This window comes from Streptomyces sp. NPDC002754 (assembly GCF_053592315.1).
The window spans coordinates 1-55,356 of the sequence record NZ_JBSFVM010000017.1; the positions used below are offsets into that span (position 1 = coordinate 1).

Annotated in this window: 53 protein-coding genes and 2 pseudogenes (2 of these 55 cut by a window edge); 32 read left to right on the forward strand and 23 right to left on the reverse strand. The window is 70.6% G+C overall.

Going from position 1 to position 55,356, the window contains the following annotated elements:
• The coding region (locus ACWD2L_RS27375) for an acyl-CoA dehydrogenase family protein (RefSeq protein WP_451192035.1) at positions 1-641 on the reverse strand (641 nt) is incomplete at its 3' end.
• 46 nt (positions 642-687) lie between these two features.
• On the opposite strand from ACWD2L_RS27375, the gene ACWD2L_RS27380 reads away from it, so the two are divergent.
• On the forward strand, positions 688-1,779 hold the full coding sequence (locus ACWD2L_RS27380; protein ID WP_351333191.1) for an acyl-CoA dehydrogenase family protein: 1,092 nt from the start codon (positions 688-690) through the stop codon (positions 1,777-1,779).
• 18 nt (positions 1,780-1,797) lie between these two features.
• Here the strand turns inward: ACWD2L_RS27380 and ACWD2L_RS27385 are convergent, their stop codons facing one another.
• Both ACWD2L_RS27385 and ACWD2L_RS27390 read right to left on the reverse strand, forming a co-directional pair.
• Positions 1,798-2,604 carry an SDR family oxidoreductase gene (locus ACWD2L_RS27385; RefSeq protein WP_351333188.1) on the reverse strand — a complete coding sequence of 269 codons (807 nt, stop codon included), beginning with the start codon at positions 2,602-2,604 and terminating at the stop codon, positions 1,798-1,800.
• A 64-nt stretch (positions 2,605-2,668) separates the two neighbouring features.
• Positions 2,669-3,424, reverse strand: a complete 756-nt coding sequence (locus ACWD2L_RS27390) for an SDR family NAD(P)-dependent oxidoreductase (RefSeq protein ID WP_351333186.1) — start codon at positions 3,422-3,424, stop codon at positions 2,669-2,671.
• 115 nt (positions 3,425-3,539) lie between these two features.
• Here ACWD2L_RS27390 and ACWD2L_RS27395 point away from each other — a divergent pair, with 115 nt between their 5' ends.
• Positions 3,540-4,025: a MarR family winged helix-turn-helix transcriptional regulator gene (locus ACWD2L_RS27395; RefSeq protein WP_351333183.1), complete on the forward strand. Its 486-nt coding sequence runs from the start codon at positions 3,540-3,542 to the stop codon at positions 4,023-4,025.
• A 5-nt stretch (positions 4,026-4,030) separates the two neighbouring features.
• Here ACWD2L_RS27395 and ACWD2L_RS27400 read toward each other — a convergent pair whose 3' ends face one another.
• The gene (locus ACWD2L_RS27400) at positions 4,031-4,717 is read right to left on the reverse strand and encodes an IclR family transcriptional regulator (protein ID WP_351333180.1); all 687 of its coding nucleotides are present in this window, start codon (positions 4,715-4,717) and stop codon (positions 4,031-4,033) included.
• A gap of 137 nt (positions 4,718-4,854) precedes the next feature.
• On the opposite strand from ACWD2L_RS27400, the gene ACWD2L_RS27405 reads away from it, so the two are divergent.
• From ACWD2L_RS27405 to ACWD2L_RS27435, 7 genes are all read left to right on the forward strand, one after another.
• Positions 4,855-5,619, forward strand: a complete 765-nt coding sequence (locus ACWD2L_RS27405) for an IclR family transcriptional regulator (RefSeq protein ID WP_351333178.1) — start codon at positions 4,855-4,857, stop codon at positions 5,617-5,619.
• Positions 5,620-5,715: 96 nt separating this feature from the next.
• Entirely contained in the window at positions 5,716-6,540 is an 825-nt protein-coding gene (locus tag ACWD2L_RS27410) for a 2-keto-4-pentenoate hydratase (RefSeq protein ID WP_351333175.1), read from the forward strand.
• Positions 6,537-7,484, forward strand: a complete 948-nt coding sequence (locus ACWD2L_RS27415) for an acetaldehyde dehydrogenase (acetylating) (protein WP_351333173.1) — start codon at positions 6,537-6,539, stop codon at positions 7,482-7,484. Before ACWD2L_RS27410 ends, ACWD2L_RS27415 begins: the two co-directional genes overlap by 4 nt.
• A complete protein-coding gene (dmpG, locus tag ACWD2L_RS27420) occupies positions 7,481-8,494 on the forward strand; it encodes a 4-hydroxy-2-oxovalerate aldolase (RefSeq protein WP_351333171.1) in 1,014 nt (337 codons plus the stop codon). The genes ACWD2L_RS27415 and dmpG overlap by 4 nt, the downstream gene beginning before the upstream one ends.
• A 174-nt stretch (positions 8,495-8,668) precedes the next feature.
• A complete protein-coding gene (locus tag ACWD2L_RS27425; RefSeq protein ID WP_351333169.1) occupies positions 8,669-9,559 on the forward strand; it encodes an alpha/beta fold hydrolase in 891 nt (296 codons plus the stop codon).
• Between the two features lie 19 nt (positions 9,560-9,578).
• Positions 9,579-11,312 (forward strand): bifunctional 3-(3-hydroxy-phenyl)propionate/3-hydroxycinnamic acid hydroxylase MhpA, encoded by a 1,734-nt coding sequence (mhpA, locus tag ACWD2L_RS27430; protein ID WP_351333168.1) that lies wholly within the window; start codon positions 9,579-9,581, stop codon positions 11,310-11,312.
• Positions 11,309-12,253: a 3-carboxyethylcatechol 2,3-dioxygenase gene (locus ACWD2L_RS27435; protein ID WP_351333165.1), complete on the forward strand. Its 945-nt coding sequence runs from the start codon at positions 11,309-11,311 to the stop codon at positions 12,251-12,253. The genes mhpA and ACWD2L_RS27435 overlap by 4 nt, the downstream gene beginning before the upstream one ends.
• 4 nt (positions 12,254-12,257) lie before the next feature.
• On the opposite strand, the gene ACWD2L_RS27440 is transcribed toward ACWD2L_RS27435, so the two are convergent.
• Positions 12,258-13,124: an IclR family transcriptional regulator gene (locus ACWD2L_RS27440; protein WP_351333162.1), complete on the reverse strand. Its 867-nt coding sequence runs from the start codon at positions 13,122-13,124 to the stop codon at positions 12,258-12,260.
• 145 nt (positions 13,125-13,269) lie between these two features.
• Between ACWD2L_RS27440 and ACWD2L_RS27445 the strand changes: the two genes are divergently transcribed.
• Positions 13,270-13,866 (forward strand): nuclear transport factor 2 family protein, encoded by a 597-nt coding sequence (locus ACWD2L_RS27445; protein ID WP_351333159.1) that lies wholly within the window; start codon positions 13,270-13,272, stop codon positions 13,864-13,866.
• 7 nt (positions 13,867-13,873) lie between these two features.
• Here the strand turns inward: ACWD2L_RS27445 and ACWD2L_RS27450 are convergent, their stop codons facing one another.
• Positions 13,874-15,124, reverse strand: a complete 1,251-nt coding sequence (locus ACWD2L_RS27450; RefSeq protein WP_351333156.1) for an amidase — start codon at positions 15,122-15,124, stop codon at positions 13,874-13,876.
• Complete coding sequence (locus ACWD2L_RS27455) at positions 15,121-15,453, reverse strand: hypothetical protein (RefSeq protein WP_351333153.1); 333 nt, start codon at positions 15,451-15,453, stop codon at positions 15,121-15,123. Before ACWD2L_RS27455 ends, ACWD2L_RS27450 begins: the two co-directional genes overlap by 4 nt.
• 182 nt (positions 15,454-15,635) lie before the next feature.
• Between ACWD2L_RS27455 and ACWD2L_RS27460 the strand changes: the two genes are divergently transcribed.
• The 6 genes from ACWD2L_RS27460 to ACWD2L_RS27485 all read left to right on the forward strand — a co-directional run bounded on the left by ACWD2L_RS27460 (position 15,636) and on the right by ACWD2L_RS27485 (position 22,275).
• Positions 15,636-16,841, forward strand: a complete 1,206-nt coding sequence (locus ACWD2L_RS27460) for an acyl-CoA dehydrogenase family protein (protein ID WP_351333150.1) — start codon at positions 15,636-15,638, stop codon at positions 16,839-16,841.
• On the forward strand, positions 16,838-18,136 hold the full coding sequence (locus tag ACWD2L_RS27465) for an aromatic ring-hydroxylating oxygenase subunit alpha (RefSeq protein ID WP_351333147.1): 1,299 nt from the start codon (positions 16,838-16,840) through the stop codon (positions 18,134-18,136). Before ACWD2L_RS27460 ends, ACWD2L_RS27465 begins: the two co-directional genes overlap by 4 nt.
• Positions 18,129-18,653, forward strand: coding sequence for an aromatic-ring-hydroxylating dioxygenase subunit beta (locus tag ACWD2L_RS27470; RefSeq protein ID WP_351333145.1), 525 nt, complete (start codon positions 18,129-18,131; stop codon positions 18,651-18,653). The genes ACWD2L_RS27465 and ACWD2L_RS27470 overlap by 8 nt, the downstream gene beginning before the upstream one ends.
• Entirely contained in the window at positions 18,650-19,603 is a 954-nt protein-coding gene (locus ACWD2L_RS27475; RefSeq protein WP_351333143.1) for a PDR/VanB family oxidoreductase, read from the forward strand. Before ACWD2L_RS27470 ends, ACWD2L_RS27475 begins: the two co-directional genes overlap by 4 nt.
• 76 nt (positions 19,604-19,679) lie before the next feature.
• Positions 19,680-20,915, forward strand: coding sequence for a flavin reductase family protein (locus ACWD2L_RS27480; protein WP_351333141.1), 1,236 nt, complete (start codon positions 19,680-19,682; stop codon positions 20,913-20,915).
• 19 nt (positions 20,916-20,934) lie between these two features.
• On the forward strand, positions 20,935-22,275 hold the full coding sequence (locus tag ACWD2L_RS27485; RefSeq protein ID WP_351333138.1) for an MFS transporter: 1,341 nt from the start codon (positions 20,935-20,937) through the stop codon (positions 22,273-22,275).
• Positions 22,276-22,289: 14 nt separating this feature from the next.
• On the opposite strand, the gene ACWD2L_RS27490 is transcribed toward ACWD2L_RS27485, so the two are convergent.
• From ACWD2L_RS27490 to ACWD2L_RS27505, 4 genes are all read right to left on the reverse strand, one after another.
• On the reverse strand, positions 22,290-22,934 hold the full coding sequence (locus ACWD2L_RS27490; RefSeq protein WP_351333136.1) for a response regulator transcription factor: 645 nt from the start codon (positions 22,932-22,934) through the stop codon (positions 22,290-22,292).
• Between the two features lie 4 nt (positions 22,935-22,938).
• Positions 22,939-24,324 carry a sensor histidine kinase gene (locus tag ACWD2L_RS27495; protein WP_351333133.1) on the reverse strand — a complete coding sequence of 462 codons (1,386 nt, stop codon included), beginning with the start codon at positions 24,322-24,324 and terminating at the stop codon, positions 22,939-22,941.
• A gap of 70 nt (positions 24,325-24,394) precedes the next feature.
• Positions 24,395-25,642, reverse strand: coding sequence for a Clp protease N-terminal domain-containing protein (locus ACWD2L_RS27500; protein WP_351333130.1), 1,248 nt, complete (start codon positions 25,640-25,642; stop codon positions 24,395-24,397).
• Positions 25,643-25,806: 164 nt separating this feature from the next.
• Positions 25,807-26,742: an NmrA/HSCARG family protein gene (locus tag ACWD2L_RS27505; protein WP_351333127.1), complete on the reverse strand. Its 936-nt coding sequence runs from the start codon at positions 26,740-26,742 to the stop codon at positions 25,807-25,809.
• A 143-nt stretch (positions 26,743-26,885) separates the two neighbouring features.
• Between ACWD2L_RS27505 and ACWD2L_RS27510 the strand changes: the two genes are divergently transcribed.
• The gene (locus ACWD2L_RS27510; RefSeq protein WP_451192051.1) at positions 26,886-27,524 is read left to right on the forward strand and encodes a TetR/AcrR family transcriptional regulator; all 639 of its coding nucleotides are present in this window, start codon (positions 26,886-26,888) and stop codon (positions 27,522-27,524) included.
• Here ACWD2L_RS27510 and ACWD2L_RS27515 read toward each other — a convergent pair.
• A complete protein-coding gene (locus ACWD2L_RS27515) occupies positions 27,466-27,918 on the reverse strand; it encodes a GbsR/MarR family transcriptional regulator (RefSeq protein WP_351333122.1) in 453 nt (150 codons plus the stop codon). The genes ACWD2L_RS27510 and ACWD2L_RS27515 overlap by 59 nt on opposite strands.
• Positions 27,919-28,070: 152 nt before the next feature.
• On the opposite strand from ACWD2L_RS27515, the gene ACWD2L_RS27520 reads away from it, so the two are divergent.
• On the forward strand, positions 28,071-29,636 hold the full coding sequence (locus tag ACWD2L_RS27520; protein ID WP_351333120.1) for a GMC family oxidoreductase: 1,566 nt from the start codon (positions 28,071-28,073) through the stop codon (positions 29,634-29,636).
• Positions 29,637-29,712: 76 nt separating this feature from the next.
• The gene (locus ACWD2L_RS27525) at positions 29,713-31,161 is read left to right on the forward strand and encodes an aldehyde dehydrogenase family protein (protein WP_351333117.1); all 1,449 of its coding nucleotides are present in this window, start codon (positions 29,713-29,715) and stop codon (positions 31,159-31,161) included.
• A gap of 22 nt (positions 31,162-31,183) precedes the next feature.
• Here the strand turns inward: ACWD2L_RS27525 and ACWD2L_RS27530 are convergent, their stop codons facing one another.
• From ACWD2L_RS27530 to ACWD2L_RS27545, 4 genes are all read right to left on the reverse strand, one after another.
• Positions 31,184-32,581 (reverse strand): GH1 family beta-glucosidase, encoded by a 1,398-nt coding sequence (locus tag ACWD2L_RS27530; protein WP_351333115.1) that lies wholly within the window; start codon positions 32,579-32,581, stop codon positions 31,184-31,186.
• A gap of 75 nt (positions 32,582-32,656) precedes the next feature.
• Positions 32,657-33,577, reverse strand: a complete 921-nt coding sequence (locus tag ACWD2L_RS27535) for a carbohydrate ABC transporter permease (protein ID WP_351333113.1) — start codon at positions 33,575-33,577, stop codon at positions 32,657-32,659.
• Between the two features lie 15 nt (positions 33,578-33,592).
• A complete protein-coding gene (locus ACWD2L_RS27540) occupies positions 33,593-34,540 on the reverse strand; it encodes a carbohydrate ABC transporter permease (protein WP_351333110.1) in 948 nt (315 codons plus the stop codon).
• A 131-nt stretch (positions 34,541-34,671) separates the two neighbouring features.
• The gene (locus ACWD2L_RS27545; RefSeq protein ID WP_351334884.1) at positions 34,672-35,982 is read right to left on the reverse strand and encodes an extracellular solute-binding protein; all 1,311 of its coding nucleotides are present in this window, start codon (positions 35,980-35,982) and stop codon (positions 34,672-34,674) included.
• 683 nt (positions 35,983-36,665) lie between these two features.
• Here ACWD2L_RS27545 and ACWD2L_RS27550 point away from each other — a divergent pair.
• Positions 36,666-37,682: a LacI family DNA-binding transcriptional regulator gene (locus tag ACWD2L_RS27550; RefSeq protein WP_351335079.1), complete on the forward strand. Its 1,017-nt coding sequence runs from the start codon at positions 36,666-36,668 to the stop codon at positions 37,680-37,682.
• A gap of 68 nt (positions 37,683-37,750) precedes the next feature.
• On the opposite strand, the gene ACWD2L_RS27555 is transcribed toward ACWD2L_RS27550, so the two are convergent.
• Complete coding sequence (locus ACWD2L_RS27555; RefSeq protein WP_351334886.1) at positions 37,751-38,170, reverse strand: arsenate reductase ArsC; 420 nt, start codon at positions 38,168-38,170, stop codon at positions 37,751-37,753.
• 127 nt (positions 38,171-38,297) lie between these two features.
• Here ACWD2L_RS27555 and ACWD2L_RS27560 point away from each other — a divergent pair, with 127 nt between their 5' ends.
• Together ACWD2L_RS27560 and arsB are read left to right on the forward strand one after the other, a co-directional pair.
• On the forward strand, positions 38,298-38,609 hold the full coding sequence (locus tag ACWD2L_RS27560; protein WP_351334889.1) for an ArsR/SmtB family transcription factor: 312 nt from the start codon (positions 38,298-38,300) through the stop codon (positions 38,607-38,609).
• Positions 38,609-39,715 (forward strand): ACR3 family arsenite efflux transporter, encoded by a 1,107-nt coding sequence (gene arsB / locus ACWD2L_RS27565; protein ID WP_351334890.1) that lies wholly within the window; start codon positions 38,609-38,611, stop codon positions 39,713-39,715. Before ACWD2L_RS27560 ends, arsB begins: the two co-directional genes overlap by 1 nt.
• A 24-nt stretch (positions 39,716-39,739) precedes the next feature.
• Here the strand turns inward: arsB and ACWD2L_RS27570 are convergent, their stop codons facing one another.
• Entirely contained in the window at positions 39,740-40,111 is a 372-nt protein-coding gene (locus ACWD2L_RS27570) for an ArsR/SmtB family transcription factor (protein WP_351334891.1), read from the reverse strand.
• A gap of 143 nt (positions 40,112-40,254) precedes the next feature.
• On the opposite strand from ACWD2L_RS27570, the gene ACWD2L_RS27575 reads away from it, so the two are divergent.
• Together ACWD2L_RS27575 and ACWD2L_RS27580 are read left to right on the forward strand one after the other, a co-directional pair.
• Positions 40,255-41,610, forward strand: coding sequence for an NAD(P)-binding domain-containing protein (locus tag ACWD2L_RS27575; RefSeq protein WP_351334892.1), 1,356 nt, complete (start codon positions 40,255-40,257; stop codon positions 41,608-41,610).
• A gap of 53 nt (positions 41,611-41,663) precedes the next feature.
• Positions 41,664-42,029 (forward strand): annotated as a pseudogene (locus tag ACWD2L_RS27580) (ArsI/CadI family heavy metal resistance metalloenzyme); the annotation flags it as partial.
• Here ACWD2L_RS27580 and ACWD2L_RS27585 read toward each other — a convergent pair.
• The gene (locus ACWD2L_RS27585; protein WP_351334894.1) at positions 42,016-42,951 is read right to left on the reverse strand and encodes a LysR family transcriptional regulator; all 936 of its coding nucleotides are present in this window, start codon (positions 42,949-42,951) and stop codon (positions 42,016-42,018) included. The pseudogene ACWD2L_RS27580 and the gene ACWD2L_RS27585 overlap by 14 nt on opposite strands.
• 140 nt (positions 42,952-43,091) lie before the next feature.
• On the opposite strand from ACWD2L_RS27585, the gene ACWD2L_RS27590 reads away from it, so the two are divergent.
• From ACWD2L_RS27590 to ACWD2L_RS27620, 7 genes are all read left to right on the forward strand, one after another.
• On the forward strand, positions 43,092-44,096 hold the full coding sequence (locus ACWD2L_RS27590; RefSeq protein WP_351334897.1) for a fumarylacetoacetate hydrolase family protein: 1,005 nt from the start codon (positions 43,092-43,094) through the stop codon (positions 44,094-44,096).
• 17 nt (positions 44,097-44,113) lie between these two features.
• Complete coding sequence (locus ACWD2L_RS27595; RefSeq protein WP_351335082.1) at positions 44,114-45,076, forward strand: cyclase family protein; 963 nt, start codon at positions 44,114-44,116, stop codon at positions 45,074-45,076.
• An 80-nt stretch (positions 45,077-45,156) separates the two neighbouring features.
• Positions 45,157-46,293: an FAD-dependent oxidoreductase gene (locus ACWD2L_RS27600; protein WP_351334899.1), complete on the forward strand. Its 1,137-nt coding sequence runs from the start codon at positions 45,157-45,159 to the stop codon at positions 46,291-46,293.
• Positions 46,290-47,291 carry an amidohydrolase family protein gene (locus tag ACWD2L_RS27605; RefSeq protein WP_351334902.1) on the forward strand — a complete coding sequence of 334 codons (1,002 nt, stop codon included), beginning with the start codon at positions 46,290-46,292 and terminating at the stop codon, positions 47,289-47,291. The genes ACWD2L_RS27600 and ACWD2L_RS27605 overlap by 4 nt, the downstream gene beginning before the upstream one ends.
• 6 nt (positions 47,292-47,297) lie before the next feature.
• Positions 47,298-48,236 carry a VOC family protein gene (locus ACWD2L_RS27610; protein ID WP_351334905.1) on the forward strand — a complete coding sequence of 313 codons (939 nt, stop codon included), beginning with the start codon at positions 47,298-47,300 and terminating at the stop codon, positions 48,234-48,236.
• Positions 48,237-48,279: 43 nt separating this feature from the next.
• On the forward strand, positions 48,280-49,251 hold the full coding sequence (locus tag ACWD2L_RS27615; protein ID WP_351334908.1) for a fumarylacetoacetate hydrolase family protein: 972 nt from the start codon (positions 48,280-48,282) through the stop codon (positions 49,249-49,251).
• Positions 49,248-50,054 carry an SDR family NAD(P)-dependent oxidoreductase gene (locus ACWD2L_RS27620; protein ID WP_351334911.1) on the forward strand — a complete coding sequence of 269 codons (807 nt, stop codon included), beginning with the start codon at positions 49,248-49,250 and terminating at the stop codon, positions 50,052-50,054. Before ACWD2L_RS27615 ends, ACWD2L_RS27620 begins: the two co-directional genes overlap by 4 nt.
• Here the strand turns inward: ACWD2L_RS27620 and ACWD2L_RS27625 are convergent.
• The 3 genes from ACWD2L_RS27625 to ACWD2L_RS27635 all read right to left on the reverse strand — a co-directional run bounded on the left by ACWD2L_RS27625 (position 49,998) and on the right by ACWD2L_RS27635 (position 53,795).
• Positions 49,998-51,644, reverse strand: a complete 1,647-nt coding sequence (locus ACWD2L_RS27625) for a family 20 glycosylhydrolase (RefSeq protein ID WP_351334914.1) — start codon at positions 51,642-51,644, stop codon at positions 49,998-50,000. The two genes, ACWD2L_RS27620 and ACWD2L_RS27625, sit on opposite strands and share 57 nt — an antisense overlap.
• 99 nt (positions 51,645-51,743) lie before the next feature.
• Positions 51,744-52,217 carry a MarR family winged helix-turn-helix transcriptional regulator gene (locus tag ACWD2L_RS27630; RefSeq protein WP_351334916.1) on the reverse strand — a complete coding sequence of 158 codons (474 nt, stop codon included), beginning with the start codon at positions 52,215-52,217 and terminating at the stop codon, positions 51,744-51,746.
• Positions 52,218-52,274: 57 nt separating this feature from the next.
• Positions 52,275-53,795, reverse strand: a complete 1,521-nt coding sequence (locus ACWD2L_RS27635) for an MFS transporter (protein WP_351334919.1) — start codon at positions 53,793-53,795, stop codon at positions 52,275-52,277.
• Positions 53,796-53,858: 63 nt separating this feature from the next.
• On the opposite strand from ACWD2L_RS27635, the gene ACWD2L_RS27640 reads away from it, so the two are divergent.
• A protein-coding gene (locus ACWD2L_RS27640; protein ID WP_451192065.1) for a LysR family transcriptional regulator crosses the window boundary here: on the forward strand, positions 53,859-55,356 show its 5' portion. The gene runs 8 nt beyond the window's last position; only the first 1,498 of its 1,506 coding nucleotides appear in the window; it begins with the start codon at positions 53,859-53,861; its stop codon lies beyond the right edge, outside the window.
• Positions 55,293-55,356: pseudogene (locus ACWD2L_RS27645) on the reverse strand (TetR/AcrR family transcriptional regulator) (its annotated part continues 86 nt past the right edge of the window); the annotation flags it as partial. The gene ACWD2L_RS27640 and the pseudogene ACWD2L_RS27645 overlap by 72 nt on opposite strands.

Consider the following 55,356-nt stretch of genomic DNA (forward strand, 5'->3'; position numbering starts at 1 on the left):
ACCTCGTTGAACTCGCTGGTTCCCGTCAGCTGCGTGATGGGCCGGATGTCCACCCCCGGCTGGTCGAGCGGGACCAGCAGGTAGGACAGCCCCTGGTGGCGTACGGATCCGGGGTCGGTGCGGGCGACCACGAAACACCAGTCGGACTCGTGGGCGAGCGAGGTCCAGATCTTCTGTCCGGTCACCGTCCACATCTCACCGTCACAGTCGGCCCTGGTGCGCACATTGGCCAGGTCCGATCCGGCGTCCGGCTCGCTGTAGCCCTGGCACCACAGTTCCTCGGCCGCCACGATCGGCGGCAGGAATCGCGCGCGCTGTTCCGGTGTCCCGAACGCGATGAGGGTCGGTCCGAGGAGCTGCTCGCCGATGTGGTTGGCCCGGGCCGGGGCGTCCGCGAGGGCGTACTCCTCGTGGAAGGCGACCTGCTGTTCGAGGGTGGCGCCGCGGCCTCCGTACTCCACCGGCCAGCCCACGCAGGCCCATCCGGCGGCTGCCATATGGCGCTCCCACGCGAGCCGTTCGGCCAGCACCTCGTGCTCGCGGCCGGGTCCGCCGCGGCCACGCAGCGCGGCGAACTCACCGGTGAGGTTGGCCCGCAGCCAGCTGCGAACCTCGGCACGGAACTCCTCGACGCTGGTCATGGACGTACGCTAACCTACCAAACACTTGTTAGGGAAGGAGGGTCGGATGTCCGTCGGCCAGAGCTTGAGGCTGTCGCGTGAGCACGAGGAACTGCGTTCCGCCGTCCGGTCACTGCTCGGTCGGCACGAGGGCGCGGACGCCTGGCAGCCACTGACCGAGCAGATCGGCGTCGCGGCTCTCGCCATACCGGAGAAGTACGCGGGGGCCGGGTGCGGGGCGGTCGAAACGCACGTGGTGATGGAGGAGTTGGGGCGGGTACTGAGCCCCGTTCCCCTTCTGGGCTCGGCCGTACTCGCCGCGCAGGCCGTCCTGGCCACCGGTGACGACGACACCTGCGCGCGACTGCTGCCCGGCATCGCCGACGGCGGCACCGTCCCGGCCCTGGCCTGGGCGGAGGACAGCTCGTGGGATCCGGCGGCGATCGACTCCAGGGCCGAGCGTGACACCGGCGGGACCTGGCGGCTGCACGGCGTCAAACAGCATGTGCTCGGCGGCGCCGAAGCCGATGTGCTGCTCGTGACCGCCCGCACCGACTGCGGCATCTCGCTCTTCGAGGTGGCCCCGCGGCAGCCGGGCGCACAGGTCGAGGCCCGCGCGACCATGGACCAGACCCGCCCGCTCGCGAGGTGGCGGTTCGAAGGGGCCGAGGGCCGGCTCGTCGGTACGGACGGCGCTGCGGCCGGGGCGCTGGAGCGCGCCCTGGACCTCGCCTGCGCGGCCCTGGCGGCCGAGCAGGTCGGGGCCGCCGAGAGGTGCCTGGAGCTGACGGTCGCGTACGCCATGGAGCGCGTCCAGTTCGGCCGGGCCATCGGCTCCTTCCAGGCCGTCAAGCACCGGCTGGCGGATGCCTACGTACTGGTGGAGTCGGCGCGGTCCGCGGCCCTGGGCGCCGCGTTCGCGGCGGCGGAGTCGCCGGACTTCAGCAGGTACGTGTCGGTGGCCAAGTCCGCGTGCTCGGAGGCCTTCTCGGCGGTGGCGGGCGAGATGATCCAGCTGCACGGCGGCATCGGCATCACCTGGGAACACGACGCGCACCGCTACTTCAAGCGGGCGCACGGATCCTCCCAGCTCTTCGGGACACCGGCCCGGCACCGCAGGCGACTCACCGACGGCCTGAACCTGCTCGCCGAGCGGTAGCCGGATCCGGAGAAGGGCTCAGCCCTCCGGGGTCCACACCTTCGGCCAGTCCAGACCGCGCAGGTGGGCGTCGAGGCCGCCGTCGCAGTACATCAACGTACCGACGCAGTAACCGGACTTGGCGGACAGCAGGAAGAGCACCAGCTCCGCGACGTCCTCCGGGCTGCCCGCCCGCCCCGCGGGGATGGACTTCAGGAACGCCTCGATACCCGCCGCGATCCGCGGGTCCTTGCGACCGGCCTGGGTCATCGGGGTGTCGATGAATCCCGGCGCGATGGCGTTGAGGCGGATGCCGTCCGCGATGTAGTCGGCGGCGCGGGTCCGCGTGTACTGGGCGATCGCGGCCTTGGTGGCCGGGTAGGTGAGCACGCCACCCTCGTCACCCAGGGAGTCGGCGAGGGTGCGCGCCGCCTCCTCATCGCCCGCGAGGCATGCCGCGGCGAGCCGCGGGTTCCAACCGGGCTGTGTGGTCGTGGAGTTGGAGGAGGCTAGGACGACGGAGGACTCCCCCGCGGCGGCGAGGGCCGGGCGCAGCTCCTCCAACAGGCCGATGGCGCCGTAGTAGTTGACGGAGACCAGCAGGCTCGCCGGCCGGTTCGCGCCGCCGGAGATTCCGGCGAACGGCACGAAGCCGTCGAGGCGCCCGTCGGCGAGCCTGGTCACCTCGGCCGCCGCGGCGCGTCGCCCCTCCGCGGTGCCGAGGTCGGCCTCCACGTCGGTGCCGCGCAGGTCGACGCCGATGACACGGTGCCCCTGTTCGGTGAGCCGGGCGGCGATGGAGGCACCCATACCGGATGCGGCTCCGGTGACAGCGATGGTTCCCATGTCGGTCTCCTCATGGTGGTTCAGTACGTACGTGTTTTTTTGGGGGCGGACGCCGGTAAGGGCCTCAGCGGAGCTTCACGGCGCCGCCGTCGGCCATCACGGTCTGCCCGGTCATGTACTGCGCGTCGTCGCCGGCGAGGAAGGCGACGATGGGTGCGACATCGCGGTCCGGGTCGCCGAACCGGCCGAGCGGCACGGAGGCGGCGGACTGGGCGTACTGCTCGGGGCGGGCCTCGGCCCAGGCGGCAACGCCGGCGGTCAGAGCCATCGGACAGACCACATTGACCCGGATGTTGAACGGCGCCCACTCGTTGGCGGCCACCCGGCTCAGGCCGCGGATCGCTTCCTTGGCCGCCGCGTAGGAGGCCTGGTTGGGCTGGCCGTTCAGGCCCGCGCCGGAACCGAAGTTGATGACACTCGCGTTGCCGGTCTTCTTGAGCTCCGGCAGAGCGGCGAGCATGAAGTTGCGGGTCGCGTACAGACCGGTACCCATCGCGAGGTCCCAGTCGTCGTCCGTCTGCTCCTCGAGCGGCTTCTGCCGAGAGACGCTCGCGTTGTTCACCAGCACCTCCAGGGAGCCGAAGCGGTCCACCGCGGTGGCCACGGCGGTGTCGGCGACCGTGCGGTCACTGACGTCGCCCCGCAGGAAGACCACGGCGTCACCCAGTTCCGCGGCGATCGCCTCCCCCGCCTCCTCTTGCAGGTCGACGACGACCACGCGGGCACCGCGTTCGACGAACAGCCTGGTGATGGCGCCGCCGATACCGGACGCTCCGCCGGTGACGACGGCCGTCTTGCCTTGCAGGGTGGGGAAGCTCATGACGACATGCCTTTCTTCGTATGCACGCTATGATGTGCATGTTACATACACACTAACGCGCACCCCCCGTCCGCCTCTTGCGGCCGGAGACCGCGACGAAAGGAACACGGCACTCATGACCGAGCCGAGCGAGCAGGAACGTCGCCTGGGAGATCTGGAGCGGGAGCTGACCCTGCTGTCCCGGCACTTCATCGCGGCACGCGGCCCGCGCATCGGCCAGAGTCTCGATCGCTCGGCCTACGTGCTGCTGACCCGCCTGGAAACGGGCGAGCCGCTCACGCTCAAGGAACTGGCGCACACGTTCCAGGCCGACGTGTCCACCATCAACCGGCAGGTCGCCGCCATGCTCAAACAGGGTCTTGTCGAGCGGATCGACGCCGCGGCCAAGGGCGGCGCACGCACCTTCCGCCCCACCCCGCTGGGTCTGGAGCGGCTGGACGCGGACCGTGCCATCAGCCGGGCGGGGGCCGCCCGGCTGATCGAGGCGGCCGGCTGGAGCAGCGAACGCACTCAGCAATTCCTGGCGCTGATGGTCGAGTTCAACCACGGCATCGAGCAGCTGGAGGGCCTCGCGTGGGACCGGTCGACCCCCGGTCGCTAGTCGGCTCAGCCGAGCGCCGAGATCTCCTCCGCGACCGCGCGCATCGTGGCGACGGACCCGGCGGCCACGTCCTGCCGTGACGTGATCAGGTTGACGCACATGTGCAGCGCCGCGTCCGCCAGGTACAGGGGCACGGCGACGCCGTACGCGCCGGGTTCGATCTGCCCGAAGGTCTGCGCGTACCCCTGGTCGCGGGCCTGCGTGACCTCGGGCGACTCGGCCCGTGCGGACAGCCGCAGCGCGGCCAGGGCCAGGCCCGCGGCGCCGACCCCGACGGGGTGCCGGCTGCCCACCCGGTAGCTGAGGTGGTAGTCCACCGACAGCGGCTCGACCACCGCGACGGCGACCGCCTCGTCGCCCTCCGCCGCGATCAGCGCGACCGTGGCACCGAGTTCGTCGGCCGTGCGGCGCAGCACCGGCAGCGCGGCCTCGCGGACGCCCGCCGCGTATCCGCGCGCCAGCGTGACCGTGCCGGACCCGGCCCGGTAGCGGCCGTCGGAGGCCCGTACGACGAGGTGGTGCTCGGCGAGTGTGACCAGGGTCCGGTACGCGATGGTGCGGTGGACGCCGAGGCGCTCGGCGACGTCCTGCACGGCGAGCCCTTGCGGCTGGCCTGCGACCAGTTCGAGGGCGAGCAGTCCACGCGAGAGTGTCTGGGACCCGACGGCCTTGCCCGCCTGCTTGTCGCTCATCGGATCAGTCTACGTGCGCGGTGGTGACACACCGTCACTGCGGTACGGGCGGACGGCCCGGTATCCGTGCACACCGTCCCGTAAAGTCGAGACACCTCGAGACACCTCGACGCACCGACGGCCCGGAAGGAAACGCCTTGAGCGACGACGCGCCCAGCGGTGTCCTGGCCAAGGCCCTCACCGTGCTCCAGGCCTTCACCGTCGAGGACACCACCCTCGGGTTCGCCGAGCTGCAACGGCGTACCGACTTCGCCAAGAGCACGCTGCACCGGGTCCTCGGCGATCTCGTGGCGGCCCGGCTCCTGGACCGCGTCCAGGGGCGCTACCGGCTGTCCGGGCTCGTCTTCGAGCTGGGGATGCGCGCGTCGGTCGAGCGCGGACTGCTCGAAGTGGCCACGCCGTTCCTCGAGGACCTGTACGTACGCACCCATGAACTCGTCCATCTGGGCACGCGCGAGGGCACGGAGGTCGTCTACGTCGCCAAGATGGGCGGGCACCAGCAGGCCGACTCGCCGTCCCGGCTGGGTGGGCGGATGCCGCTGCACGCCACGGCGATCGGGAAGGTGCTGCTGGCCCACTCGCCGCCCGAGGTGCGCGAGGCCACGCTGCGCGGGCCGCTGGAGCGCAAGGCGCCCCGGACCATCACCAACCTCGACGTACTGGCACGGCAGCTGTCCGACGTCGTCACGAAGGGTGTCGCCTTCGAGTACGAGGAGTCGGCGGTCGGCATCGTGTGTGTCGCGGCGGGCATCTTCGGACCGGCGGACGAGATCGTGGCGGCGGTGAGTGTGACGGGTCCGGTGCACCGTTTCCAGCCCGCCCGGCACGCGAACAGCGTGCGCGCGGCCGCGGCGGGCATCTCGGCGATGCTCGGCCGCCGCGCTGAGCTGCGCAGGCGTTGATCCCAGGCACTGGCCCAGGTACTGATTCGCAGGCGAGTTCCGTGAGGCGGAACTCCGTGCTGGGCCCAGGGCGGCTCCTTTCGCCAAGCTGAGGGCATGAACGAGATTCCCCCCGGCAACGATGCCGTCGCACAGGCGGCGCGGCGGCTGCTGCGCGCCGCCGCCGACCACGTGCCCTGCCCCCCGGTGCGCGACCTGATCGGCAGCGACGACGTGAAGGCGGCGTACGCCGTCCAGGCGCTGCTCACCGCGGACCGTCTCGAAGCGGGCGGCCGCGTCACCGGCCGCAAGATCGGCCTCACGTCGCCCGCCGTGCAGCGGCAACTGGGCGTGGACCAGCCGGACTTCGGGGTGCTGTTCGCCGACATGAGCGTCGAGGACGGCGGCTCGGTGCCGGTCAGCGACCTGCTCCAGCCCAAGGTCGAGGCGGAGATCGCGTTCGTCCTGGGCGCGGATCTCGCCGAAGGCCCCCTGGACGACGCGCAGATCCGGGCCGCCGTGGCGCACGCCGTGCCCGCGCTGGAGATCGTGGACAGCCGGATCGCCGGCTGGGACATCACCTTCGGTGACACCGTCGCCGACAACGGTTCCTCCGCGCTCTACGTCCTCGGCGCCGCGGCCGAGCCGCTCGCCGAGTTCGAGCCGGTCGAGGCCACCATGACGCTGAAGCGGCACGGCGAGGCCGTCTCCAGCGGCGACGGCGCGGCCTGCCTCGGCGACCCGCTCACCGCGCTTGCCTGGCTCGCCCGGACCGCGCGCGACGTCGGCGACCCGCTGCGCGCCGGCCAGGTCGTGCTGTCCGGGGCGCTCGGCCCGATGGTGCCCGCCGCGGCTGGCGACGTGTTCACCGCCGACATCGGCGGACTCGGCTCCGTCTCCGTCCGCTTCCACGCCTCCAGCCATGAAGGAGCCTCCGCATGAAGACCAAGGTCGCCGTCATCGGCTCGGGCAATATCGGCACCGACCTGATGATCAAGGTGCTCCGCCTCTCGGACACCCTCGAAATGGGCGCGATGGTCGGCATCGACCCCACCTCCGACGGACTCGCCCGCGCCAAGCGGCTCGGCGTTCCCGTCACCGCCGAGGGCGTCCAGGGCCTGATCGCGATGGACGGCTTCGAGGACATCCGGATCGTCTTCGACGCCACGTCCGCGAAGGCGCACATCGCCAACGCGGCGGCGCTCGCCCCGTACGGCAAGCAGCTCGTCGACCTGACGCCCGCCGCGATCGGCCCGATGGTGATCCCGGCGGTCAACCTCGAGGCCCATGTCGCCGCGGAGAACGTCAACATGGTGACGTGCGGCGGCCAGGCCACCATCCCGATCGTCGCGGCGGTGTCCTCGGTGGCTCCGGTCCCGTACGCGGAGATCGTCGCCTCGATCGCGTCGAAGAGCGCAGGGCCCGGCACCCGCGCGAACATCGACGAGTTCACGGAGACGACCAGTCACGCCATCGAGACGGTCGGCGGCGCGGCGCGCGGCAAGGCCGTCATCGTCCTGAACCCGGCGGAGCCGCCGCTGATCATGCGGGACACCGTGCTCGCGCTGGTGAACGCGCCCGACGAGGCCGCGCACGACGCCATCCGCGCGGCCATCGCCAAGCGCGTCGACGAGGTGTCGGCGTATGTGCCGGGCTACCGCCTCAAGCAGCAGGTGCAGATTACGCCGGTCCCCGCCGACCAGCCGGTGCACACGCTCACCACGGCCCCGGTCACCCATCAGGTGTCCGTCTTCCTCGAGGTCGAGGGGGCCGCACACTACCTTCCGGCGTACGCCGGGAACCTCGACATCATGACCAGCGCGGCCCTGCGGATGGCCGAGGCCATGGCCGCGCGCGCAGACGAACTCCAGGGAGCCGACGCATGAGTGACACCAAGCTGTTCATCCAGGACGTCACTCTGCGCGACGGCATGCACGCCATCCGGCACCGCATCGAGCCGGAGCAGGTCGGGAAGATCGTGGCCGCCCTCGACGCGGCCGGCGTCGACGGCATTGAGGTGTCCCACGGCGACGGCCTCGCCGGCGGCTCCCTCAACTACGGCCCCGGCAGCCACACCGACTGGGAGTGGATCGAGACGGCGGCGGCACACATCAAGAACGCCCGCCTGACCACTCTTCTCCTCCCCGGCATCGGCACCATCGAGGAGCTGAAGCAGGCGTACGCGCTCGGGGTGCGCTCCGTGCGCGTCGCCACGCACTGTACCGAGGCCGATGTCTCGGCCCAACACATCGCCACGGCGCGGGAGTTGGGCATGGATGTCTCCGGCTTCCTGATGATGAGTCACATGGCGGATGCGAAGACGCTCGCCCAGCAGGCCAAGCTCATGGAGTCCTACGGCGCCCACTGCGTCTACGTCACCGACTCCGGCGGCCGCCTGATGATGGACGGCGTCCGCGAGCGGATGCGCGCCTACCGCGACGTGCTCGACCCGGCCACCGAGCTCGGCATCCACGCCCACGAGAACCTCTCGCTCGCCGTCGCCAACTCCATGGTCGCGGTGGAGGAGGGCGTGAACCGCGTGGACGCCTCCCTCGCGGGCCAGGGCGCGGGCGCCGGCAACTGCCCGATCGAACCCTTCGTCGCGGTCGCCGACCTCAACGGCTGGGAGCACGGCTGCGACCTGTTCGCCCTTCAGGACGCGGCCGAGGACCTGGTGCGCCCGCTGCAGGACCGCCCCGTGCGCGTGGACCGCGAGACCCTCACCCTCGGCTACGCCGGGGTCTACGGCTCCTTCCTGCGTCACGCGGAGGCGGCGGCCGAGCGCTACGGCATCGACGTGCGCACGATCCTCGTCGAGGTCGGCAAGCGGGGCCTGGTCGGCGGCCAAGAGGACATGATCGTCGACGTGGCGCTCGGGCTCGCACAGGCCAGCTGACACCACGCACACCGCAGGGCCGGGAGGGCAGTGCCTCCCGGCCCCGTTCGGCATGTCCGCACGGCCGCCACGTGCCTGCCGCGCACCACGGGACGACCTGCCTGGGAACCCTTGACATTCCTTCCGGGCAGGCGTTCCATCGCTCTCGCTGGTGTGTAAATAACGATCGCCAGCGTGCACATACAGAACGAGGAGTCGGGTCACATGTCCCTCACCAAGGAAGCCGCAGCACACGACATCGCCCTCCCGTCGGGCCTGCGCATGCGCTACTACGAGGCCGGGCAGGCCGGCGCCGCGCCGGTCGTGCTGCTGCACGGGTCCGGCCCCGGCGCGACGGGATGGTCGAACTTCTCGGGCAACATCGACGAGATCGCCGCCGCCGGGTTCCATGTCATCGCCCCCGACATGCCGGGCTGGGGCGACTCCGACGCCCAGGCGACCAAGGACATGGACCACGACGCGACCCTCGTGGAGTTCCTCGACGCGCTGGGCCTCACGAAGGCCGCGCTCGTCGGCAACTCGATGGGCGCCCACACCGCGGTCCGCTTCGCCACGCTGCACCCCGAGCGGATCACCCACCTCGTGACGATGGGCGCCTCGCTCGGCCGCGGCCCCGCCTCCCTGTTCGGCGCGGGCGACGGCCCAAGCGAGGGCCTGAAGGTACTCGTCAGGGCGTACAAGGACGCGAGCCCGGAGAACATGCGGGCGCTCGTCGAGATCATGACGTACGACAAGGCGCGCTTCGCGACACCGGAGCTCACCCGGGCCCGCTCCGAGGCGGCCCTCGCCCGCCCCGACCACCTCCAGAACTACGTCGAGGGCCTGGCGCACGGCGCCCCCATCCCGATCAAGGTCGACCGCGACCTGATCCCCGGCATCGAGACACCGACCCTGCTGATCCACGGCAAGGACGACCGGGTGCTGCACTACGAGACCAGCCTGTGGCTCCTTGCGAACATCCCCAACTCCCGTCTCGTCCTGCTCAATCGGTGCGGGCACTGGGCGATGATCGAGCACGCCGCCGAGTTCAACCGCCTCGTCATCGACTTCCTGTCGCACAACTGAACCGGACGGACCCCGCAACATGAGCACTCTTGACACCGATGTCGTTGTCATCGGAGCAGGGCCCGTCGGCCTCACCCTCGCCAATCTGCTCGGCGTCCGCGGCCACCGGGCCACCGTCCTGGAAGCCCGCCACGAGCTGATCGACTACCCGCGCGGCGTCGGCCTCGACGACGAGTCGATCCGCACCCTGCACACGGCGGGCCTGTGGGAACGGGTCCAGCCGTTCACGGTCCCGCACCACGTGGTGCGCCTGGTCAACGGCGCCGGCCGGGTCCTCGCCACCAACAACCCGAGGACCCAGGAGTTCGGCTACCCGCGCAAGCACGGCTTCGTCCAGCCACTGGTCGACAAGGAACTCGCCACCGGACTGGACCGGTTCCCCGACACCGAACTGCGCTTCGCCCACCGGGTCGTGGGCCTCGACGACCACGGCGACCATGTCACTGTCACCGCCGAACGGATCGACACCGAAGGCGAGTTGGTCGACACGGTCACCCTCACCGCCCGGTACGCCGTCGGCTGCGAGGGCGGCAGCTCCTTCACCCGCAAGTGGATGGGCGTGGAATTCGAGGGGAAGTCACCCTCGACCCGCTGGGTGGTCGTCGACGTGGCCGACGACCCGATCGGCACCCCGTCGGTCTACCTCGGCGCCGACCCGCGCCGCCCGTATGTCTCCATCGGCCTGCCGCAGGGCATCCGCCGCTGGGAGTTCATGCTCCACGACGACGAGCCGACCGACCTGTGCGACGACCCGGCGTTCATGCGCTCCCTGCTCAGGCGCCACGTCCCCGACCCGGCGGCCCTGAAGGTCATCAACCAGCGCACCTTCGCCCACCACGGCCGCGTCGCCTCCGACTTCCGCGAGGGCCGGGTGTTCCTCGCGGGCGACGCAGCGCACCTGATGCCGGTCTGGCTCGGCCAGGGCTGGAACTCCGGGATCCGCGACGCGACGAACCTGGCGTGGAAGCTCAGCGCCGTCCTCGCGGGCGACGCGGGTCACGCCCTCCTGGACACGTACACCGAGGAGCGCCGGGGGCACGCCTCCGCCATGATCGATGTGAACATGGCGGCGGGCACGGTCATGAAGATGGGCCGCTTCGGCGGCACCGTGCGTGACGTCGCCGCGTCCGCGCTCAACCTCGTACCGAAGTGGAAGTCGTACTTCACTGAGCTGCGGTTCAAGCCCATGCCGCGCTACACCGCCGGTGTCGTGGTCGACCAGGCCACGCTCGCTCCCGGCAGGGCACGGGCCGACTTCAAGCACGGTGGACGCCTCGCCCCGTTCATCGACTCTGCGGGCGAACTCTCCCCGGTGGGGCTGCAGTTCATTCAGCCACGTGTCACCACCGCGGAGGCCATGGACGTCCTGCTCGACGACGTCACCGGCCACTGGTGGACGCTCGCCACCTGGGGCACCGACCCGACGGCCCACCTCACCGAGGCCGACCTCGCGCTCGTGCGCCGGCACCGGATCAAGCTAGTCGCCTTCGTGCCGGAGACCCAACGCCCGTGGGCGGAGCGGCAGTTCGCGAACTCTCCGGCCCCCGTCACCGTCGTCGGTGACAGTACCGGGGCGCTCAAGGACTGGTTCGACGTCCGCGCCTGCGGCGTTGTCGTGCTGCGCCCCGACCACTTCGTGGCCGCGGCCTGCCTCGCCCGCCAGGCGTCCCGGGCGCTCGCCGCCCTGTGCACGGCGGCGTCGCTCACCACCGAACCCGTCAAGGAACCGGCCCTGGAAGGAACCCCGGCATGACCGTCGCCCTCGTCACCATGTCGCACAGCCCGCTACTGGAGTTCGCCGATCCGCCGGCCGACGTGACCGCCGCTGTCCAGGGCGCCTTCTCCGCCGCGCGCACCTTCGTCGAGGAGTACGACCCGACGCTGGTCGTCTCCTTCGCGCCGGACCACTACAACGGCTTCTTCTACGACCTGATGCCACCGTTCTGCATCGGCTACAAGGCCCTGGGCGTCGGCGACTACGGCACCACCGCGGGCCCGCTGAACGTGCCGACCCGGCGCGCCGAGGAACTCGCCCAGTGGGTCGCGGAACGTGACATCGACGTGGCCGTCTCCCGCCGCATGGAGGTCGACCACGGCGCGATCCAGCCGCTGGAGATCCTCTTCGGCGGCATCGACACGGTGCCCACCATTCCCGTCTTCGTCAACGGCGTGGCCGAGCCCTTCGTGACGATGCGCCGCGTGCGACGGCTCGGCGAGGCCATCGGCGGCTTCCTCGCAGGGCTGGAGGGCGAGCGCGTCCTCGTCCTCGGCTCCGGCGGCCTCTCCCACGACCCGCCGGTCCCCCAGTGGGCCACCGCGGACGACACCGCCCGCGCCATGCTCCTCAACGGCCGGCACCCCACGACCGCGGCCCGCGACGCCCGCCAGCAGCGGGTCATCGACACAGCGAAGGCGTTCGCCGCGGGCACCGCCCCCATCCGGGACCTCAACCCCGAGTGGGACCGGGCCCTGATGGCGACGCTCGCCTCCGGCGACCTCTCCCCGATCGACGCGATGACACCCGCGCGAATGGCGGAGGACGCGGGCAACTCCGCCCATGAGGTGCGCAGTTGGGTCGCGGCCTTCGCCGCACTCGGCGCGGCGGGCCCGTACGACGTGACGTACTCCTTCTACCGGCCGATCAAGGAGTACATCGCCGGGTTCGGAGTGATGACGGCGCACGCTGCGGGGTGAGCCCTCAGCCCGCCATGCCGACACCCGGACGGGCATCCGCTCGGGAGGCGTCCTGCCGGTACAGGCCGCGGCCGATGTCCGCCGCCGTCGCCAGCAGCGCGTGGATGAGCTGCTGGTCGTCGCGGCGGTCGGCCGGGATCGTCGCGGAGATCGTGGCGATGACCCGGTCACCCCCGAAGTACGTGATCGGCACGGCGAAGCTCTTGTACCCGTGCATGCGCGACTCCCGCTCCTGGGCCCACCGGCGGGAACGGATCTGGGCCAGCTCGGCGCGCAGCGCGACCGGGTCGAGCCGGTCGGCCGTCGGGAGGCCTTCGGCGCGCTGTGCCTCGAGGTCCGCGATCACGTCCTCCTGGTCGTCGCTGTAGGCCAGCAGGACCCGCCCGGAGACGGTGAACAGGCGGGACACGTTCGACCCCACGGCCGCGACGACGGCGGCCTCCCGGCGCCCGCCGAGCCGTTCCAGGTAGCAGCATTCGGTGCCGTGCGGCACGGCCAGGTGGACCACGGCCTGGGTCGCGGCCCGCAGGTCCAGCATCGCCGGTCGCGCGACGGCCCGCAGATGCGCGGGGCCGGGGACGAGGCGGCCCAGTTCGAAGATGCGCCAGCCGAGCTGGTACCCGTCCGGGGTGCGGCTGAGGTAGCCGAGCTGGACGAGCTCCGTTCCGAGCCGGTGCACGGTCGCCTTGGGCACGCCGGAGCGGCGGCTGAGCTCGCTCAGGCCGAGGCACGTCGAGCCGGAGGAGAAGGCTCCCAGCACCAGGTGCGCCTTGCCGAGCACGGAGCTCATGTGCGGTTCGGGGGCCGTGGGCTCGGCTCCCGGGGCGGGCTGCTCCTCGGTGCCGAGTTCTGCCTGGGCGCTCGCGCGCATACCGCTTCCCCTCGCCGGTTCCAATGAACAATGAACAGGGCCGATTGTTCAAACTTTTTGAACCGCTTGGCAAGCCCCACAGGCGTCGATCCGCCCAGTGGACCGAGCGGTTCCTTCCGGGGCGCGCGGCGTGGAGGCTGCCGACATGAGTAGCCAAGACACCATCGACACCCTGGTCAAGCGCATCGAGGTCCTGGAGGGCGAGGCCGACATCCGCCGCCTCCAGGCGCGATACATGTTCCTGTGCGACACACCGTGCCCGGAGTACGGGGTGGAGAGCGACGAGCAGCGCATCGAGCTGATCCTCGGCCTCTACACCGAGGACGCCATCTGGGAGGGCGTCGGCGAGTACTACGACAGCCAGTTCGGCCGGGCCGAGGGCAAGGCGGCGATCCGCGCGCACTTCAGCCGCTTCTGGCCGAAGGACCAGGACCCGAAGCTGCTCCTGAACGCCCACTGGCTCACCTCGGAGCAGATCCATGTGCACGGGGACGAGGCCGACGGCCAGTGGATCCACTTCCAGCCCTGGCTCTTCGAGGACGGCAAGTCCCTGATCCGCGCCAGTCGACTCAACAACGCCTTCCGCAAGGTCGACGGCGAGTGGCGGATCACCAGGACCAGGACCGAGAACGTCGCCATCGCCGACCTGCCCGACTTCTTCGCCGGCAGCTACCCGAAGCAGTCCGTGCTTCTCAAGGCGCCGGGCACGAACCACACCAACGAGCACGCCGCCGGCGCCTGAATCCTTCTCACCCGTTGAGGTTTCGCTCCACCCACACCGCGGCACGCAGGGCTGCCGTCTCGGACTCCGCGATCACCTGGAGTCCGAGCGGCAGCCCTGCCGCGTTCCGCAACCCCGGCACGGCGACGGCGGCCAGGCCGAGAGCCTGCCAGGAGCGGCTGAGCACGGGATCGCCGGTGGCGTCGAGCCCCTGAGGAGCTGCCCCGGGCGCGGCCGGGCCGAGCACCGCGTCGTACTGGCTGAAGAGCGCGCAGAGTCGGGTGCGTGCGGCGGAGACCAGGTGGCACGCGGCGCCGTAGTCGGCTTCCGTGGTGTCCGCGCCGGTGCGCAGCAGCCCGGCGAGGGGCGCGCTGAGGCGGTCGGCCTGCTCCAGCTCGACGGAGCGTTCGCGTGCGGCCTCGTAGGCCATCACCACCGGGTGCGACGCGGTCACTTCGGCGATCAGGGTCTCCAGCGGGAAGGCGTCGACCCTCGCGCCGCGGTCGGTGAGCCGGGTCGCTGCCGAGGTGAGCGCCGTACCCATCTCGTCGGACACGACCGCCAGGGGTGCGGCGTTCCAGAGCGCGAGCCGCGGGGGGCCGTGCTCGGCGCGGGCCGGGTCCTGCTCGCCGGTCAGAGCGGACCACGCGAGGGAGACATCGGCGGCGGTGGCCGCGTACACGCCGTGTGCGTCGAGGCTGGGGCTGAGGCCCGCGACGCCCTCGGTGGACAGGTGACCGTGGCGCAGTACGAGCGAGGCGACGCCGCAGTACGCGGCCGGCCGGGTCACCGATCCCGCGGTCTGGGAGCCGATGGCCAGCGGGACCTGCCCGGAGGCGACCGCCGCCGCCGAGCCGCTGGAGGAACCGCCGGGCGTGTGCCCCAGGTTGGCGGGGTTGCGGGTCGGGCCGGGCGCGAAGAACGCGAACTCCGTGGTCACGGTCTTGCCCATCGGGATCGCCCCGGCCGCCCGCCAGGCCGCCACGACGGGGGCGTCCCGCTCGGCGGGTCCCGCGTCGGCGCGCAGTACCGAGCCGCACCGGGTGGGCAGTCCGGCCAGGTCGATGATGTCCTTGACGCCCATCGGGACGCCGCCCAGGGGGCCGCCGGGTACGGCCGCGGGTGTGTCATCGAAGGCCACCCAGGCACGTACCTGCTCCTCGGTCCGCGCGATGCGGTCACGGCTGCGCCGCAGGGCCGCTTCGGACGTGGTGCGTCCCGAGCTCAGCTCGGCGACGAGTTCGCTCAGGGGCCAGGGCTTTCGGACGGTGTCGCTCACTTGGTACCCCGCTGTACGTCGGTCTGTGTGTCGGTCCCCGACCGCATGTCGGTGCCCCACTGCACGTCGGCCTCCCAGAAGTCCATGCCACCGGCGCTCACACCATGGCGCCAGTCCGAGGTGCGTCGCAGGGCGGGTTCGACGCGGGCGGTCTCCTCGTCCGCCGCGTCCGGGCCGTCCTGGGGAACGCCCCAGTGCACCCAGCCGAGTTCGCGTCCCGCGGCGTCGCGGACGAACAGGTCGACGTGTTTCCACCCGTAGCCGTGGTTGTCGTTGTAGCAGGTGAGGGTCATCCGCGGGGCGCGGTCATCCGGCTCTCGCTCTTCCATGCTCGGCCACTCCTCCTTTGGGGTCGTGTCTGTGGCGGCGCGTCCGTTCCGCCTACGGATCCGACCACATCGTCCTGCCGGTTCCGCCGCGTCGGTCCACTCACCGGTCCGACCCGTCGCATCGGCACACGCGATGGCTGAGCATCCCGTTGGGCCTCGAACGCGAGCCGGAAGGAGCCGACATGGGTGACACCCCCGAGCCAATAGCGGGCACGAAGTGGCAAGCGGTGCTTGCGGAGCTCACCGAACGACGGGCGGAGTTCAACGCCCAGGGGTACGTCCCCCGTGACTTCATCGAGAAGCTCATGCCGTTCGGTGTCTACCGGCACGCCACCCCGATCCGGTTCGGGGGAAGTGTGCTGCCGCCCCACCAATTCCTCCGGCTGGTCGAGGAGGTGGGCCGTGTCGACGGGTCCACCGCCTGGGTGGTGGGCTTCGCGTCCGCCAACACCTACCTCGGCGCGCTCCCCGTGGAGACGCAGAAGGAGATCTACCGCGAAGGCCCCGACGTCGTCGTGGCCGGTGGCCTCTTCCCGATGCAGAAGGCCGAGCGGACCGCGGACGGATTCCGGGTGAGCGGCCGGTGGAAGTTCGCCAGCGGCTGCATGGCCGCCGACTACATCAACGTGGGCCTGTTGGACGAGTCCGCGGGCGGGCAGCCCCGCGCGGCGCTGCTCCCCGCCGATCGAGTCACCATCGTGCAGGACTGGGACGTGAGCGGGATGCGCGCGTCGGGGTCCTTCGACACGGTGCTCGATGACGTCGAGATCCCGCTGGAGTGGACCTACATCCGCGGCGGCGCCTCACAGATCGACGAGCCCCTCTTCCGCTACCCGCTGCTCGCCTACCAGGCGCAGTGTCACGCGGCGATCGGGCTCGGTGTGGCCCTGGGCGCCCTGGACCACGCGCACCGCTCCGGCTCCTACCGGGGCATCACGGGCGCGCCGCCGGTCGGCGAACGGGCCTACTACCGCACGGAGTTCGCGCGGCAGTACGTGGCGCTCCAGTCGGCGCGCCGCTACTTCCTGGACGTCGCCGAGGAGGTGTGGGAGACCGTCAGCGCCGGGGAGGCGGCGAGCGCGGAGCAGGTCGCGCGGATCCGCCTCAGCGCCGTGCACATCGCCGACACCGCCGCCCAGGTCGTCCACGACCTGTCCAAGGTGTCCGGGGCGGCGATCATCCAGAACTCCCACCCCCTGAACCGGATCCGGCTCGACGCCCAGGTCCCCCAGTTGCACGCCTCGCTCAGCCAGCACATCTACGACGACGCCGGGGCCGTCCTGCTGGGCCTGGATCCGACCACCCCCGGCTTCCTGGGCCCCGAGAACCCCCGTGGCGACCGGGACCACCGCCCCAGGAGCGGCAACACCGAGGAGAAGACAGCATGACCATCGAGTTCACCGCGGCGAACATCCATCAGTTGGATCCTGCCGATCTCGTCCAGGACGATCGCGTCGCCGCGCGGGTCTACACCGACCCGGAGATCTTCGAACGCGAGATGACCGAGATCTTCGAGAAGACCTGGATCTGGGTGGCGCACGAGAGCGAGCTGCCCAAACCGGGCAGCTTCAAGTCCACGTACGTGGGCCGCAATTCGGTGATCGTCACGCGGGACCGCAAGGGCGCCCTCCACACCCTGGTCAACCGCTGCCGGCACCGCGGCGCCAGCCTGTGCGAGAAGCCACGCGGCGAGGCCAACGGCTTCACCTGCCCCTACCACGCCTGGTCGTACGGCCTGGACGGGCGGCTGCGCGGCATCCCCTACCCCGACGGTTACGAGGGGGTGCTGAGCAAGGACCAGATGGGCCTGCACAAGCTGCGCACCGAGAGCTACCACGGCCTGATCTTCGCCACCTTCGACCAGGACGCCGAGCCCCTGGAGGAGTTCCTCGGCGATGTGCGGGGGTGGGCCGACCGGTTCATGAAGCAGGGCGGCGGCTATCCGCTGAAGGTGCTCGGCACCCACCGCTTCAGGTTCCGCGGCAACTGGAAGATCCAGCTGGAGAACACCACCGACGGCTACCACTTCCCGATCGTGCACCGCTCCTGGATGAGCTCGGTGGACGGCGAGACGGCCGACATGCTGAGCTTCATGACCGACCCGGCCTCCACCTGCCAGGCCCTCGGCAACGGGCACAGCGTGATGCACATGGTGCCGGCGCACATGGATCTCGACGCCGACGACGGCAGCGAGCCCCTGCAGCCCCGATTTGACGGCCTGGCCGCCGAGTTGAGGCAGGGCGGGGCCGACGAGGCGCAGGTCCGCAAGCTGGTCCGCGCCATGCACGGCACCGGTTCGAACCTCAATCTGTTCCCCAACGTCGGCCTGTCCTCGGCGTTCTTCCGGGTGCTGCGCCCGATCAGCGTCGACGAGACGATCATCGAGCACGTGGCGCTCGGCGTGGACGCCCCGGAGGAGATCGCGGGGCCGATCCGCCGCGAACGCCTGCGCATCCACGAGCACTTCCAGGGCCCCTTCGGCTTCGGCACCCCCGACGACGCCGAGGGCTGGGACCGCGTGCAGCGCGGCGCCCAGGCCTGCCCGGAGATGCCGATCATGGTGAACCGCGGCCTGAAGCGCGAGACCGAGGCCCCCGAGGGCTGGGCCACCTCGCACAGCACCGACGAGACCGGTATGCGGGCCGCGTACCGGATGTGGAAGAAGATGATGAGCAATGGCTGAGACCGCCATGATCCCCAACGCCGCCACGGCCACCCTCTCCGACCCGCGCGTCGTGCGGGCCATCGAACTCGCCTGGCACGAGGCCGACTTGCTCGACCGCAAGGAGTACCAGGCGTGGAACGAGCTGTACGCCGATGACGGCATCTACGTCATCCCGCTCGATGCCACCACCGAGGACTTCGACGACCAGCTCAACATGGTCTACGACGACGCCCGGATGCGGGCCATGCGCGTCGCGCGCCTCACCGAGGGGTACGCCATCGCGGCGGTCGACTCGGCGAGGACCGCACGCACCGTGTCGCGCTTCGTGGCGGTGGAGACCACCGACGCATCGGTGTCGCTGCGGGCCGCCCAGGTCGTGGTCGCCTATAAGCGGGGCCGTCACCAACTGTGGGCCGGGGACGTCGAGTTCACGGTCCGGTTCGGCGCGGACCGCTCCGAGGACCGGATCGTGCGCAAGGTGATCCGGCTGGTGGACTCCGAGGACGCCGTGCCCGCCGCGGGGTTCCTGCTGTGAGTGTCGCCGTCCAGGTGTCCGAGATCGTGGAGGAGAGCGCGGCGGTCCGCTCCCTGCGGCTGCGCAGGGCCGACGGCGCCGCGTTCGGCCCCTTCGCCGCGGGCGCGCACATCGATGTGACAGGGCCGACCGGGGTCCTTCGCCAGTACTCGCTGGCGGGGGACCCGGCCGACCGCTCGTCGGTCCTCATCGCGGTGAAGCGGGAGGCGGAGTCCCGGGGCGGCTCGGCGGCCCTCCACCAGGCGGAGCTCGGCGACGAGTTGACGATCGGCCCGCCCCGCAACCTGCTGGGCATCGCCGACGACGCCGACCGGCACCTGCTGGTCGCCGGCGGCATCGGCGTCACCCCGCTGCTGAGCATGGCCTACGAACTCCACCGGCGCGGCGCCGACTTCGCGCTGCACTACTTCGTACGCTCACGCGCCGAGCTCGCCTTCGGCGACCTGCTGGAGCGCCGCGCCGAGTTCCGCGACCGGGTCACCCTCCACATCGGGCGTCCGCGGGGCGAACACCCTGACATCCTGCGGCCATCGGCGGCCACACTGAGTGCCGACAGCCATGTGTACACCTGCGGGCCTGTCGGGTTCATGGACCAGGTCACCGCGGTCTTCGCCCCGGTCGTGGGCGAGGCGCAGGTCCATGTCGAGCACTTCTCGGCGGAGCCGGTCGACGCCTCGGACAACACACCGTTCACGGTGGAGCTCGACACCGGTGAGGAGTTCGAGGTCCCGGCCGACCGCTCGATCCTCTCCGTGCTGGAGGAGGCGGGCATCTCCGTCGGCAAGTCCTGCGAGGAGGGCATCTGCGGCTCGTGCGTCTCCGGCCTGCTGGAGGGCACCGCCGACCACCGCGACCACTGCCTGTCCGCCGCCGAGCACGCGGCGGGCACGGAGATCGCGCTCTGTGTGTCACGGGCACGCTCCGAACGGCTGCGCATCGAGCTGTACTGACCGGCGGCCGGCACACCGGCGACACCGTCGGCGGACGCGCTGCCCCACTGTCGACACCGACCCGACAAGGAAGACGATGGTCAGCCAGACGAATCAGCAGACCGGGTCCTGCGGCGACCGCGTGGTCCCGCAGCCACCGCCCCCGCCCAAGTCACGCTGGCGCACGGTCCTGGGACGGTATCCGACCGGCATCACCATCATCACGTCGGTCGACGAGTCCGGTGGCCCGATCGGGATGGTCGTCGGCACCTTCACTTCGGTGTCCGAGAACCCGCCCCTGGTCGGGTTCCTGCCCCAGGAACGGTCCCGGACCTACGCCGGCATCCGACACGCGGGCCGGTTCCACGCGTCCGTCCTGGGCGCCGAACACGAGTCCCTGTGCCGGGACTTCTTCGCCGCCGCCCCCGAGGACCGGTTCACCGGCGACGCCTGGGAGTTCGACGAGCACGGTGTTCCGCGGCTCCGGTCCGCCGTGGCCTGGTTCGACGCCACGGTGCACGACGTACTGCCGGCCGGGGACCACGTGATGGTGCTGGGCGCGGTGGAGGACCTGGGCCTCGGCCCGCGCGCCGACGAGGCGCCGCTGGTCTTCCTCAACGGCGGCTACGGCTCGTTCGCGTCTCCGGTCACCGGTGTCGACCTTGCCGAAATGGGCTCCCGGCTCCGCATCGCCACGGGTGTCGGCGACCTCATTCAGGACCTCGCCCGGGAGCTGAACGTCGAGTGCGCTCTGTCCACCGTGGTGCGCGGCCAGGTGGTCGTGCTCACCGCGGCCGACACCCGGCAGCCGTACGTCGGTACCTGCTTCCCCTTCGCGGCGCCGATGGACCCCGGCTTCGCCGCCTGGTGCGACCCTGACCTGCGCCGCGCCTGGAGGGAGGACGCCGTGCGCCTGATGGGCCGGATCGACACCCAACTCCTAGACGACACCCTCGCCCTGGTCCGCGAGCAGGGGTACGCCATCTCCTTCGGGCACACCCTTTCCGAGCACTTCGGCGGGCTGACCGCCGAGGCACGGAACGGGGCCGGGGACGGGCGCCAGGCCCTGGTCGGGCTCTGGGAGCGGATGGCGTCCGGATACGCGGACTACTGCCGCGACCCCCGCCCGAGGCACCATGCCCGCACCCTCCAACTCCCGGTCTTCGGCGCCGACCGGCACGTCGCCTTCGAACTCATGGTGGGCGGCTTCGGTGCCGACATCGGGGCGAAACGCTTCCGGGCCATCCTCGCCGCCGCGCTGGACAGAGCGCAGCACATCACCGAACTGACCGGTGGCACACCCCCTTCCTGCTACGCGCCGAAACTCCCCTGACAGGCCCAGAGGTACACACATGACCGAGCAAATATCGGCGGCGGCCACCACGGGTTCGCCGCCGCCGGCCCGCAGCGGCATCGTCCGCATCGCCCTCGCCAGTGGGCTGGGCACCTCGCTGGAGTTCTACGACTTCGCCATCTACGGGACGGCGACCACGCTGGTCCTCACCGACACCTTCTTCAAGACCGACGACGCCTGGTTCGGCACCTTCCTCGGTCTCGCGACCTTCGCCATCGGCTTCCTGATGGCGCCGCTCGGCGCCGCCGGGTTCGGCTGGGTCGGCGACCGGTACGGCCGGCGCTTCGCGCTGCTCCTCACGTTCATCGGCATGGGCGCGGCCACCGTTTTGATGGGTGTGCTGCCGACCTACGCGCAGATCGGTGTCGCGGCGCCGCTGCTCCTGGTCGTCCTGCGGATGGGGCACGGCCTGTTCCGTGGTGGTGAGACCGGCGGCGCGGCCGCGCTCGCCATCGAGCACGCCCCTGATGACAAACGGGCCAGGTACGGGGTGTTCGTCGCCCTCGGCTCGCCGTTCGGGACGATCATCGCCAACCTGGCGTTCGCCGCCGTGCTCTTCCTGCCGGACTCCAGCATCGAGTCCTGGGGCTGGCGGCTGCCCTTCCTCGCCGGTGGTGTGGCCATCGTCATCGGCGTCTGGATCCGCCGGGGCGTGGCGGAGAGCCCGGTGTTCCAGCAGATGGTGCGCGAGGAGGGCGAGTCGCTCAAGGACCGGCGCCCGGTGGCCGACGTCTTCCGCTCCAACTGGCGCCGGGTGCTGCTGGCCGCGGGCGTCAACATCGGCCTGAACTCCTGCACGTTCGCGCTGGTCACCTTCATGATGTCCTACGCGACGTCCGCGGCCCCCGACGGTCTCGGGCTGCCCCGGCAGGCAGTGGTCAACGCCAGCACGCTGGGCCTGCTGGTCCACGCGGCGAGCAACGTCGTCGGGGCGTGGGCCTCGGACCGGTTCGGCCGGCGACCGGTCATGTTCACCGGAGCGCTCTCGTCACTGGTCGCGGCGCTGGTCATCTTCCCGATCGCCGGAGCGGGCACCATCGGCGCCTTCACCGGCGCGCTGATGCTCGGCTTCGCGACGACCGGGCTGCTGTTCGGCCCGATGTACACCTTCTTCACCGAGCTCTTCCCCCGCGACCAGCGGCAGTCCGGGATGGGCATCGCCTTCCACCTCGGCGCCGTCCTCGGCGGCGGCATCTCCCCGCTGGTCGCGAACCGGATCATCGCCGCGACCGGAAACGCCGACAACGTCGGCTACTACCTCGCCGGAACCTGCGTCCTGTCCCTGGTGTGTCTGATGGCCCTGCCGGAGACGGCACCGCGGGCGCTGCGGAAGCGGTGACGGGCTGCCCGATGTCAGCCGAGCAGTCCCGCCTCCTGCGCCAGCACCGCGGCCTGGACCCGGTTGGTGCAGTCGGTGCGGGTGAGGATGCTACTGATGTGGGCCTTGACAGTGCCGGAGCTCAGGTGGAGCCGGTCGGCGATCTCGGCGTTGGAAAGGCCGGTGCCGAGCAGCCGCAGGATGTCCCGTTCGGCCGGTGTCAGCTCCGCGATCCGGCCCGCTGCCGCGTCGCCGCTGTGGCCCATGCGGGTCCGGAAGTCGACGAGTTGGCGGGTGACCTGCGGGGCGAGGACGGGTTCCCCGGCGGCTGCGCGGCGTACGGCGTCGATGAGCGCGTGGGGGCCGGTGTCCTTGAGGAGGTAGCCGTGGGCCCCGGCGCGCAACGCGCTGGTGACGGTCGACTCCTCACCGAAGGCCGTCAGCATCACCGCGCGGGTGCGGGGCGACTGGCGGGTGATCTCGGCGACGGCGGTGATGCCGTCCCCTGGCATGCGGATGTCGAGGAGGGCGACGTCGATGGTGTGGACCCGGCAGGCTTCGACGGCCTCACGGGCGTCCTGTGCCTCGGCCTCGATACGGATCTCGTCGTCGTGCTCAAGGACCAGCCGGACGCCGGTACGCATCAGGGCCTCGTCGTCGGCGATCAGGACTCGGATCATCGCCTCATTGTAGGACGGCCATGATCAACAGAGCGACGGTGCCACCGATCGTCGGCAACAGCACCAGCAGCGCCGCGCAGCCACCTCCCAGGATGCGGGGCCACGTGAGCACTTCCGTGGACAGCGGGGCCCGGGAGCCCGCCCCCTCCGACAGTGGCTTCGACAAAGTGGCGTACACGGACTGCGCGTCGGGCCTGACGGGTATCCGGGCGGAGAGGGCGAAGCCGCCCTCCGGGCGCGGTCCGGCTTGCAGGACGCCCCCGAGCAGGCTGATCCGTTCGTGCAGGCCGACGAGTCCACTGCGGTTCCCGCCGCCGGGCGAACGGGGCGCCGGCGGGGCGTCGTTGACGACGGCGATCGTCACGGTCGCCCCTTCGTCCTGGAACGTGACACGGACGGTCGCGCCGGGTGCGTGCTTCAGCGCGTTGGTGAGTCCCTCGCGGGCGACACGGTGCACGGCCTGCCGGGTGCGGGGGTCCGCTTCCGTCAAGTCGGCGGCGTTCCAATGGAGTTCGGCGTCTGCCCCCGCGTTACGGGAGTCCGTGACGAGGGTCGAGAGGGACTCACGGGTCCCCCGCTCGCCGATGTCCTCGCCCGACTGGTGACGCAGGACGCCGAGGATGCCGCGCAGCTCGTCCATGGCCGTTCCGGCGGTCGTGTGCAGCAGTTCGGCCTGCGGGGCCAGCGGCGGCGCCTGGCGTTCGGCGGCGAGCTGGAGGGCCCCGGCGTGCACCGAGATGAGTCCGATGCGGTGGCCGAGCAGATCGTGCATCTCGGCGGCGATGCGGGCCCGTTCCTCCATGCGGGCCGCCTCGTCGGTGAGGGAGCGGGCCTGTTCGAGGTAGGCGTTGCGTTCCCGCAGCAGTCCCTTCAGCGGACGGCGGTGCCCCAGCACCCGGCCGGACAGCGCGGGCAGCAGGACGAACAGTGCGGCCAGGCCGGCGCCGGTGATCAGATACGGCAGCGTGGGAAGCTCGCTGAGGGATTGGCTGGCGATCGACAGGAGCACGGCTCCGGCGGCGCTCGCCCCGACCGCCGTCCAGGCGCGCCGGGCGGCGGGGATGCGGCGTACGGCGGACCAGACGACACACGGCACCACCACCGTCGCCCACACGTTCTCCCCGGCGATCACCGGCATGCAGCCCAGCACCGCGAGGGTCGGGTACCGGCGCCGCGCGGGCACGAGCAGCGCCGCCCACACACCCAGGAGGGCCACCGGCACCGGGTGGGCCGGCGGCATCAGCGGAACCGGCACCAGCGAGCACACCAACACCAGGCCGGCGAGTACGGACTCGATCACGACCGTCCGCCGGGGCGCGGCTCGCACCGCATTCCGGATCGCGGCCGCCTCGCGGCGCACCCGCGTCCACGGTCGCACTACCGGGCTCATCGTTTTCCTCCGCGCGGGTTCCGTTCTCAACGGCCGATCGTGTCACATGTGTTGGTGGGTCACCGCGGCCTCAGTTCGCACGCGCCGCTCCTGCGGGCACCTGGAGCTCCGGCTCGGCCCGCAGCGCGTCGACGTCCACGCCGCTCTCGGTCAGCACGCGCTCGATCTCCGCCGCGGACTCCGCGTCCGTCCCGGTCTCGTCAAGGAGCGCGGCCAGCAGATGGGTCGTGCCGACCGTGGGCGAGCCATGGTGGGAGGCGGTGAACTGCGTGACGTGCAGGAGCCGTTCCTCGAAGTCGGCGGGTCCGCGCACCTCCGCGGGCTCCCCCTCCGCGACGCCTGTGGTGGGAAGCAGCACCCGGGAGACAGCGTCCTGCCGGGCGCCGTGCCGGCGCAGGAGTTCCGCCCCTCGGTTCGCCCCCTGGAGCTTCTCGGGCAGCTCACGTCCCGCGACGCTCAGCGACCGCTCAAGGGCCAGGATGCCCAGTAGCATGTCGACGGCTTGCGTCTTCGGCTCCCCGCGCCGCACCGCCACCCGCGGCGCCTCCGAGCGCGCCGCGCCCACCATCGCCGAGCCGAAGAGTCCGGCGCTGCCGCCGAAGACCCAGGCGTTGAACTTCCGGGTCAGCGGATTGCCGCTCTTCCCGAACGTCCCCGCCTTGCGCAGGATGAACACTGTGGTGGGTTCCGGCAGTTCGTCGCTTCCCCGCAGCGCCTCGAGCGCGGCCGAGGCAGCCGGGACGTCCACCTTCTCCACGACCATGGCCTCGCGGGCCCGCGTCCCGTCCAACTCGACCAGGGCGTGCGCCACATGACGGACACGCACCGACACGGCGCCCTCCGCCCGTGCGGCCTCCAATGCCTTGCGCAGACACGACCGCAACGCGCCGGTCATCGGCGGCAGTTCGATGCTCCGCGGGGCGGCCTGGCCCTCCTCCCTCTTCTTTTTCTCCTCTTTCCGGTTCTGCCAACGCCGCCGCTTGGCCTCCTCGTGCCGGACCTCCCGCCACAGGGCGTCAATCTCCCGCTCGTCGTCCGGTGTCTCCGCCACGCCGTCCCCCGCGTCGGCACTGACCCACACGGACGTCCCCCGGTACCCGATGGATCCGCTGAGCGAGCCGGACGCCTTCATCCCCGGGGCGATCGCGGAGCCCGCGTCCGAGTCACCCGACACGATCGCGGCCAGCACACTCTCCGTACCGACGTCCTCGCGCTCCTGCTTGGCCCCCGCGCGCAGCGCCTCCAGCAACAGCTTTTCGACGTCCCTCTCGAACTCGGTGGCGAGTCCGGTGTCGCGGTCGGCCGTTCGCTGATCCATCGTTGCTCCCTCTCCGTGGTGTCACCTACCGAGAAGGACGCTATCCGCGGGACCTTCGGCTCCGCGTCGGCCGACCGTCCAGGCTTCCGGTCCGATCGGCCGGGTTGTCGGGCAGTGGGCGGGCCACCCGGCCGGACCCCGTGGAACTGTTCGCCCACTGACGCCTAACGCAGGTTCACCCGCGCCCAGTCCTCGAAGCGCGTCAGCGGCAGGCCCAGCGCACGGGCGAACTCCGGGCGGCCCGGCTGGCCCGCGGCGTTCATGAAGGCACCGGAGGCACCCATGGGCGGCATTCCAGCGGCGAGGGCCTGCTCCAGGGTCAGGTCAGGCGCGGTGATCGGCCGGTCGAGGACGCGGCTGAGGATCTCGGCGACCTCCTCCATCGACCGGTACTCACTGGCCAGTTCGAGTTCCACCTCGTGGAAACGGTCCGGGTCCGCGAGGGCGGCGGCGGCCGCGGTGCCGATGTCGGCGACCGCTGTGAGGGAGAGCCGGGTGTCGGGCTTGATGAGAGTGATCAGGCCGCCCTCGATGCCGTGCGGGAAGAGGTAGGCCATGGACGGGAGCAGGTTCTCCATGAAGAAGCCCGGCTTGAGGAGCGTCCAGCGCGGGAAGCCGACCGTGCGGACGAGATCCTGGATGGCGGCCTTGGTGTCGAGGGTCGGGGCCATGAAGTCCCAGTACCCCTCGGCCCAGCCGGGTACCTCGGTGTGCTGCCCAGCACCGGTGACAGAGGTGTGCACGAACTGCTCCACCCCGGCGGCGCGGGCGCCTTCGACGAGGTTGGTGGCCTGGGCCAGCTCGTTGTCGAAGTCGGCGCCCTCGGCGGTGAAGAGGGGCATCTGGACCGAGAAGACGGCGCGGGCACCCTCGGCGGCGTGCGTCACGGAGGCGCGGTCCAGGAGATCTCCGGTGACGAGCCGGGCCCCGAGTGCGGCGACGGCGCGGGCCCGGTCGGTGGCGGGGTCCCGGACCAGGGCACGTACGGGAACACCGGCGGCGAGCAGCGCACGGGCGGTGGCGCCGCCCTGCCGGCCGGTGGCGCCGGTGACGAGTACGGGGGCGTGTGCGAGTGACGGGGTGCTGGGCGGGGTCGGCATGAGAGGACTCCTTCGACATACGGACGTACGGACGCACGGCCGGCCAAGGGCAGGCGTCGGCCACGGGAAATGGCGGGGCCCGCCATTTATGTTCGGATACGATATGGCGGGCCCCGCCACTTAGCAATCCTGGAGCTGATCACATGGTCGAGCGGCAGCGCGCCGACGCCCGGCGCAACTACGAGCGGATCCTCGCCGTCGCCGAGGAGGAGGTCGCCGCACGGGGCGCGGAAGCCTCGCTGGAGCAGATCGCGCGCGTAGCCGGAGTCGGCTCCGCGACCGTGCGCAGACACTTCCCGACCCGGCGGGCGCTACTGGAGGCCGTCTCGCGGCACCGGATCGAGGCACTGAGCGCACGGGCACGAGAACTCGACGGCCGGAGCGGCAAGGACGGGAAGAGTGACGGCCGGAAGGGCGAGGGCCGGAAGGCACTGCTGGAGTGGCTGGGCGAGGTGGTCGCCTACTGCGTCACCGCGCGCGGACTGGCGGCAGCCCTCTCGTACGACGAGGGGCACGACCCGGTGGGGGGCAACTCCTGCGCGGCAGCGCTGATCGAGGCGGGAGAGCCACTCCTGCGGGGCGCGGCGCGGGAGGGTGCGGTGGCACCAGGGGTCACGGTCGAGGACCTGATCACCCTGGCCGTCGGCCTCACCCTCGCCACGGAGCACCACCCCGAGCCCGCGGCCCGCGCCGACGCACTGCTCGCCCTTGCGGTGGCGGGGATCAGCCCCGAGCCAGCCGCCGGTACTCGTCGAGCAGGCGGCGCAGCTGACACACCATGAAGTCGTAGTACGTGTGCATGTCGCGCAGCCGCGCCTGTTGCGCCTCCGGCATGCCAACTCCCCGCTCCTGCGCGGTCCGGGCGAGTTCGAGCAGCTGCTCGGTCTGGGTGAGCTGGTGCTGGAGGCAGCCGCTCCACGCGTCGTCGCGCCAGACGTAACCGGCCTGGCGCACGCCGGGCACCTTGACCCGCTCGACCGTGCCGTTCGCGATGAGCAGGCGGGTCATCTCCGACGTCGAACCCTTGCTGGCTCCCAGCCGCGCCTGGAGCTCCGACAGCGTCATGGGGTCGGGGCTGAGCATCAGCACACCCGCCAGCCGCCCGGCGATCGGCGGCCATCCCATCGCGCTCCCGATCCGCCGGCCGAAGTCCTCGACCAACGGCCTCTCGCTCATGGCTGAACTGTTGTCGGCGGCTGGCGGCACCGATCCTCCCCGTACGGAAAAAACTGAAAATTCATTCTTGACTGAACTTTCCTTCTGCGTCAGATTACCAGCATCCGCACAGGAGCCCCCGGTGCGTGACACTCCCGCATCAAGGAGGAGCGATGGCACAGCACGTTCGCGACCTGATCGTCGTCGGCGCTGGCTCCGCGGGTGCGGCGCTCGCCGTCCGCGCCGCCACTCGCGGCCGCCGGGTCCTGCTGCTCGAAGCGGGCCCCGACTACCGCTCGGCCCAGATGCCGGAGGCGTGGCGCTCCCCCAACCCCGTGGTGGCCCTCATGGATCCCGCGGCCTCGGAACATGTCGTGTGGACCGGCCTGAACTCCTCGCGCACCGAGAAGCAGCCGCAGGCCCCGTACTGGCGCGGGCGTGGCGTGGGCGGCAGTTCGTCCGTCAACGGCCAGATCGCGATCCGGCCGCCGATGGCGGACTTCGAGGAGTGGGCCCGGCTCGGCTGTACCGGATGGGCGCCCGATGACGTGCTGCCCTACTTCGCCAAGCTGGAGGACGACGAGGAGTTCGGCGACAAGCCCCACCACGGCCGCGGCGGGCCGACCCCGATCCACCGGACCCCGAAGGACGCCTGGGGTAGCGTCGACCGGGCCCTGGCCGACTCGGCGCTCGCTGCGGGGTTCGGCTGGGCACCCGACGTCAACGCCCCCGGCGCCACCGGCGTATCGCCGTACCCGATCAACTCCCGCGACGGCCGCCGCGTCAGCGTCAACGACGCCTACCTCGAACCCGGACGCGAACTGCCCGGCCTCACCATCCGCGGCGACGCGCTGGTGGACACCGTCATCTTCGAGAACGACCGCGCGGTCGGTGTGCGTGCGGTGATCGACGGAGCCGTCGTCACCGAGTACGCGGACGAGGTGATCCTCAGCGCCGGGGTGATCCACTCCCCCGCGATCCTGCTGCGCTCGGGCATCGGCCCCGCCGCCCAACTGCGGGCACTGGGGATCGAGGTGTGCCAGGACCTGCCGGTCGGTGTCGGGATGCAGGACCACGCGATGACGGTGCTCTCGCTGCCGTTGCGGGCCGAAACCGCCATCACGTCACCGCACGACCGGCACACCAACGTCTGCGTGCGCTGGTCCAGCGGGTCGGGTACGCACTCCGACGACCTCATGTTCGTCTCGCTCAACCAGAACGTGCTGTCCATGGCCACGGCGAACACCCAAGAGCACGCCGGCGGCTTTGGTGTCTGGCTGAACCGGACCCACTCGCGCGGTGAACTCACCCTCGTCTCCACGGATCCCTCGGCACACCCGTACGTCGCCCAGCGCATGCTGTCCGACGCGCGGGATCTCGCCCCGATGCGGGAGGGTGTGCGCGCCCTCGTCGAGTTGAGCGGCAGCGCCGAGACGGCCGCCGTCCTGGGCGGATCGGTCGAGGAGGCGAACGGCCCGCTGTTCGCGGCACTGGCGGACGACAGTGCCCTCGACGACCATCTGCTCGCCACGGTCCTCGACGCCCAACACGGCACGAGTACCTGCCGGATGGGCGCGACCAGCGCCGCCGGGACGGTCGTCGACCCGGAATGCCGGGTGCAGGGTGTCCGGGGACTGCGGGTCGTGGACGCCTCGATCTTCCCTTCCGTGCCGAGGGCCAACACCAACCTCGCCGCCATCATGACCGGCGAACTCATGGCCGACCGCCTCGACGCCTGACACCGCCCCGTGACGCACGGAGCCCCGTGCTGAACCTCGTACCGAACAGAATTACCGAACAGAAACGGCCCCCACCATGGAAACCCTCCAGAACTTCATCGGCGGCCGGTGGGAAGAGCCGACCGGCGAGGATGTCGTCGCCGTGGTCAACCCCGCCACCGAGGAAGCCGTCGCGCACTTCCGCGCGGGCAGCGCCGCCGACGTCGACCGCTCAGTGACCGCGGCCGCCGAAGCGCAGCGCGAGTGGGCCGCCCTCACCGTGTCTCGGCGCGTGGAGCACCTGCACGCCTGGGCCGGCACGATCGCCGCACACACCGCGGAACTCGCCGAACTGGAATGCCGCGAGATGGGCAAGCCGGTCGGCATCGGGCGCACCTTCGTGGAGGGCGCGGTGGCCGGGCTGAAGGCGGCCGCCGACCAGGCGCTCACCTACCCGTTCAGCGAAACGGTGGCAGGGCCTGGCCCGGCGGGCGAGCGGACCGACATCGTCCGCCACCCGCTCGGTGTCACCGCGGTCATCACCCCGTGGAACTTCCCCGTCGCCATGGTCCTCGGTGGCCTCGGCCCGCTGCTCGCCGCCGGGAACACCGTCGTGGTCAAGCCCTCCGAGCGGTCCCCGCTCTCCACGGTGCGGCTGTTCGAACTGGCCGCCGCCTCCGGACTCCCCGCGGGCGTGCTGAACCTGGTCCTCGGCGACGGCCGCACCGGCGCGGCGCTGACGGAACACCAAGACGTACGGCTCGTCCACTTCACCGGCTCGGTCGGCGCCGGCCGCGCCGTGGGAACGGCCACCGGAGCGCACCTGAACCGCTGCGTACTCGAACTCGGCGGCAAGGACCCCGTCGTGATCGACGCCGGAGTCGACCCGGTGGCCACCGCGCAAGCCGTCGCGTTCGGCGCCTTCATCAACACCGGCCAGATCTGCACCTCCATGGAGCGGATCTACGTCCATGAGCGGATCGCGGACGAGTTCGTCGAGGCCCTCGCCGCCGCGGCGCGGACCTTCGCCGTCGGCGACGGTCTCGACCCCGCCACGGTGCTCGGCCCCCTCGTGGACGCGCGGCAACGCGACACCGTACGACGCCACGTCGAGGACGCCGTCACCAAAGGCGCGACCGTTCGTGCGGGCGGAGTCGCACCGGAGCGCCCCGGCTACTTCTACCCGGCGACCGTCCTCACCGGAGTCGACGACACCATGCTCGTGATGACCGAGGAGACGTTCGGTCCCGTGGCACCCGTCACCGTCGTGGCCGACTTCGAGGAGGGGCTCGCCCGCGCGGCGGCCTCCCGCTACGGCCTCGCCGCCACCGTCTACACCGACGACCCCGACCACATCGCGGCGGCCGCCCGGCTGCCCGTGGGTGTCGTCTGGGTCAACCAGTGGCAGGGCGGCGGCCCCGAGCGGCTCTACGAACCCGCCCGCGACAGCGGCATGGGAGCCACCGGGGCGCGCGCCGCCTACGACGCCGCGACCCGGCCCGCCGCCGTACACATCGCCGCCTCCGCCCCGGCGGCCGACCGGTAACCCCCTCCAAGTGGGTGAGGTGTCACTCCGGCAGCGTGCCCGTCGCGGCCACCTTCGCGTACCAGCGGGCGCTGGCCTTGGGGGTGCGGGTGCCGGTCGGGTAGTCGACGTGGACCATGCCGAAGCGCTTGCTGTAGCCGTAGCCCCACTCGAAGTTGTCCAGCAGCGACCACAGGAAGTAGCCGCGGATGTCCGCGCCCGCGGACCTCGCTCGGTGCACGGCGGCCAGGTGGTCGCGGACGTAGGCGATACGTTCCGGGTCGTTGACGTTGCCGTCGGGGCCCGCGTAGTCGTGGAACGCCGCGCCGTTCTCCGTGATCACCAGAGGCAGACGAGGGTTCTCGCCGCTCAGACGGACCAGCAGTTCCTCAAGACCCGAGGCGTCGATCGTCCAGCCCATCGCGGTCCTGTCACCGGGTGTCGGGTGGAAGGCGACGCGGTCCGCACCCACCCAGGGGGTGTGCGCACTGGCGCCGTGGCCGTCGCTGCCGTGGGCCGGGTCGCCCTCGGAGACCAGCGTCGGCGAGTAGTAGTTGACGCCCAGGAAGTCCAGCGGCTGGTGGATCTCGGCCAGGTCGCCGTCCTCGACGAAGGACCAGTCGGTGAGCGACGCGGTGTCCTTCAGCAGGTCCTCGGGGTACTCGCCCCGCAGCATCGGGCCGGTGAAGACCCGGTTGGCCAGCGCGTCGATGCGCCGGGCGGCGTCCGTGTCCCCGGCCGCGTCGGTCAGCGGGCGTACGTGGTGCACGTTGAGTGTCACCGACACCTCGGCGGCCGGGCGCAGTCGCGAGCGGAGCGCCTGAACGGCCAGGCCGTGTCCCAGGTTGAGGTGGTGGGCAGCGCGCAGGGCGGCGACCGGCTCGGTGCGACCGGGGGCGTGCACCCCGGACGCGTAACCGAGGAAGGCGCTGCACCAGGGCTCGTTGAGGGTGGTCCAGGTGTCGATGTGGTCGCCCAGGCCCTCGGCGGCCAGCGCCGCGTACTCGGCGAACCGCTCGGCGGTCTCCCGGGCCGGCCACCCGCCCAGGTCCTCCAACTCCTGCGGCAGGTCCCAGTGGTAGAGCGTGGCGACCGGCTTGATGCCCTTCTCGCGCAGCGCGTCGGCCAGCCGCCGGTAGAAGTCGAGGCCCTTCTGCAGGGCAGGTCCGCGGCCGGTCGGCTGGATGCGCGGCCAGGCGAGCGAGAAGCGGTACGCCTTGACGCCCAGGTCCGCCATGATGTCGACGTCCTCGGCCCAACGGTGGTAGTGGTCACAGGCGATGTCGCCGGTGTCACCGTTGAGGACCTTGCCGGGCGTACGCGCGTAGGTGTCCCAGATGGACGGGGTGCGGCCGTCCTCTTGGGCGGCGCCCTCGATCTGGTACGAGGCGGTCGCCGTACCCCACAGGAAGTCGGCGGGGAACGTGAGCGCGGATGACATGAAGGACTCCTACGGGATGAACTGACGGGAACGGTACGGGAGTTGAGTCGGCTTCGCGTCGACGTGAGTCGTGACTCAGCCCTTGACGGCGCCCTGCATGATGCCGCCGACGATCTGCCGGCCGAAGACCACGAACATCGCGAGCAGCGGCAGCGTGCCGAGCAGCGCGCCCGCCATGATCAGGGACTGGTCGCGGACATAGCCGGCGCTCAGCTGTGTGAGCGCCACGGGCACGGTCGGGTTGGTCATGTCGAGGGCGATGAACGGCCAGAAGAAGTCGTTCCAGGCGTGGACGAACGTGATCATGAAGATCACGGCCATGGGGGCGCGGGCGATCGGAAGCACGATGGACCAGAAGATGCGCAGCGAGTGCGCGCCGTCGACACGGCCCGCCTCGACGAGCTCGTCGGGCAGTGCCTCGGCGAAGTACTGCCGCATGAAGAACACACCGACCGCGCTGACCAGCGTAGGGAAGATGACCGATGGCAGCTGCTGGCCCCAGCCGAGGTCGCTCATCATCATGAACAGGGGGACGACGCCCAGTTGGGGCGGCACCATCATGGTTCCGATGACGACCATGAGCAGGGCGCCCCGACCCTTGAAGCGGAGCTTGGCGAAGGCGAATCCGGCCAGGGTCGCGAAGAGCACCGTGGACAGCGAGATGGCGCCGGCCACGATCAGCGAGTTCATCATCGCCTTGCCCATGGCGGCCTCGGTCCAGGCCCGGGAGAGGTTGGTGAAGAGGTTCGGCCCCGGCAGGAACGGCGGCGGGGTCCGCGAGATCCGGGCGCTGTCGGAGGAGGCCGCGACCAGCGTCCAATAGAGCGGGAAGAGCGAGACCAGGGCGGTGATTCCGAGCAGGACGTAGGTGACGGGCCCCGCGTGGTGCTGTTTGCCCGCGCCCGGCTTCAGGCGCCTGCGGCGGGCGGGTGCGGGGCGCTCGACGGCGCCGCCGTCTCGGGCGCCGGTGCGGACCGGAGCGGTGTCGGTGGTCATGGCGTGGCTCCCCGGTCAGTGCTTGCGGTTGCGCAGGCGCGAGACGACGCGCTGCAGGACGTAGAAGAGGACGAGCAGCAGGAACATCGCCCAGGCCACGGTGGCCGCGCGGCCCATCTGGTAGTTCTTCCAACCCTCTTCGTAGAGCAGCAGGCCGAGCGTCTGGTACTGGCCGTCGGTGCCACCGGTGACGCCGTTGGGACCCTGGCCGAAGATCAGTGGTTCGCCGAAGAGCTGGGTGGCGCCGATCGTCGAGAGGACGATGGTGAAGACGATCGTCGCCTTGATGCCGGGGACGGTGACGGTGCGGAACTGCTGCCAGCGGTTGGCCCCGTCGATGGCGGCGGCCTCGTAGCGCTCCAGCGGCACGGCCTGCATGGCGGCCAGGTAGAGCAGGGCGTTGTAGCCGGTCCAGCGCCAGATCACGATCGCGGAGATGGCGCTCTGCGAGGCCCAGGTGGAGTTCTCCCAGTCGACCGGGTCGATGCCCACCAGGCCGAGACCCCAGTTGATCATGCCGAAGTCGCGCTGGAAGAGCATCGTGAAGACGAGCGCGGCGGCGCCGACCGAGGTGGCGTACGGGGTGAGGGCGGCGACGCGGAAGAAGGTCGATCCACGCATCCGGTAGTTGAGCAGGTGTGCCAGGCCGAGGGCCATGAGCAGCTGCGGAACCGTGGAGATCACACCGATGGTGATGGTGTTGCGCAGCGCGTTCCAGAACCGCTCGTCGGCGAGCAGCGCCGTGTAGTTGTCCAGGCCCCGCCATGACATGACGTCGAAGGTGGACAGCTCGACCTGGTGGAGGGAGATCCAGGCGGTGTAGATCAGCGGGTAGAAGCTGAACGCGGCGAAGATGACGAAGAAGGGGGCGATGAACGCGTACGGCGCGCCCTTCACGTCGAGGCGGTGCAGCAGCGGAATCCTCGAACGGGCCTTGTCCGAAGGGAGAGTTGAGGTGGCCACCGGGGTCCTTCCGTCGGGCGAGCGGGGTGGCGGGCTGGCGGGGTGTGCGATGCGGCGGCGGGGCGGGTGCGGCCGGAATGTCTCCGGCCGCACCCGCCGTTCGGTGCCGTACGCGTCGGTGCGTGTCCGCGTCAGCCGACGGCCTTCTTGACGCGCTCGTCGGTGGTCTTCCATGCCTCGGCCGGCGACTTCCCGTTCTCGACCAGCTGGAGGCCCTGCGAGAAGGCGTCCTTGATGGTGCCGTCCTTACGGCCGAGGACCTGCTCGGCGGGCACCTCGTTGGCCGCCTCGCCGAAGATCCGGCCGGTCGGGGCGCCGGAGAAGTACTCCGACGTGGCGTCCTTCACCTTCGGGTCCTCGAGCGCGGTCTTGGAGGACGGGAAGTTGCCCAGCTTCTCGAAGAGGTAGGCCTGCTGCTCGGGGGCGGTCAGCCAGGCCACGAGCTTCTTGGCCTCGTCCTTCACCGGGCTCTTCTCGGTGACCCCGAGGAACGAGCCGCCCCAGTTGGCGCCCTTTGGGGCCTTGGCAACGTCCCACTTGCCCTTGTTGGCGTCGCCTGCCTTGTCGCTGATGTGCGCGAGCATCCAGGCCGGGCAGACGGTGGTGGCGAAGGTGCCGTTGGCGAGCCCAGGGTCCCAACCCGGCTGGAACTGCGGCAACTTGGCGGTCAGGTCCTTCTTGGCGGCCTCGGTCGACAGGTCCCAGGCCTCCTTGATGGCCGGGTTGGTCTTGTAGATCAACTTGCCGGACTTGTCGTAGTACTGCTCGGAGTTGCCGTAGACCATGGCGTTGAACAGGCCGGAGGCCGAGTCCAGGTAGGAGACTTTCTTGTTCTTGTTGCCCTTGGCGAACTTCTCGCCGGTCTCGACGTACTTGCCCCAGTCCCCCGCCCACAGCTTGCCGACCTTCTCGCGGTCGGTGGGCAGCCCGGCCTGCTCGAACAGGTCCTTGCGGTAACAGACGGCCATCGGCCCGGTATCGGTACCCAGCCCCAGAACCTTGCCGTCCTTGGTGGTGATCTGACCCTGCTTCCACGGCTGGAAGTGCTTGATGCCCTTGGTGCCCGCGAAGTCCGCGAACTTCCCGGCCTGCGTCTCGGTCATCTCCTTCGCCCGCGCCACCTCGATGCCCTGGACGTCCTTGAGTCCGGAGCCGCTGGCGAGGTGGGTCTGCAGGGCGGTGTAGTACGTCTGCTCGTCGCCGGCCGCCTCGACCTTGACGGTGACCTTCGGGTGCTCCTTCTCGTACTTCTCGATCAGGCCGGTCTCCTTGAAGCCCATCACTCCGTACAGGCCCATGGTGATGGTGACCTTGCCGTCCTCGACGCCGCCGCCGGTGGCGCTCGCGCCCCCTCCGCCACAGCCCGCGAGCAGAGCGCCCGCCGCCGTACAGGCCAGCACAGCTGTGACTTTTGTACGCAGTTTCCGCTCGACCTTGAGCATGAACGTCCTCCCTGAGACGGCGCCGACGCACCGGTGGTACGAGTCGACCCGTAGCGCGGCCGCTCGCCGCGGGCACCATCAAGTCCCCAGCTCAGAGCGGGTTTTCCGGAGGCCGGTGAACTGGGTTCGGAACCTCTGGAGAGCCTGCTGAAGAGTTGGTGGGAACGTGCCCACTGATTTTCAGGAAGACTGGCGTCCCGCAACTCCCGTGTCAAGAAGTCGAATCCAGCTCGTTTCCACCTCGTTATCGACGAACGCTTCCTGAACGCGACCGTCGGGCGGGCAGAATCGGGGTGGCAACTGACAGAATGCGCAGGCCGGGAGGGTGCCAAGGGGTGCCGGGGAGGGGCGGCCTCCCAACAGGTCAGCCCTGAAGGGGAATTGGAGGGTCCGGAACGATGAACGGCGACAGCGCACGAGATGTGACGGGGCGGGAGTGGGGGACGCGGGGCGATGGGTGGGGGTCGGCGAACGACGGACGGGAGTCGCGGGGCGGGGGGCGGGAGTCGGCGCACGACAGCCGAGAATTGAGGGGCGACGGCCGGGAGCCGCAGGACGGCGGACAGGAGCCGGCGCACGACAGCCCGGGGCCACGGAACGACGGGCCGGAGGCTCGGGGTGGCGGTCGTGAGCAGGGTGGGCGTGGGGAGCAAGGTGTGCGTCCGGAACGTGAACAGAGTCGGGTGTCCGGAGCCCGGCCGCCGACCATCAAGACCGTCGCGGCCCGGGCCGGTGTCGGGCGGACCACCGTCTCCCGTGTGGTGAACGGCTCGGAGCTGGTCAGCGATCAGGCGCGGGAGGCCGTGCTCAACGCCATCGCGGAACTGGGCTACGTTCCCAACTCGGTCGCCCGCGGCCTGGTCACCAGCCGCACCAACGCCGTCGCCCTGGTCATCCCCGAGTCCGAGAGCCGGCTCGGCTCGGAGCCCTACTTCTCGGCGGTGATCCGCGGGGTGAGCGCCGCGCTCGCCGACACCCGCACCCAGCTCCAGCTGACACTCGTCCGCGACCAGGCCGAGCGCGACCAGCTCACCCGGTCCGTCGCCGAACGCCGGGTCGACGGCGTGCTGTTGGTCTCCGTCCACGAACACGACGTCCTGCCGGGCCTGTTGGAGTCGGCCGGCCTGCCGACCGTCCTCGCGGGCCGCCGCCGCGAGGACGACCCGCTCAGTTACGTCTGCGCCGACAACCGGGGCGGCGCCGCCACCGCCGTACGGCACCTCCTGGCCCGCGGCCGGCACCGTATCGCCACCGTCGCGGGCCCCCAGGACATGGAGGTCGGCCGCAGTCGCCTGCTCGGCTACCGGGAGGCCCTCGTCCAGGCCGGCATCCCGGCGGAGGAGCGCCTGGTCGCGGTCGGCGACTTCACCGAGGAAGGCGCCCGCGCGGCGATGCGTTCGCTACTTGAACGCATCCCGGACCTGGACGCCGTGTTCGCCGCCTCCGACCTGATGGCCGCGGGCGTCCTCCTCGAACTGCGCGCCCAGGGACGCCGCGTACCGGAAGACGTCTCGGTGGTCGGATTCGAGGACTCCTACCTCGCCCGCCACACCAACCCACCACTCACGACGGTCCGCCAGCCCACCGAGGAGATCGGCGGCACGATCGCACGCACCCTCCTGAGCGAGATCGGGAACCCGGCCGCGCCTCGCACCCGGCTCGTGCTCGACACGGAGCTGGTGGTACGGGAATCGTCTTAACTCGGGCCTGCTGGTTGCACCCTGAGTACATCCTTGAGCACGCCGTGAGCGCACTTTGGGCGCAACGGCTACTTCGCGTCGATTTCGGCGATCAGCGCCTCGACGCGGGTCTTGATCTCGTCGCGGATGGGGCGGACGGCCTCGACACCCTTGCCCGCCGGGTCTTCGAGAGCCCAGTCGAGGTACTTCTTGCCGGGGAAGACCGGGCAGGCGTCGCCGCAGCCCATCGTGATGACGTAGTCGGACGCCTGGACCGCCTCCGTGGTCAGCACCTTCGGCTCGGCGGCGGAGATGTCGACGCCGACCTCACGCATGGCCTCGACGGCGGACGGGTTGACCTGGTCGCCGGGGATCGAACCGGCGGAACGGACCTCGACACGGCCCCCCGCCAGGTGGTCGAGGAACCCGGCGGCCATCTGCGAGCGGCCCGCGTTGTGCACGCAGACGAACAACACGGAGGCGAGCGGAGCGGACGGGGTGGCGGACATGGCTCTTCCTTCACGAGTGGCGAGTCGGGCCCTCTACGGGTGACGAGTCGGGCCGCTCGAGCAATCAGCCCAGGCTGACATCAGCCCAGACTGGCATCACCCTGGACTGATGTGAAACTATCAGCCCATGATGACGTCAGTCGACACTGACCTGATCCGAGTCCTCGCCGACCCGCTCAGGCTCAAAATCGTGACCCTGCTCGCCCACGAGACCCTGTGCACGACACACCTGGTCGAGGAGACGGGAGCCAGGCAGACCAACCTCTCCAACCACCTCAAGGTCCTGCGCGACGCGGGGATCGTGGACACGGAGCCCTGCGGCCGGTTCACCTACTACCGGCTCAGGCCGGACGTCATCACCGCCCTGGCCGGCCAGTTCACTGAGCTGGCCGAGACGGCCCGTACCACCATCGACACCGACCGTAAGCGAGCCTGCTGATGACGACGACCGACCCCGGCAGCAGAACTCCCGCACAGGCGGGGGCCGATGACGCCTCGATCGTCGCCAAGCTCTCCACGCTCGACCGGTTCCTCGCCGTGTGGATCCTGCTGGCCATGGCCGTCGGCCTGGGGCTCGGCCGCCTGATCCCCGGCATGAACGACGCGCTCGCCAAGGTCGAGATCGGCGGCATCTCGCTGCCCATCGCCATCGGCCTGCTCGTGATGATGTACCCGGTCCTCGCCAAGGTCCGCTACGACAGGCTGGACACGGTCACCGGCGACAAGAAGCTGATGGTGTCGTCGCTGGTCATCAACTGGATCGTCGGCCCGGCCGTGATGTTCGCCCTCGCGTGGATCTTCCTGCCGGACCTGCCCGAGTACCGCACCGGCCTCATCATCGTCGGGCTCGCCCGCTGCATCGCGATGGTCATCATCTGGAACGACCTGGCCTGCGGCGACCGCGAGGCGGCGGCCGTGCTGGTCGCCCTCAACTCCGTCTTCCAGGTCATCGCGTTCAGCCTCCTCGGCTGGTTCTACCTCGACCTGCTGCCGCAGTGGCTCGGCCTCGGCGACGGCCAGGGTCTTGATGTGTCCGTCTGGCACATCGCGCTGAACGTGATCGTGTTCCTGGGCGTCCCGCTGGTCGCCGGATTCCTGACCCGCCGTATCGGCGAGAAGAAGCTGGGCCGGGAGCGCTACGAGTCCAACTTCCTCCCGAAGATCGGGCCTTGGGCGCTGTACGGCCTGCTCTTCACGATCGTCATCCTCTTCGCACTGCAGGGCGACGCGATCACCTCGGAGCCGGTCGACGTCGTCCGGATCGCGCTGCCGCTCCTGGTCTACTTCGCAGTGATGTTCTTCGGGAGCTTCCTGCTCGGCAAGGCGCTCGGGATGGCCTACGACCGCACGGCGACACTCGCCTTCACGGCCGCGGGCAACAACTTCGAGCTGGCCATCGCGGTCGCCATCGCCACCTTCGGCGTCACCAGCGGCCAGGCCCTGGCCGGCGTCGCAGGCCCGCTGATCGAGGTCCCCGTCCTCATCGGGCTCGTCTACGTGGCCCTGGCCTGGCGCAAGAGGTTCACACCCACCGAGGTGGGTTAGGACCCTGGGCCCGATCTCAGCTGTTCATACGGCGGGGCGCAGCGTCAGCAGCTGCCCCATCGACGCCAGTACCGACGGATCGACCCGGTAGTACACCCACGTCCCCCGCCGCTCGGAAGCGAGCAGTCCGGCGTCCTTGAGCTTCTTCAGGTGATGGGAGACGGTCGGCTGGGAGACGCCGACGTCGGAGATGTCGCAGACGCAGGCCTCCCCGCCCTCGTGGGAGGCGACGAGCGAGAACAGGCGCAGGCGGACCGGGTCGCCGAGCGCCTTGAACATCCGGGCCGCGGTCTCCGCCTCGTCGGCAGTGAACGGCCGCTCCGTCAGCGGCGGGCAGCAGGGCGCCGGGTTCTGGCCTTCGGTCTCGATGAGCGGCAGCACCTTCGTGTTCGACATCCATCTATGTTGACACGCGTCGAAGCAGAGGGCGAGGGAACCCTTCCAGGATTCGACAACCGTCTATATTGACGTTCACCGAAACAGGTGCGACGCTGTCCGGACAGCCATCGACGAACGTCGAAACAAAAAGGGGAAGCGCCGTGACCGCCACCACCAACGCCAGCGCCACCGACCACCTGCCCGTCGCCGTGATCGGCGCGGGGCCCATCGGCCTGGCCGCCGCCGCCCACCTGCTGGAACACGGCATCGAGCCGCTGGTCCTGGAGTCCGGGCCGCGGGCGGGTGCGGCCGTGCGCGAGTGGTCGCACGTACGCCTCTTCTCCACCTGGGGCGAGGTCGTCGACCCGGCCGCCGAGAAGCTCCTCGCCCCCACCGGCTGGGTCCGCCCCGACCCGTCGACGTACCCCTCCGGCGGCGACTGGGCGGACCTGTACCTCCAGCCGCTGGCCGACGCGCTCGGCGATCACGTACGGACCGGGGCACGCGTCACCGGTGTCTCCCGCGCGGGACGCGACCGTATCGTCGACGCCGACCGCGACTCCCAGCCCTTCACCCTCCATGTCACCTACGCCGACGGCCGCGAGGAGCGCGTCCTCGCCCGCGCCGTGATCGACGCATCCGGCACCTGGTCGACCCCGGCCCCGGCGGGCTCCGACGGCCTCCCGGCGCTCGGCGAGAAGGCGGCCGTCGACCGGATCACGTACCAGGTCCCCGACCTCAACGACCCGTCGGTACACGCCCGTTACGCCGGTAGGCGCACCGCCGTGATCGGCTCCGGCGCCTCCGCGTTCACGGCGCTGGCCACGCTCGCCGACGTAGCAAGGGACACCCCGGGCACCCACGCCGTCTGGATCCTGCGGCGCGGCATCTCCGGCTCCACCTTCGGCGGCGGCGAGGCCGACGAGCTGCCCGCACGCGGCGCGCTGGGCCTGGCCGCGAAGGCCGCCGTGGACGAGGGCCACGCGGACGCGGTCACCGGCTTCCGCACCGAGGCGGTCGGACGCGACACCGACGGCCGCCTGATCCTCGCCGCCGAGGACGGCCGTCGCCTGGACCCGGTCGACGAGGCCATCGTCCTGACCGGCTTCCGCCCCGACCTGTCCTTTCTCTCCGAGGTCCGCCTGAACCTCGACGAACGCCTCGAGGCCCCGGTCGACCTCGCCCCGCTGATCGACCCCAACCAGCACTCCTGCGGCACCGTCTACCCGCACGGCCACCGCGAGCTCTCCCACCCCGAGCAGGGCATCTACCTGGTCGGCATGAAGTCCTACGGCCGCGCCCCCACCTTCCTCGCGATGACCGGCTACGAGCAGGTCCGCTCGGTCGTCGCCGCACTCGCCGGCGACACGGACGCGGCCGACCGCGTCGAACTCACCCTCCCCGAGACGGGTGTCTGCGGCGGCGCGGGCCTCTTCGACACCCCGGAACCCGCCGAGACGACAGGCGGCGGCTGCTGCGCCACCCCTGCCACCCCTGCCACCTCCGGCGGCTGCTGACATACGTCAGACATACGTCGGCCCCACCCCGCACACCCACCAGGAGGCACGCCATGTCCCGCGTCCAACTCGCGCTCCGCGTACCGGACCTGCAAGCGTCCATCGCCTTCTACAGCAAACTGTTCGCCACCGAAACCGCCAAACTCCGCGACGGCTACGCCAACTTCACCCTCACCGAGCCCCCGCTCAAACTCGTCCTGATAGAAGGCACCGCAGAGCAGACGAGCCGCCTGGACCACCTCGGCGTAGAAGTCGAATCGACCGAACAGGTCCACACGGCGACCGCCCGCCTGGCCGAGGCGGGTCTTGCCACCACCGAGCAGCACGACACCACCTGCTGCTACGCCGTGCAGGACAAGGTCTGGGTCCACGGCCCCGGCCAGGAACCCTGGGAGTTCTACGTGGTCAAGGCCGACGCCTGACCGGAGGGCCCGGCACCGCCGCCAGTCCCCCTCCGACCCGCGCCGCCGTCTCGCGCAGCCAGATGTGGGCGGCGTCGTGGGTGTGCACCGGGTGCCACCACATGGCTTCCTGGAGGGGGACGGCCTCGTACGGTGGGTCCACGACGCGGACGGCGGCGATCGGCGCCATCAGGCGGGCGAGGCGGGCCTGGACGAGGGCGATGCGACGGGTGCCGGCCACCAGCAGGGGCAGGAGTTGGAAGCTGTCGACGGAGACCTCCACCTGTGGTTCAATGCCGAGCATGCCGAGCTGGCGGACCGCCGGGGCGTCGTAGGTCCGCTGGTACGTGACCCAGGGCAGGGTCGCCAGGTCCCGCAGAGTCAGCCGGTCCTCGACGCTCGGGTGGTCCTCCGCGACGAGGAAGACCCAGCGGTCGTCGTACAGGTCGGTGGCGGGGAAGTCGCTGATGACACCGTGCGGCATCAGCAGCCCGTCGACCGCGCTGAGCAGCGTCGCCGTGTCGTCGACGACGCTGGGCGGGGTCTGCGTGAAGCGCAGCCGGATGCCGGGGGCCTCCTCGTGCACGACGCGGGCGAGTTCGGCGCCGAACACGGACACGGCGTAGTCGGACGCCACCAGCCGGAACTCGCGGGACTCCTCGGCCGGGTCGAAGTCGGCCTGGCTGGCGAAGAGTCGCTCCAGGACGTCATACGCGGTGGACGTGCGGTCGAGCAGCACCTGGCCGAGCGCCGTCAGCTCGTAGTGGCCGCCGACGCGGGCGAGCAGGTCGTCGTCGAAGTGGCGGCGCAGCCGGGACAGCGCCGCGCTCATCGCGGGCTGGCTCAGGCCGACGCGCTCCCCGGCCCGCGTGACGTTGCGCTCCTCCAGGAGGGCTCGCAGAGCGACCACGAGGTTGAGATCCAGGCGGGCCAGGTTCACGATTTCCTCTCCTTGCACGTCATCTCATTGCACCGTGCTGACCAGGTTATATCTGTCCAGCGGATGCTTTCCATCCACACAATCTATTTCCCTGATCGCGGGTGGCGGGTCCAGATTGGACCCACCGCAATCAGGAGGACATGTCCGTGAACCCCGCCCCCGCATCCCCGCTCTTCGCCGGCCCCTTCGCGCTCGCGACCCTCTCGGCTCCGGACGGACCGGCGTTTCCCGCACTCGTCACCGCCGACGCGTCCGTCGTGGATCTGCGCATCGCTTTCAGTGAGGGCCAGTTGACCGCCCGTCAGCTCCTGGAGGACTGGCCGACGGTCCTGCCGCGACTTCGAGCTCTGGCAGCAGACGACTCGGTGGAGCGCGGCCTGCTGGCCGACTTCCGTGTGCATGCTCCGGTCGAGCCGCGCCAGGTCCTCCAGTCCGGCGCCAACTACCGGCAGCACGTCATCGACCTCCACGTCGCCCACCGCGCCCCCGGCGACGAGCGCCCCGAGGAGGAGCGTCGCGCGGAGGCCGCCGAGATCATGGACCGCAGGGCGGCCGAGGACCTGCCGTACGTCTTCATCGGCCTGCCGAGCGCCATCACGGGCCCCTACGATGACGTCGTTCTGCCCGCGTGGGCCGAAAAGCCGGACTGGGAGCTGGAGTTGGCGGCCGTCATCGGCAGGCCCGCCCACCGGGTGTCGGTCGAGGAGGCGCTGGGGTACGTCGCCGGGTACACGATCGCCAACGACCTGACCGACCGGGCCACCGTCTTCCGCCGGGACATGCCGCAGATCGGCACGGACTGGCTGCGCAGCAAGAACGCTCCCGGGTTCACCCCGCTCGGCCCGTGGCTCGTGCCCGTCGAGTCGATCGCCGACACCGGCGATCTGCGGCTCTCACTCAAGCTAAACGGCGAGACGATGCAGGACGAGTCCACCAAGGACATGATCTTCAACGTGGCCCGGATGGTGTCCTACGCCTCCCAGAGCGCCCAACTCCTGCCCGGCGACCTCGTGTTGACCGGCTCCCCGGCCGGCAACGGCATGCACTGGGGGCGGCTGCTGCGCGACGGCGACGTGATGGACGGCTCCATCACCGGGCTCGGCGCCCAGCGCACCCGCTGCGTCGCCGAGGAGCTGGCGTCGTGACCCCGGGCAGGGACATCGTGGCTCCGGACAGGAACGATCCCGAGGGCGCGATCACCGGGGCCGCCACGTCGTACTCGAACTGGGGGCGTTGGGGAGATGACGACCGCCTCGGCACCCTGAACTATCTCGACGAGGCAAAGCGCCGCGAGGGCGCCGCCCTCGTCCGCCGGGGCGCCAGCTTCTCCCTCTCCCAGCGCTTCGACATGGACGGCCCGCAGAAGGGCTGGCGGCGCCGCACCAACCCCGTGCACACCATGCTCGACACCGGTGTCGACGCGGCCCTCGCCAACCAGGGCTTCCCGCACGGCATGGGCGGCGCCGACGACGTGATCGCCATGCCGCTGCAGTGCTCCACCCAGTGGGACGGCCTCGGCCACATCTTCGACCACGGCAAGGCGTGGAACGGCCGGCCGGCCGAGCAGGTCGTCACCTCCGACGGCGACCTGGTCACCGGCATCGAGCACATGGCACCGTACGTCGCCGGGCGCGGCGTCCTCCTCGACGTGGGCCAAGTCATCGGCGAGGACGGCGAGTTGCCGGACGCCTTCGCCATCACCGAGGATCATCTGAGCGCGACCGCCGACGCCCAAGGGGTGCGCGTCGGGCGCGGCGACATCGTCCTCGTACGCACCGGGCAGCTCGCGCGGGCTCGCCGGGACGGCTGGGGCGACTACGCGGGCGGCCCGGCCCCCGGCCTGTCGTTCACGTCGGCCGGGTGGCTGCACCGCACCGAGATCGCCGCGATCGCCACCGACACCTGGGGCTTCGAGGTCAGGCCCAACGAGTTCGAGCACGCCTTCCAGCCGCTGCACCAGGTCGCCATCCCCAACATCGGCCTGCTCATCGGCGAGATGTGGGACCTGGACGCGCTCGCCGTGGACTGCGCGTCCGACGGCGTGTACGAGTTCTGGCTCACGGCCGCTCCCCTGCCGATCACGGGCGCCGTCGGCTCCCCGGTCAACCCGGTCGCCGTCAAATAGCCCCGCGGACCGAGCCCTCCTTCAAGCACCTCGCCGCTTTCAACTTCCTTGAGAAACAACGGAGATCCGGAGATCCCTTCATGAGCTCACCCCGCACGGTTCTCGTCATCGGCGGCGGCGCGGCCGGCAACGCCGCCACGATCCTGCTGCGCCGCGCCGATGTCACGGTCGACCTGATCGAGGCGAAGGACGACTGGAACGCCACCGCCGGATCCGGCATCACCCTCCAGGGCAACGCGCTGCGCGTCCTGCGCGAACTCGGCGTGTGGGAGCAGGTGGAGCAGTCCGGGTACGGGTTCGGCGCGGTCGGCATCACCGCCCCCGACGGCACGGTCCTGCACGTCGCCGAGGACCTGCGCACGGGCGGCGACGACCTGCCGGCCACCGTCGGCATGCAGCGCCCGCACCTGCAACGTGTCCTGATCGACGCGGTCCGCGCGAGCGGCGCCACTGTCCGCCTGGGCGTGCGGGCCACGCACTTCGAGCAGTCCGCCGACACGGAAGGTGTCACGGTCCGCTTCACCGACGGCGGCGAGAGCCACTACGACCTGGTGATCGCCGCCGACGGCCTCGGCTCCACCACCCGCGTGGCCATCGGCATCCAGGACAAGCCGGAGCCGACCGGCATGGCGATCTGGCGCGTCGCCGCCCCCCGCCCGTCCGGTGTCACCCGCACCGACCTCGCGTACGGCGGCCCGGCCTACATCGCCGGTTACTGCCCCACCAGCGAATCGACCTTGTACGCGTACGTCGTCGAGGCCAACCGGGACCGGGCGACGATCCCGGTCGATTCCTACGCGGACGAGATGCGCCGCCTGGCTTCGACGTACGGCGGCCACTGGCCGGAGATCACGGCGAGCATCACCGACCCGGCGCAGGTCAACTACACGTGGTTCGACCGGATGTTGGTCGAGGGTGCGTGGCACCGCGGCCGCGTCGTCCTGGTAGGCGACGCCGCGCACTGCTGCCCGCCCACGCTTGCGCAGGGCGCGGCCCTCTCCCTCGAGGACGCGCTGGTGCTCACCGAGATGCTGACCACCACCGATGTCTGGGACGACGCGCTCTTCCAGGCCTACTACGAGCGCCGCATCGCGCGCGTACGTCCCGTCGTCGAGGCCTCCGTGCAGATCGGCCAGTGGCAGCTCGACGGTGTGCGCGACGCCGATGTCCCCGGCCTGATGGGCCGCACCATGACGATCCTGCGGGAGCTGCCGTGACCCACACACCACCCACCGTCGACGTGCACGCGCACGTCCTGTTGCCCGAGGTCGAGGCGCTGGTCGACGGTCTGCCGGGGCACGCGGAGGCGCGCGCCCTGGACGCCCGCCGCAACGGTCCGGCCGCGCTGAAGGTCAACGGCGGGATGATCGGCGAGCGCATCGAGCGCCTGACGGATGCGTCGGCGCGGCTCGCCGTGATGGACGCCCAGGGCGTGGACGTCCAACTGGTCAGCCCGTCCCCCTCGCACTACCACTACTGGGCGGACGAGGACACGGCCGAGAAGGTGTACCGGCTGGCCAACGAGGCGACCGCGGCGCACTGTTCGGCCGCCCCCGACCGGCTGCGCGGCCTCGGCCTCGTACCCCTCCAGCACCCCGAATACGCCGTGCGCGCACTCGACCACGCCCTGGACCAGGGGCTGTTGGGGGTCGAGATCTCCAGTCACGCACCGGCCCGCGAACTGTCCGACCCGACGTACGAGCCGCTGTGGGCCCGCGCCGCCGAGACGGGGGCGCTGGTGTTCCTGCACCCCTTCGGCTGCACGCTCGACGAGCGCCTCGACCAGTGGTACCTGTCCAACTCGGTGGGCCAGCCCACCGAGAACGCGGTCGCCCTCTCCCACCTGATCTTCTCCGGTGTCCTCGACCGGCACCCCGGACTGCGGATCATCGCGGCGCACGGCGGCGGCTACCTGCCTACCCACATCGGCCGCGCCGACCACGCGTGGCGAGCACGCCCGGACGCACAGGACTGCCGCAATGCGCCCAGCAGCTACCTCGGGCACCTCTACTTCGACTCGCTCGTCCACGACCCTTACGTACTAAGGGAGTTGGTGCGGACGGCGGGTCCGGACCGGGTGCTGCTCGGCTCCGACTTCCCCTTCGACATGGGCAGCGAGGACCCGCTCGGCGCCCTGCGCGCCGCGGACCTGCCCGCCGCCGACTTCGACGCCATCCGCGGCGGCAACGCATCCGCCCTCCTCCAAAAGGACTGATCCACCATGAACGGACGCCTGCTCACCCACCTGCGGCACGTCGACCTCGCCGTGCCCGACTACGACAAGCAGCTCGACTTCTACGCCGGAGTATGGGGCCTCACCAAGGTCTCCGAGGACTCCGGCATCTCCTTCCTCGCCGCCGAGGGCTCCCCGGAGCAGTACGTCGTCCGGCTCCGCAAGGCCGAGGAGAAGCGCCTCGACCTCGTCTCATACGGAGCGGCCTCGGCGGCCGATGTGGACACGCTCGCCGAGGAACTCCTCGCGGGTGGCGTCCAATTGGTCTCCCATCCGGGCAAGGTCGACACTCCCGGAGGCGGCTACGGCTTCCGCTTCTTCGACGTCGACGGCCGCACCATCGAGGTCTCCGCCGACGTGGAGGTCAGGCAGCACCGCAAGATCGAGGAGAAGGAGGCCATCCCGGTCAAGCTCTCCCACGTCGTCCTCAACTCCCCCGACCTGAACCGGACTCGGGAGTGGTACGAGCGCCACCTCGGCTTCGCCCTCTCCGACACCCTCTCGTCGCCGCACATGGGTGAGGTCATGCACTTCATGCGGATCTCCAACCAGCACCACTCGATGGCGATCGCGCAGGGCCCGCACACCGCTCTGCACCATGTCTCCTTCGAGATGCGCGGACTGGACGAGTACATGCGCGGCTCGGGCCGTGTCATGCGCGCCGGGTTCAAGAAGGTCTGGGGTCCGGGCCGGCACATGGCGGGCGACAACACGTTCACGTACTTCCTCGACCCGCACGGCAACACCGTCGAGTACACGACGGAGCTGGAGGAGCTCGACGAGGACACCTGGCACCCGCACGTCTACGACTTCTCGAAGCCCGAGGTCACCGACCAGTGGGGCACGGCGAACGCGATGAACGAGCTCATCGCCAAGGAGTCCTTCAACGACGTCGACCGCGGCGTGTTCGTCGCCCCGCCGGTCTGAGCCCGAGCCACCCCTCTCCGTCTCCCACCGGCAGGAGCCACCCATGCGTTTCGCCGCATACGAATATCAGCACCTCCGTCACGTGGCCGTCGTGGACGACGACGGCACCCTCTTCCCGTTGCCCGATGTCACCTCGCTCACCACCCTCCTCCGGGAGACCGAGGGCCTTGCGGGGCTGCTGGCCGTCGGTGCGGCGGCTCGCGTGCTGCCGCCCGGCCCGCATGTCTCCGAAGTGCGTCTGCTGCCGCCACTGGAACCAGCATCCGTACGGGACTTCGTGACCTTCGAGGAGCACGTCGAGGGCGTCCGCCGCTCCGTCGACGGCGTGGCAGGCGTTCCCGAGCAGTGGTACGCGGCGCCCACCTTCTACTTCACCAACCCGCACGCCGTCTTCGGCCCGCACGACGACATCCCCGCGCCGCCCGGATCGACGCTCCTGGATTACGAGCTGGAAGTCGCCGCCGTCATCGGCCGCGAGGGCCGTGACCTCACTCCCACCCAGGCCCGCGAGCACATCGTCGGCTACACCGTCTTCAACGACTGGTCCGCCCGCGACCTCCAGTCCGCCGAGATGAAGGTCGGCCTCGGCCCCTGCAAGGGCAAGGACACCGCCACCACCCTCGGCCCCCACCTGGTCACCGCCGACGAACTGGAGCCGTACCGCGACAGCGACGGCTTCCTGCGCCTGGCCCTGACGGCCGAGGTCAACGGCGAGGTCGTCGGCAAGGACCTGCTGTCCAACATGAGTTGGACCTTCGAGGAGATGGTGGCCTACGCCTCGCGCGGCACCCTGGTCGTCCCCGGCGACGTACTCGGCTCCGGCACCTGCGGCAACGGCGGCTGCCTCGCCGAACTGTGGGGCCTGCGCGGCGAGCAGGCCCCGCCGCCCCTCAGGCCCGGCGACACCGTGACCCTCACCGTCGAAGGCATCGGCAGTGTCTCCAACACGGTCGTCCCCGGCGCGGACCCGGTCCCGCTCCCGGCCGGCCGCCGCCGCACCCGGGAACGGCCGTGAACGGTCGCCTCGCGGGCCGCGTCGTCGTCATCACCGGCGCGGCCCGCGGCCAGGGCGCCGCCGAGGTGACGGCCCTGACACGTGAGGGCGCGACGGTCATCGCCACCGACGTCACCGGGGCCGACGGCATCCGCCCCCTCGACGTCACCGTCGATCACCAATGGGCCCAACTCGCCACCGAACTACGGGAGTCGTACGGTCAGGTGCACGGCCTCGTCAACAACGCGGGCATCACCTGGCGGGCCCGCCTCGGCGACGTACGCGCCGAGGACTTCGCCCGCGTCCACGCCGTCAACGTCACCGGCCCACTCCTCGGCATCCAGCACCTCGCTCCGCTGATGCCACCCGGCGCCTCCATCGTGAACGTGGGCTCGTCCGCCGCCCTCACCGCCCACTACCCGGTCGCGTACACGGCCAGCAAGTGGGCGCTGCGGGGCCTGTCGAAGACCGCCGCACTCGAACTCGGCCCGCGCCGCATCCGCGTCAACACGATCCATCCGGGCTTCATCGAGACCGAGATGACCGCGTCGGCCGCCCCCGCCTTCCGGGACAGCAACCTCCGCGAGACACCACTGGGCCGCACCGGAACGGTCGACGAGATCACCCCTCTCGTCGCGTTCCTCCTCTCCGACGACGCGTCCTTCATCACGGGCGCCGAGATCCCGGTCGACGGCGGCTACACGGCGCACGGCGGCGCCAAGTCCATCTCCGACGCGCTGCGACCGGGAGCCCCGGCCCCGTACCCGTCACGCGGACAGGGCTCGGGGCGCGGTTCCCACCCGGTCCAGGACCTTGACGCGTAGTTCCCGGAGGGTGGGAACCGGTTTCGGTGAGCCCCAGGTCTGTTGCGCGAACACCTGTAGCCACTCCTGCAACAGATGGGCGACCTCGTCCTGCTGCATCGACTCCGGTGAGTCGCACCATACGGAGAGGTGGGCGCCGAACACCGGCTTGGTCTCCGGTAGCAGGTAGTCGCCTGCGCTGCCCGCGGATCCCATGAACGTTCGTGGGGTCCAGCGCTCGTAGATGCCCTTCGGGTTCTTGTGGGGCCCCTCGCCCACACCGGTCGACGTGAGGATGAAGTAGAGGTAGTCGCCGTTGGCGTTGATGACCTGATGGCCGGCGTCGACGTACTCCCCAGCATGGGGTTTCTCCGTGTTCCAACGGATCCAGACGTCCGCCTGCGTCCCCGGATCCACCCGGTTCACACCCTCGCCGGGGTAGATGTCGTCGTTGAACATCCGGGGCACCTTGCCCTTGGCACGAACGATGTCCGCCAGCTCGTTCATGTAGTACTCGTAACCGTCGTGTGCGGTCGCGGTCTCCTTTCCGTTGACACCGCGGGCGTACCGCACCAGTTGCGGGGCAGTACGGTCCGAGATGACGTCCGGTCCCGTCCCCTGCCACGGGGCGGGGAAGAACTCGTCGCCGCCGAGGTGGAATACCGGCCCGTCGAACAGGTCGCACATTTCCGAGACGATCTCGTGGGCGAGCTGCCGGGCGCCCGGCATGCTGAAGTCCAGGAATCCGGGATGCCGTGTGCCGTCGGCGAGCACGAGTTGGAACTCGGGGTGGTGGGCCAGGATGTGTTCCATGTGGCCCGGCGTATCCACGTCGGCATTGATGTCCACGTGGTACCTCTTCGCGTACGCCAGGATCTCGCGCACTTCCGCCTTGGACAGGTGCTGCTGTGAGGTGATCTCGGGGTGGGTGTCGCTCTGCACGCCGAAGCCGAGCCCCTCGGACAGGTGGAGCTGGAGGGCGTTCATCTTCAGGAACGACATTTCCCGGATCAGCGTCTTGATCCAGTCCGGCGTGAAGTACTTGCGTCCGATGTCGAGCAGAAGTGAACGCTCGGTCAGCTCCGGCCAGTCGACGACCCTGCCGTGAGGGAGACCGTTGCGCAGCATTTGCACGAGCGTCCTGGTGCCCCAGAAGACACCGGTGTCGGTCGGGGAGGTGACGGTGACCGCTCTGTCGACGACGACCGAGTACGCCTCCGGGTGGGTGCCGGCCCCGTCCACCGGCGCCAGTTCGAGGACGATGTCGTGCGGCTTCGGGTGTCGCGACACCGCTGTCCGCGGGGTGCGGTCCACGTGCCCCTCGACCACGAGCTCCTCCGCCAGCACCTCGGCCACCGCCCGTAGCGCCCGCGCGGATTCGGGGTGCAGCACGATGCGTGTTGCCGGAGACAGCCGCTCGGCTGTCCGGCCCGTTTCGAACCTCTGCACCGCAGGCAGGACCGTGGGCGGGGCGACTTGAGCGCTGTCCGGTCGGGCGGCCCGTTCGGCAGCGGGCCGCGCGAAGGCTTCCGACCGACCGCCCGCGAGCAAGGGAATGGACAGTCCTGCGGCGGCCACGAATCGACGGCGGCTGACTCCCTGCGGCTCCATCTGAGCATGCTCCTCTCACCGACCCGCTCTTCACGGGCGTGGCGCGAGGCTAGCCCCAAGTGGTCTAAACCACTAGAGGGTTGATCAAGAAAGACACACCTACGCCTTGGTCGCCCGGTCGTAGGCGGCCACCGCCCGTTCGAGGAACGCCGCCACCGTGGCCTGTTCCTCGGCCGTCATGGTCTCCGTGATCGCACCGATGCCCACGATGAGCGGCTCGACGTGCTGGAACGCGGCCTCCTCCCAGTGCTCCGCAGGTGTCACCAGCACCTTCCGCCGGTCGCTGGGGTGCGGGCCGCGGGTCACGTGCCCGCCGTCCACCAGGCGGTCGATCACCAGCGTCATCGCCGCCGTCGACGCGCCGAGTTCGCGCGCCAGCTCGCTCGGCGTCGCCGGTCCGGCACTGACCAGATGGTCCATCACCCCGAGCCCGGCCGGGTCCACGTGCATCTGCCGGCCCAGGTACCGCTCGAACCGTTGCTGACGACGGGTCAGGGTGCGCAGCTGGTCGCGGATGGGGCCCTCCGCCGGGGCCGCGGGCCGGGGTTCGGTGGGCTGGTCGGCAGTCGTCATGGTGTGGAAGCTGCTTCCTGGATCGCTAAGGACGTTGGCAACCAATGATGCGCGACATCACGCGGTGGCGGCGTCCTGCTTCACACCGGAGCCGCCAGAACCACCGTCGGACACGTCGCCGACGCCGGCAGCGACGGTGACGGTGACACCGTGCTGCTCCTCATCGGGCCGCCCCTTCTTCGGCAGCAGGAAGGTGATCGCCAAGAACGCCACCAACAGACACGCCTGGACGATCAGCGCGTGGTGGAAACCGGTCGTGAAGTCGCCGGCCTTGGCCTGCGCGAAGAACACCGAGCCGAAGACCGCCACACCGATGGAGCCGCCGATGGCCTGCACCGCGGACAGAACCCCGGAGGCGGAGCCGATCTCGTCGTCGTCGACGGCGGCGAGGATGAAGCTGAACAGGGCGGCGATCACCATGCCCGCTCCGATACCGGCCACCACCACCCCCGGGGCGATCTCCCAGATCGAGAAGGAGTCGGCACTCAGCCCGCTCAACTCGAACCAGAGCAGCCCGGCACCGGCGAGCTGGATCAGCGGACCGATCTGGAGGACACTGCGGCCGATCTTGTCGGCGAGGAAGGCACCGCTGACCGCGCCACCGATCGCCGTGCCGACCGCGAGCGGCAGGTTACCCAGGCCCGCGTCGCCGGCGCTGAAGTGCCGGCCGATCTGCAGGAACAGCGTGAGGACGAGCTGCGTGCCGATCAGCCCGCCGAAGAACAGGGCGATGCCGCCGAGCCCGACGGTGTAGGCGGGCTTGCGCAGCAGGCCCGGCTTCACCAGGGGCTCACGACCCGCCGCACCGGCACGCCGCTGCTGCAACGCGAACAGACCGAACCCGATGACCGAGGCGGCCATGCACAGCCAGGTCCACAGCGGCCAGCCGTCCTCCTGCCCCTGGTTCAGGGGCAACACGAGCAACGCACAGGCCGCCACGACCAGGACCGCGCCCACCATGTCGACACGCACCGCGCGATCACCCTGCTTCTTCGGTACGAACTTCGCCGCGATGAGCAGGGCCGCGAGCCCGATGGGCAGGTTGACCAGGAACACCGAGCGCCAGCCGAGGCCGAAGAAGTCACCCTCGATGAGGAAGCCGCCCAGCACCGGGCCGATGATGCCTCCCAGGCCCAGCACCGGGCCGAAGACCGCGAAGACCTTGGTGAGTTCGGACCCGGAGAAGTTCTCACGCAGCAGACCGAGGCCCTGCGGCAGCAGCACCGCCCCCGCCGCGCCCTGGAGCAGCCGGAAGGCGATCAGCAACTCGATGTTCGGCGACAGCGCGCACAGCAGCGAACTCAGCGTGAAGCCCGCAAGCCCGATCAGGAACATCCGGCGCCGCCCGTAGCGGTCACCGAGCCGCCCACCCAGCACCAGGCCGGCCCCCAGCGTGAGGGCATATCCGCCGATCACCCACTGCAGACCGACGGAACCGGCCCCGAGGGACTCCTCCAGCGAGGGGCCCGCGACGTTGACGATCGACGCGTCGAGGAGATCCATGACCTCCGCGACGATCATCACGACCAGGATCAGCCATCGCCATCGGTACGGCTGCGCGGTCGGGTCGACACCCATCTTACCTCAGTTCATTGATTACCAATATTCTTAGCAATATTGAGAGTAGTCAACGCACTGTGGATGTCAATCGCCGCACAGCCCCGCCCCGCCGCGGGCCGTATCAGGCCAGTGACGAAGCGACGTTCAGGTCGGTGCCAACTCCGCTACTTCGTCGCGGTCGCCACGGAAATGAACTTCCGCCGCGCCGCCGAGCGGCTGCACATCGCCCAGCCCGCGCTCAGCCAGCAGATCAGCAAGTTCGAGAAGGACCTGCGCACACCGCTGTTCCGGCGCACCACCCGCCACGTTGAACTGACCGACGCGGGACACGTGCTGCTCCTCCAGGGGCGCCGGGTCCTGGCCGAGGCCGAACACCCGCTGTCCGCCGTGGGCCATGCCGCACACGGCGAGATCGGGCTGCTGCGCGTCGGATTCGTCAGCTCGGCGGCGCTCGGCATCGTGCCCCGCACCGTGCTGGCCCTCCAGCAGTCCTGGCCCGACCTGCACCTCGAACTCACCGAATCCACCACGGAGTCACAGCTGGAGTCGATCAGCGAGGGACGCCTCGACGTCGGGATCGTGCGCGAATTGGACCGGGCGGCCGGGCTCACCGTGCGCCCCCTGCTGCGGGAGCGGCTCGTCGTGGCCGTGCACGAATCCCACCGGCTCGCCGATCACCCTTGCGTAGCGCTGGCCGACCTCGCCGACGAGCGCTTCCTCACCTTCCCCCGGCACCAGGTGTCACGCCTCTACGACCACATCGCCGCGCTGTGCCACCGCGCCGGATTCCGCCTCGAGGCAGCCCAGGAAGGCGTCCAGTTCCCGACCCTGCTCGGTCTCGTGGCCGCCAACACGGGCGTCACGATCGTCCCCGACTGCCTGCGCGCACTGCGCCTGCCCGCCCTGCGCTACCGTCGAGTTGACCGACCCCGACGCCACCTCCACGCTCTCCGTCGTCTGTCGCCCGGACCGACAGGAGTCCCCTCCGGTACGCAACTTCCTCGCCACCGCGACCGGACCTGCCTCCTGAGACACCGCCCGGAAGCCCGCCCCCTGTCATCGTCCGCCGGAAGCGGATCGGCCGCGGACTCCGTCCAGGAGGTAAGTGGTGCGGCGGTCGTAATCGCCCCGGGGAGGCAGCTCGCCGTACTTGAGGGCCAGGGCGTTGTCGACGACGAGTGCGTGGAGGTCGCCCGCCGTGAACTCCGGCCGTACCGCACCGGTGGCCCGCGCCGCCGAGATGAGTTCGTCGTTGGCCTCGCTGCCAACCCGGCAGATCTCCATGAGCTGCCGCGAGTGCGGATACGTCTGCAACAGGACGTCATTGACGGCCGGTTGGCGGTACTGGAGGTCGCGGAGCGCAGTGAGGTAGTACGCGATCCGCTCGCGGATGTCGTCCATACCCCGGGTGCGGTCGATGACCGCGAACAGCTCCGTCGCGACGACTTCTTCAATGACGGCGTCGATGAGGCCGATCCGACCGCCGAACCGGTTGAAGATGGTGGCCTTGCTCACCCCCGCAGCCTTGGCGACCTCCTCCAGCGGCACCGTCAGACCCCGCCCCTGGAAGGCCCCGATC

Excerpts from the sequence above, each read along its gene's own strand:
- ACWD2L_RS27380 (WP_351333191.1), top strand. The coding sequence starts at position 688 with ATGTCCGTCGGCCAGAGCTTGAGGCTGTCGCGTGAGCACGAGGAACTG.
- ACWD2L_RS27385 (WP_351333188.1), bottom strand. The coding sequence starts at position 2,604 with ATGGGAACCATCGCTGTCACCGGAGCCGCATCCGGTATGGGTGCCTCC.
- ACWD2L_RS27390 (WP_351333186.1), bottom strand. The coding sequence starts at position 3,424 with ATGAGCTTCCCCACCCTGCAAGGCAAGACGGCCGTCGTCACCGGCGGA.
- ACWD2L_RS27395 (WP_351333183.1), top strand. The coding sequence starts at position 3,540 with ATGACCGAGCCGAGCGAGCAGGAACGTCGCCTGGGAGATCTGGAGCGG.
- ACWD2L_RS27400 (WP_351333180.1), bottom strand. The coding sequence starts at position 4,717 with ATGAGCGACAAGCAGGCGGGCAAGGCCGTCGGGTCCCAGACACTCTCG.
- ACWD2L_RS27410 (WP_351333175.1), top strand. The coding sequence starts at position 5,716 with ATGAACGAGATTCCCCCCGGCAACGATGCCGTCGCACAGGCGGCGCGG.
- ACWD2L_RS27415 (WP_351333173.1), top strand. The coding sequence starts at position 6,537 with ATGAAGACCAAGGTCGCCGTCATCGGCTCGGGCAATATCGGCACCGAC.
- dmpG (WP_351333171.1), top strand. The coding sequence starts at position 7,481 with ATGAGTGACACCAAGCTGTTCATCCAGGACGTCACTCTGCGCGACGGC.
- mhpA (WP_351333168.1), top strand. The coding sequence starts at position 9,579 with ATGAGCACTCTTGACACCGATGTCGTTGTCATCGGAGCAGGGCCCGTC.
- ACWD2L_RS27435 (WP_351333165.1), top strand. The coding sequence starts at position 11,309 with ATGACCGTCGCCCTCGTCACCATGTCGCACAGCCCGCTACTGGAGTTC.
- ACWD2L_RS27440 (WP_351333162.1), bottom strand. The coding sequence starts at position 13,124 with ATGCGCGCGAGCGCCCAGGCAGAACTCGGCACCGAGGAGCAGCCCGCC.
- ACWD2L_RS27445 (WP_351333159.1), top strand. The coding sequence starts at position 13,270 with ATGAGTAGCCAAGACACCATCGACACCCTGGTCAAGCGCATCGAGGTC.
- ACWD2L_RS27455 (WP_351333153.1), bottom strand. The coding sequence starts at position 15,453 with ATGGAAGAGCGAGAGCCGGATGACCGCGCCCCGCGGATGACCCTCACC.
- ACWD2L_RS27460 (WP_351333150.1), top strand. The coding sequence starts at position 15,636 with ATGGGTGACACCCCCGAGCCAATAGCGGGCACGAAGTGGCAAGCGGTG.
- ACWD2L_RS27465 (WP_351333147.1), top strand. The coding sequence starts at position 16,838 with ATGACCATCGAGTTCACCGCGGCGAACATCCATCAGTTGGATCCTGCC.
- ACWD2L_RS27470 (WP_351333145.1), top strand. The coding sequence starts at position 18,129 with ATGGCTGAGACCGCCATGATCCCCAACGCCGCCACGGCCACCCTCTCC.
- ACWD2L_RS27480 (WP_351333141.1), top strand. The coding sequence starts at position 19,680 with ATGGTCAGCCAGACGAATCAGCAGACCGGGTCCTGCGGCGACCGCGTG.
- ACWD2L_RS27485 (WP_351333138.1), top strand. The coding sequence starts at position 20,935 with ATGACCGAGCAAATATCGGCGGCGGCCACCACGGGTTCGCCGCCGCCG.
- ACWD2L_RS27490 (WP_351333136.1), bottom strand. The coding sequence starts at position 22,934 with ATGATCCGAGTCCTGATCGCCGACGACGAGGCCCTGATGCGTACCGGC.
- ACWD2L_RS27495 (WP_351333133.1), bottom strand. The coding sequence starts at position 24,324 with ATGAGCCCGGTAGTGCGACCGTGGACGCGGGTGCGCCGCGAGGCGGCC.
- ACWD2L_RS27500 (WP_351333130.1), bottom strand. The coding sequence starts at position 25,642 with ATGGATCAGCGAACGGCCGACCGCGACACCGGACTCGCCACCGAGTTC.
- ACWD2L_RS27505 (WP_351333127.1), bottom strand. The coding sequence starts at position 26,742 with ATGCCGACCCCGCCCAGCACCCCGTCACTCGCACACGCCCCCGTACTC.
- ACWD2L_RS27510 (WP_451192051.1), top strand. The coding sequence starts at position 26,886 with ATGGTCGAGCGGCAGCGCGCCGACGCCCGGCGCAACTACGAGCGGATC.
- ACWD2L_RS27515 (WP_351333122.1), bottom strand. The coding sequence starts at position 27,918 with ATGAGCGAGAGGCCGTTGGTCGAGGACTTCGGCCGGCGGATCGGGAGC.
- ACWD2L_RS27520 (WP_351333120.1), top strand. The coding sequence starts at position 28,071 with ATGGCACAGCACGTTCGCGACCTGATCGTCGTCGGCGCTGGCTCCGCG.
- ACWD2L_RS27525 (WP_351333117.1), top strand. The coding sequence starts at position 29,713 with ATGGAAACCCTCCAGAACTTCATCGGCGGCCGGTGGGAAGAGCCGACC.
- ACWD2L_RS27530 (WP_351333115.1), bottom strand. The coding sequence starts at position 32,581 with ATGTCATCCGCGCTCACGTTCCCCGCCGACTTCCTGTGGGGTACGGCG.
- ACWD2L_RS27535 (WP_351333113.1), bottom strand. The coding sequence starts at position 33,577 with ATGACCACCGACACCGCTCCGGTCCGCACCGGCGCCCGAGACGGCGGC.
- ACWD2L_RS27545 (WP_351334884.1), bottom strand. The coding sequence starts at position 35,982 with ATGCTCAAGGTCGAGCGGAAACTGCGTACAAAAGTCACAGCTGTGCTG.
- ACWD2L_RS27555 (WP_351334886.1), bottom strand. The coding sequence starts at position 38,170 with ATGTCCGCCACCCCGTCCGCTCCGCTCGCCTCCGTGTTGTTCGTCTGC.
- ACWD2L_RS27560 (WP_351334889.1), top strand. The coding sequence starts at position 38,298 with ATGATGACGTCAGTCGACACTGACCTGATCCGAGTCCTCGCCGACCCG.
- arsB (WP_351334890.1), top strand. The coding sequence starts at position 38,609 with ATGACGACGACCGACCCCGGCAGCAGAACTCCCGCACAGGCGGGGGCC.
- ACWD2L_RS27570 (WP_351334891.1), bottom strand. The coding sequence starts at position 40,111 with ATGTCGAACACGAAGGTGCTGCCGCTCATCGAGACCGAAGGCCAGAAC.
- ACWD2L_RS27590 (WP_351334897.1), top strand. The coding sequence starts at position 43,092 with ATGTCCGTGAACCCCGCCCCCGCATCCCCGCTCTTCGCCGGCCCCTTC.
- ACWD2L_RS27600 (WP_351334899.1), top strand. The coding sequence starts at position 45,157 with ATGAGCTCACCCCGCACGGTTCTCGTCATCGGCGGCGGCGCGGCCGGC.
- ACWD2L_RS27610 (WP_351334905.1), top strand. The coding sequence starts at position 47,298 with ATGAACGGACGCCTGCTCACCCACCTGCGGCACGTCGACCTCGCCGTG.
- ACWD2L_RS27615 (WP_351334908.1), top strand. The coding sequence starts at position 48,280 with ATGCGTTTCGCCGCATACGAATATCAGCACCTCCGTCACGTGGCCGTC.
- ACWD2L_RS27625 (WP_351334914.1), bottom strand. The coding sequence starts at position 51,644 with ATGGAGCCGCAGGGAGTCAGCCGCCGTCGATTCGTGGCCGCCGCAGGA.
- ACWD2L_RS27630 (WP_351334916.1), bottom strand. The coding sequence starts at position 52,217 with ATGACGACTGCCGACCAGCCCACCGAACCCCGGCCCGCGGCCCCGGCG.
- ACWD2L_RS27635 (WP_351334919.1), bottom strand. The coding sequence starts at position 53,795 with ATGGGTGTCGACCCGACCGCGCAGCCGTACCGATGGCGATGGCTGATC.